At 67.1% G+C, this 57,671-nt stretch carries 46 protein-coding genes and 1 other RNA gene; 34 read left to right on the top strand and 13 right to left on the bottom strand.

Going from position 1 to position 57,671, the window contains the following annotated elements; all coding sequences use genetic code 11:
- Positions 1–247 precede the first annotated feature (247 nt).
- Positions 248–970, bottom strand: coding sequence for a molecular chaperone (locus tag ABE546_RS05115; RefSeq protein ID WP_346462865.1), 723 nt, complete (start codon positions 968–970; stop codon positions 248–250).
- A gap of 57 nt (positions 971–1,027) precedes the next feature.
- A complete protein-coding gene (locus tag ABE546_RS05110; RefSeq protein ID WP_346462864.1) occupies positions 1,028–1,546 on the bottom strand; it encodes a fimbrial protein in 519 nt (172 codons plus the stop codon).
- 412 nt (positions 1,547–1,958) lie between these two features.
- Here ABE546_RS05110 and ABE546_RS05105 point away from each other — a divergent pair, with 412 nt between their 5' ends.
- From ABE546_RS05105 to ABE546_RS05060, 10 genes are all read left to right on the top strand, one after another.
- The gene (locus ABE546_RS05105) at positions 1,959–4,499 is read left to right on the top strand and encodes a fimbria/pilus outer membrane usher protein (protein WP_346462863.1); all 2,541 of its coding nucleotides are present in this window, start codon (positions 1,959–1,961) and stop codon (positions 4,497–4,499) included.
- Positions 4,500–4,531: 32 nt separating this feature from the next.
- On the top strand, positions 4,532–5,041 hold the full coding sequence (locus ABE546_RS05100; protein ID WP_346462862.1) for a fimbrial protein: 510 nt from the start codon (positions 4,532–4,534) through the stop codon (positions 5,039–5,041).
- Between the two features lie 124 nt (positions 5,042–5,165).
- A complete protein-coding gene (locus ABE546_RS05095) occupies positions 5,166–6,074 on the top strand; it encodes a fimbrial protein (RefSeq protein ID WP_346462861.1) in 909 nt (302 codons plus the stop codon).
- 153 nt (positions 6,075–6,227) lie between these two features.
- Positions 6,228–9,419 (top strand): autotransporter outer membrane beta-barrel domain-containing protein, encoded by a 3,192-nt coding sequence (locus ABE546_RS05090; protein ID WP_346462860.1) that lies wholly within the window; start codon positions 6,228–6,230, stop codon positions 9,417–9,419.
- Between the two features lie 642 nt (positions 9,420–10,061).
- The gene (locus ABE546_RS05085; RefSeq protein WP_346462859.1) at positions 10,062–10,796 is read left to right on the top strand and encodes a CS1 fimbrial subunit B flags: Precursor; all 735 of its coding nucleotides are present in this window, start codon (positions 10,062–10,064) and stop codon (positions 10,794–10,796) included.
- 113 nt (positions 10,797–10,909) lie between these two features.
- Positions 10,910–11,413, top strand: coding sequence for a CS1 type fimbrial major subunit (locus ABE546_RS05080; RefSeq protein ID WP_346462858.1), 504 nt, complete (start codon positions 10,910–10,912; stop codon positions 11,411–11,413).
- A 92-nt stretch (positions 11,414–11,505) separates the two neighbouring features.
- The gene (locus tag ABE546_RS05075; RefSeq protein ID WP_346462857.1) at positions 11,506–13,977 is read left to right on the top strand and encodes a TcfC E-set like domain-containing protein; all 2,472 of its coding nucleotides are present in this window, start codon (positions 11,506–11,508) and stop codon (positions 13,975–13,977) included.
- 35 nt (positions 13,978–14,012) lie between these two features.
- A complete protein-coding gene (locus tag ABE546_RS05070; protein ID WP_346462856.1) occupies positions 14,013–15,200 on the top strand; it encodes a hypothetical protein in 1,188 nt (395 codons plus the stop codon).
- A gap of 202 nt (positions 15,201–15,402) precedes the next feature.
- Positions 15,403–17,400, top strand: coding sequence for an acyltransferase family protein (locus tag ABE546_RS05065; RefSeq protein WP_346462855.1), 1,998 nt, complete (start codon positions 15,403–15,405; stop codon positions 17,398–17,400).
- 264 nt (positions 17,401–17,664) lie between these two features.
- Positions 17,665–20,601, top strand: coding sequence for an autotransporter outer membrane beta-barrel domain-containing protein (locus tag ABE546_RS05060; RefSeq protein WP_346462854.1), 2,937 nt, complete (start codon positions 17,665–17,667; stop codon positions 20,599–20,601).
- A 91-nt stretch (positions 20,602–20,692) separates the two neighbouring features.
- Here the strand turns inward: ABE546_RS05060 and ABE546_RS05055 are convergent, their stop codons facing one another.
- From ABE546_RS05055 to ABE546_RS05040, 4 genes are read right to left on the bottom strand one after another with little or no spacing between them, the layout of a single operon-like run.
- Positions 20,693–22,084 carry an FAD-linked oxidase C-terminal domain-containing protein gene (locus tag ABE546_RS05055; protein ID WP_346462853.1) on the bottom strand — a complete coding sequence of 464 codons (1,392 nt, stop codon included), beginning with the start codon at positions 22,082–22,084 and terminating at the stop codon, positions 20,693–20,695.
- On the bottom strand, positions 22,084–22,623 hold the full coding sequence (locus tag ABE546_RS05050) for a metal-dependent hydrolase (protein ID WP_346462852.1): 540 nt from the start codon (positions 22,621–22,623) through the stop codon (positions 22,084–22,086). The genes ABE546_RS05055 and ABE546_RS05050 overlap by 1 nt, the downstream gene beginning before the upstream one ends.
- Positions 22,623–23,048, bottom strand: a complete 426-nt coding sequence (locus ABE546_RS05045) for a YraN family protein (protein WP_313210251.1) — start codon at positions 23,046–23,048, stop codon at positions 22,623–22,625. The genes ABE546_RS05050 and ABE546_RS05045 overlap by 1 nt, the downstream gene beginning before the upstream one ends.
- Complete coding sequence (locus ABE546_RS05040; protein WP_346462851.1) at positions 22,997–24,718, bottom strand: penicillin-binding protein activator; 1,722 nt, start codon at positions 24,716–24,718, stop codon at positions 22,997–22,999. The genes ABE546_RS05045 and ABE546_RS05040 overlap by 52 nt, the downstream gene beginning before the upstream one ends.
- A 79-nt stretch (positions 24,719–24,797) precedes the next feature.
- Between ABE546_RS05040 and rsmI the strand changes: the two genes are divergently transcribed.
- The gene (gene rsmI, locus ABE546_RS05035) at positions 24,798–25,619 is read left to right on the top strand and encodes a 16S rRNA (cytidine(1402)-2'-O)-methyltransferase (protein WP_346462850.1); all 822 of its coding nucleotides are present in this window, start codon (positions 24,798–24,800) and stop codon (positions 25,617–25,619) included.
- 365 nt (positions 25,620–25,984) lie between these two features.
- On the opposite strand, the gene rnpB is transcribed toward rsmI, so the two are convergent.
- From rnpB to ABE546_RS05020, 3 genes are all read right to left on the bottom strand, one after another.
- Positions 25,985–26,335: RNase P RNA component class A (gene rnpB, locus ABE546_RS05030), an RNA gene on the bottom strand.
- 44 nt (positions 26,336–26,379) lie between these two features.
- Positions 26,380–26,859 (bottom strand): DM13 domain-containing protein, encoded by a 480-nt coding sequence (locus ABE546_RS05025; RefSeq protein ID WP_346462849.1) that lies wholly within the window; start codon positions 26,857–26,859, stop codon positions 26,380–26,382.
- Positions 26,860–27,096: 237 nt separating this feature from the next.
- Positions 27,097–27,873: an NRDE family protein gene (locus ABE546_RS05020; protein ID WP_313219985.1), complete on the bottom strand. Its 777-nt coding sequence runs from the start codon at positions 27,871–27,873 to the stop codon at positions 27,097–27,099.
- A 324-nt stretch (positions 27,874–28,197) separates the two neighbouring features.
- Between ABE546_RS05020 and mraZ the strand changes: the two genes are divergently transcribed.
- The 15 genes from mraZ to lpxC all read left to right on the top strand — a co-directional run bounded on the left by mraZ (position 28,198) and on the right by lpxC (position 45,118).
- Positions 28,198–28,644, top strand: a complete 447-nt coding sequence (mraZ, locus tag ABE546_RS05015) for a division/cell wall cluster transcriptional repressor MraZ (protein WP_019182494.1) — start codon at positions 28,198–28,200, stop codon at positions 28,642–28,644.
- A 14-nt stretch (positions 28,645–28,658) separates the two neighbouring features.
- On the top strand, positions 28,659–29,627 hold the full coding sequence (gene rsmH, locus ABE546_RS05010) for a 16S rRNA (cytosine(1402)-N(4))-methyltransferase RsmH (protein WP_313219984.1): 969 nt from the start codon (positions 28,659–28,661) through the stop codon (positions 29,625–29,627).
- Positions 29,624–29,887 (top strand): cell division protein FtsL, encoded by a 264-nt coding sequence (ftsL, locus tag ABE546_RS05005; RefSeq protein WP_019182492.1) that lies wholly within the window; start codon positions 29,624–29,626, stop codon positions 29,885–29,887. The genes rsmH and ftsL overlap by 4 nt, the downstream gene beginning before the upstream one ends.
- Positions 29,884–31,728, top strand: a complete 1,845-nt coding sequence (locus tag ABE546_RS05000) for a penicillin-binding transpeptidase domain-containing protein (RefSeq protein ID WP_121042695.1) — start codon at positions 29,884–29,886, stop codon at positions 31,726–31,728. Before ftsL ends, ABE546_RS05000 begins: the two co-directional genes overlap by 4 nt.
- A complete protein-coding gene (locus ABE546_RS04995; protein ID WP_346462848.1) occupies positions 31,725–33,206 on the top strand; it encodes a UDP-N-acetylmuramoyl-L-alanyl-D-glutamate--2,6-diaminopimelate ligase in 1,482 nt (493 codons plus the stop codon). Before ABE546_RS05000 ends, ABE546_RS04995 begins: the two co-directional genes overlap by 4 nt.
- Complete coding sequence (murF, locus tag ABE546_RS04990) at positions 33,203–34,597, top strand: UDP-N-acetylmuramoyl-tripeptide--D-alanyl-D-alanine ligase (RefSeq protein WP_313219983.1); 1,395 nt, start codon at positions 33,203–33,205, stop codon at positions 34,595–34,597. The genes ABE546_RS04995 and murF overlap by 4 nt, the downstream gene beginning before the upstream one ends.
- Positions 34,587–35,672, top strand: a complete 1,086-nt coding sequence (mraY, locus tag ABE546_RS04985) for a phospho-N-acetylmuramoyl-pentapeptide-transferase (protein WP_088433957.1) — start codon at positions 34,587–34,589, stop codon at positions 35,670–35,672. The genes murF and mraY overlap by 11 nt, the downstream gene beginning before the upstream one ends.
- A complete protein-coding gene (gene ftsW, locus ABE546_RS04980) occupies positions 35,672–37,000 on the top strand; it encodes a putative lipid II flippase FtsW (RefSeq protein WP_070471723.1) in 1,329 nt (442 codons plus the stop codon). Before mraY ends, ftsW begins: the two co-directional genes overlap by 1 nt.
- Positions 36,997–38,091, top strand: coding sequence for an undecaprenyldiphospho-muramoylpentapeptide beta-N-acetylglucosaminyltransferase (gene murG, locus ABE546_RS04975; protein ID WP_313210228.1), 1,095 nt, complete (start codon positions 36,997–36,999; stop codon positions 38,089–38,091). The genes ftsW and murG overlap by 4 nt, the downstream gene beginning before the upstream one ends.
- A 37-nt stretch (positions 38,092–38,128) precedes the next feature.
- On the top strand, positions 38,129–39,565 hold the full coding sequence (gene murC, locus ABE546_RS04970) for a UDP-N-acetylmuramate--L-alanine ligase (protein ID WP_313210226.1): 1,437 nt from the start codon (positions 38,129–38,131) through the stop codon (positions 39,563–39,565).
- Positions 39,562–40,545, top strand: a complete 984-nt coding sequence (locus ABE546_RS04965; protein WP_313210224.1) for a D-alanine--D-alanine ligase — start codon at positions 39,562–39,564, stop codon at positions 40,543–40,545. The genes murC and ABE546_RS04965 overlap by 4 nt, the downstream gene beginning before the upstream one ends.
- The gene (locus ABE546_RS04960) at positions 40,542–41,294 is read left to right on the top strand and encodes a cell division protein FtsQ/DivIB (RefSeq protein WP_346462847.1); all 753 of its coding nucleotides are present in this window, start codon (positions 40,542–40,544) and stop codon (positions 41,292–41,294) included. Before ABE546_RS04965 ends, ABE546_RS04960 begins: the two co-directional genes overlap by 4 nt.
- Positions 41,291–42,526 carry a cell division protein FtsA gene (ftsA, locus tag ABE546_RS04955; RefSeq protein WP_017355446.1) on the top strand — a complete coding sequence of 412 codons (1,236 nt, stop codon included), beginning with the start codon at positions 41,291–41,293 and terminating at the stop codon, positions 42,524–42,526. Before ABE546_RS04960 ends, ftsA begins: the two co-directional genes overlap by 4 nt.
- A gap of 231 nt (positions 42,527–42,757) precedes the next feature.
- Positions 42,758–43,990 carry a cell division protein FtsZ gene (gene ftsZ, locus ABE546_RS04950; RefSeq protein ID WP_019182482.1) on the top strand — a complete coding sequence of 411 codons (1,233 nt, stop codon included), beginning with the start codon at positions 42,758–42,760 and terminating at the stop codon, positions 43,988–43,990.
- Between the two features lie 216 nt (positions 43,991–44,206).
- Positions 44,207–45,118: a UDP-3-O-acyl-N-acetylglucosamine deacetylase gene (gene lpxC, locus ABE546_RS04945; RefSeq protein ID WP_313210219.1), complete on the top strand. Its 912-nt coding sequence runs from the start codon at positions 44,207–44,209 to the stop codon at positions 45,116–45,118.
- 294 nt (positions 45,119–45,412) lie between these two features.
- Here lpxC and ABE546_RS04940 read toward each other — a convergent pair whose 3' ends face one another.
- Positions 45,413–45,853: a DUF721 domain-containing protein gene (locus tag ABE546_RS04940; RefSeq protein ID WP_282258203.1), complete on the bottom strand. Its 441-nt coding sequence runs from the start codon at positions 45,851–45,853 to the stop codon at positions 45,413–45,415.
- 12 nt (positions 45,854–45,865) lie between these two features.
- Between ABE546_RS04940 and ABE546_RS04935 the strand changes: the two genes are divergently transcribed.
- The 3 genes from ABE546_RS04935 (at position 45,866) to ABE546_RS04925 (ending at position 50,914) form a co-directional block, all read left to right on the top strand.
- Positions 45,866–46,816 carry a M23 family metallopeptidase gene (locus ABE546_RS04935; RefSeq protein ID WP_019182479.1) on the top strand — a complete coding sequence of 317 codons (951 nt, stop codon included), beginning with the start codon at positions 45,866–45,868 and terminating at the stop codon, positions 46,814–46,816.
- Between the two features lie 168 nt (positions 46,817–46,984).
- Entirely contained in the window at positions 46,985–49,717 is a 2,733-nt protein-coding gene (secA, locus tag ABE546_RS04930) for a preprotein translocase subunit SecA (protein WP_313210213.1), read from the top strand.
- A gap of 237 nt (positions 49,718–49,954) precedes the next feature.
- The gene (locus tag ABE546_RS04925) at positions 49,955–50,914 is read left to right on the top strand and encodes a Nudix family hydrolase (RefSeq protein ID WP_346462846.1); all 960 of its coding nucleotides are present in this window, start codon (positions 49,955–49,957) and stop codon (positions 50,912–50,914) included.
- On the opposite strand, the gene ABE546_RS04920 is transcribed toward ABE546_RS04925, so the two are convergent.
- Entirely contained in the window at positions 50,904–51,470 is a 567-nt protein-coding gene (locus ABE546_RS04920; RefSeq protein WP_346462845.1) for a hypothetical protein, read from the bottom strand. The two genes, ABE546_RS04925 and ABE546_RS04920, sit on opposite strands and share 11 nt — an antisense overlap.
- A 50-nt stretch (positions 51,471–51,520) precedes the next feature.
- On the bottom strand, positions 51,521–52,348 hold the full coding sequence (metF, locus tag ABE546_RS04915; RefSeq protein ID WP_313219979.1) for a methylenetetrahydrofolate reductase [NAD(P)H]: 828 nt from the start codon (positions 52,346–52,348) through the stop codon (positions 51,521–51,523).
- A 124-nt stretch (positions 52,349–52,472) separates the two neighbouring features.
- Between metF and ABE546_RS04910 the strand changes: the two genes are divergently transcribed.
- From ABE546_RS04910 to ABE546_RS04890, 5 genes are all read left to right on the top strand, one after another.
- Complete coding sequence (locus ABE546_RS04910) at positions 52,473–53,363, top strand: TIGR01777 family oxidoreductase (protein WP_313219978.1); 891 nt, start codon at positions 52,473–52,475, stop codon at positions 53,361–53,363.
- A 121-nt stretch (positions 53,364–53,484) separates the two neighbouring features.
- Positions 53,485–54,405 carry an alpha/beta hydrolase gene (locus tag ABE546_RS04905; RefSeq protein ID WP_346462844.1) on the top strand — a complete coding sequence of 307 codons (921 nt, stop codon included), beginning with the start codon at positions 53,485–53,487 and terminating at the stop codon, positions 54,403–54,405.
- Between the two features lie 107 nt (positions 54,406–54,512).
- A complete protein-coding gene (locus ABE546_RS04900; RefSeq protein ID WP_346462843.1) occupies positions 54,513–55,496 on the top strand; it encodes a histidine kinase in 984 nt (327 codons plus the stop codon).
- On the top strand, positions 55,493–56,233 hold the full coding sequence (locus tag ABE546_RS04895) for a LytTR family DNA-binding domain-containing protein (protein ID WP_313210198.1): 741 nt from the start codon (positions 55,493–55,495) through the stop codon (positions 56,231–56,233). Before ABE546_RS04900 ends, ABE546_RS04895 begins: the two co-directional genes overlap by 4 nt.
- A gap of 53 nt (positions 56,234–56,286) precedes the next feature.
- Entirely contained in the window at positions 56,287–56,844 is a 558-nt protein-coding gene (locus ABE546_RS04890) for a DUF3228 family protein (protein WP_346462842.1), read from the top strand.
- A gap of 129 nt (positions 56,845–56,973) precedes the next feature.
- Here the strand turns inward: ABE546_RS04890 and ybaK are convergent, their stop codons facing one another.
- On the bottom strand, positions 56,974–57,447 hold the full coding sequence (gene ybaK / locus ABE546_RS04885) for a Cys-tRNA(Pro) deacylase (RefSeq protein WP_313210194.1): 474 nt from the start codon (positions 57,445–57,447) through the stop codon (positions 56,974–56,976).
- Positions 57,448–57,671 lie beyond the last annotated feature (224 nt).

The raw sequence follows: 57,671 nt of genomic DNA, 5'->3' as shown, positions 1-57,671 counted from the left end.
TGGTGGCAGGTAGATGATGCGCACGAAGGTGTCGCTGTACCAATCAGATAAGTTTCAAATTCAAAATTGTTGCAATCTGCATCCACGCGTTGCGTGGTCATGCAGAGTCAGGCGATTGCGTCAGAGTTCGCACGGCTTCCCTGTAGAGCCGAGCCTATGCTCGGCTCACCGTGGTGCATCGCGATCTGGCGGGACAACAGCCGAGCATGGCTCGGCTCTACAGAGAGCACGTCGCACAACACCGTGCTCAGCGCTCGATACGCGCCTCGGCCTCGCGCGGCGTACCGTAGTCATCCAACCAGGTGAAGCTGGCGGTGGTGGGCATCGTCGCACCAGCCGGCAGCGGCAGCCGTACCTGCGCACCCGGTGCGATCATGTCCGCTTCCACCTTGCGGCCATCGGGCAGGGTGAGCGTACTGACGGTCACATGGTAGGCGCTGGCATTGGTGACCTGCAGTGCGCCCCCCACCGCGCGCCATTGCAGCTGGGCCGCCGCGTCACGCGCATGCCCGGGCAGGCCAGCGGGGCGATGGAACAGCTTCACCCGCGTACGCACTGCGAACTGCAGCAGGTTCTTGCCGCTGGCATCGCTGGGCTTGGGCGGAATGTCCAGCAGATTGAAATAGAACACCGATTCGCGATCAGTCGGCAACGGTGCTTCCGACGGACGCGGCGCGTAGGTGATGCGATAGGCCTGGCCCTGGTGCGCCTGCAGCAGGCGCGGGTCGGCCGGGGTCAGCCGGAACGGCGTGCGCACATTTTCCGGCCGTGCATGGCTGTCGCCATCGTCGATCCAGACCTGCACCATCGCCGCCTGCTCACCGGTGTTGGTCGCCTTTACGGTCACGTCGCGGCCCTTGGCCGCGTCATGCACGATGCGCGTGCCCTGCAGCGTCACTGCTGCCGATGCAGGCAGCGCCAGAGCGCCTGCCAGCAGCGCGGTCATCCACGTCATTGCACGGAATGTCATAGGGAACACCTCGATTGGGTGCGCCAGCCCTTCCCTGGGCCGGCACGCGGAAGGAACTTACTTGTAAAGCACGACGAAGTCGCCGGACGCATTGGCAGCGCCGGCGGTAGCGTTCTGGCCCGGCGAGGCGTACCACGCGCTGTAGTCCAGCTGACCCTTGCCGGCGGCCGGAATGCTCACCCACTGCAGCGGGTCTTCGCCCAGCTTCTGGTGGTTGCCAGCGACGTCGTACAGGGCTACGCCCACATTGGAGGCCGCGCTCGGGTCGGGGTTCAGTGCCAGGTTGCCGGTGCTGCCATCCGGGGTGCCACCAAAGCGCACGCCCACATCCTGCGATGCGCCGGAGCCGGTGCAGTCCAGCTGGATGCTGAAGTTCTTCATGCCAGCGCGTTCGGCCGCATTGACCGAGGCAACATCGACCTTGCCCATCGCCACGGTGATGGTGCCACCGACGGCATCCACGGCGCAGGTGCTGGTCATCAGTTCGCCGGTGATCTCCAGCTTTTCAGCGAAGGCGGCGGGGGAAACAGCCAGCGCGAGTGCACCGGCAGCAATCATGTTCAACGTGTTCGACATACGGATGTCCTTTGAAGGGGGATCAATGAATCCGCATTGGGTGTGCCAGCGGATGCGCACAGTGTTCCCGGGCATGCCCACCGGGGACATGCAATTAGTTGCAAGGTGCTTGTGCAATGTGCGGGTTCGTGCTTGCGGTAAAGCGCGCAGTCAGGAAAGGACATTCGACCCTGCGACAGTCGATCGAAGGCAGGAGGCGCGTGATCTGCAACGCATTCGATTGACCATCGTTGCATCGTGAAAACAACACTGAATCGGTATGAAACGGTGCATTCACGGAACCCCGCGTCTTTTCGTTCCGTGTTGTCGCTTTACAACAAATTGCATGGGAAGGCGGCGGGGGGCTGTCTACGCTTCGGCCCACTTCGACTACGAGCGATGTCGGCTTTGGCCTCATCGAGTGACGTTAGCCATGCAAAAGCGTGCCTTCCCTTGCCGCAATCATTGCCGCCTGATCAGCCGTCCGCTGGGCGTGGCCATTGCCGTTGCGATGGCCATGGCAGTGGCCAGCCACGCCCATGCCGGCGACGGTGAGCCGCTGCAATTCAGCGAAGGGTTCCTGATTGGCGGCAAGGCCATCGACATGCAGCGCTATGCGCAGGGCAATCCGATGGAGCCAGGTGACTATCCGCTGGACGTGGTGGTGAACGGGCAGTTCCTGGAGAACCGCGACATCCGCTTTGTCGAGGCACCGGCGCCGATGGGTGCCACGCCTTGCCTGCCCATGGCGCTGCTGGGTCGCTTGAATCTGAAGGACAGCTACCTGGCCGATCTGCAGGAAGATGCAGAGGGCTGCATTGCATTGCCTACGCTGGTGGAAGGCGCCACCGTGGAATTCGATGCGGGCAACCTGCAGTTGCTGGTGAACGTGCCGCAGGCTGCACAGGCGCGCAATGCACGCGGCTACGTGGCGCCGGATCAGCGCGACTACGGTGTCACTGCTGCGTTCTTCGACTACAACATCAATCACAACCGTGCCCAAGGCCAGACCGCGACCTATCTGGGCTTGAATACCGGCGTGAACCTGGGCGCCTGGCGGCTGCGCCATCGCGCGTCCTTCAGCCACACCGATTACGGCACCCGCCACGATGTGATCAACAGTTACCTGCAACGCGACCTGCCGGCCTGGAACAGCCAGCTGCTGCTGGGCCAGGGCAATACCGGGGGCGAGCTGTTTGAATCACTGTCGTTCACCGGTGCGCGCGTAGCCAGCGATGAACGCATGCTGCCCGACTCGCTGCGCGGCTTTGCGCCGGTGGTGCAGGGTATTGCCGAAGGCAATGCCCTGGTGACCATCCGTCAGAACGGCAACATCATCCATGAAGTGAGCGTGGCGCCCGGGCCGTTCTCCATCGAAGACCTGTATCCCACCAACTTCGGTGGCGATCTGGAGGTCACCGTTACCGAAGCCGATGGCCGCACCCAGCGCTTCACCGTGAACTTCTCGGCCGTGCCGCAGGCACTGCGCCCCGGCGCCAGCCGCTTCAGTGCCACCGCGGGTGAGCTGCGCGATGCGCGTGGCGAGCGCGAGGCACTGCGGTTCGCCGAAGGCACTTACGCGCGTGGCATCAGCAACCACTTCACCGCACTGGGCGGCGTGCAGGTTGCCGAAGATTTCCAGGCCGCGCTGTTCGGTGGCGCAGTCAATACGCCGATCGGTGCATTCGGTGCAGACGTGACCCACTCGCGTGCGCGTATGGGTAACGGCGAACAGGTGACCGGCAACAGCTTCCGGTTGAACTACCAGCGCTACGTCGCGGCCACCGGTACCAACTTCGGATTGGCTGCGCACCGTTACAGCACGCGCGGCTACATGACCCTGAACGACTTCGCGCTGTCGCGCAGCGACGACTGGGGCCACAGCGGCCGCGCGCGCCAGCGCTTCCAGGTGAACTTCTCGCAGCGCCTGGGCGAGCGCAGCAGCCTGTCGCTCAGTGGTGGCCACGTGCGCTACTGGGGCGACGCGCCGAAGCAGAACGACCTGCAGCTGCGCTTCCAGAGCAGCATTGGTCGTGCCACCTACAGCCTGTCGGCGATGCGCTACCGGCTGAATGATGGGCACCAGGACACCCGCTACACCGCCAGCGTCAGCATTCCGCTGGGGACCGCGCCGCGTGCGCCCCGCCTGAGCACGCAGCTGGCCCATTCTGCCCGTGGCGAACAGGGCCAGCTGGGCCTGAGCGGCACGCTGGGCGAATCGCAGCAGCTCAGCTACAGCGTGGGCGCCAGTGACGGCAGCGGTGGCCAACGCAGCACCAACGCATATGCCACCTATCGTGGTGGCCACGGCACGGTGACCGCCGGCTACAGCCGATCGGGCGACTACAGCGCCGTGAACGCCAGCGCGGCCGGCAGCGTGGTGCTGCACCGCGATGGCATCAACTTCGGCGCACCGGTGGGTGATGGCTTTGCGCTGGTGCAGGCCGACGGTGCGCAGGGTGCGCGCATCGGCTATGGCGATGATGTCCGCATCGGCCGCAATGGCTACGCGCTGCTGCCGCATGTCAGCCCCTACCGCTGGAACCAGATCGAACTGGACCCGTCGGGCCTGCCGATGGACGTGGAACTGATGCAGACCTCGCAGCGGATCGCGCCGACCGCGGGCAGCATCGTGCGCGTGGCGTTCAATGCCAAGCGCGAACGCACGCTGTTCATCGACGCCACCGATGCGCTAGGCCAACCGTTGCCGTTTGCCGCGCGCATCGAGGACGACAGCGGCCGTGCCTACGGTGCGGTTGGCCAGGGCGGCGTGATCCAGCTGCGCGGTGCACCGGAGCAGGGCGAGCTGATTGTCGACCCTGAAGGCCCCAACCGTTGCCGCCTGCAGTACAGCACCCCCGATGCGCCTGATGCCTATGGGCTGTCGTGGAGCCAGGCAGTGTGCACGCCGCTGCGTAAGCCAAGCCCCGGCCTGCAGGCTGCGCTGGATGCAGCAAGCGAATCAACCCCCTGATCCCGACCTCTTCTTTCACCTTGGAGTACCCCATGAACCTGATCAACCGACTCACCTTGTCCACTGTGCTGCTGGCCGCTGCGCCGCTGGCCCTGGCCGATACCGCCACCCTGACCATCACCGGCCGGGTGCTGCCGGGCACCTGCACGCTCACCGCCGCACCGATCGATCTGGACGATGTCAAAGCCAGCGACCTGACGCCCGGGCAGGACAGCCAGATCAAGGCCGGCGCGCTGGAGTTCACCGGCTGTGTGGGTGTCAGCAAGGCGGTGCTGTCGTTCGCCGGTACCGCGGCCGATGGCGATGCAGACCACTGGAAGAACACGGCTGCCACCGATGCCGCCGACGGTGTGTCGATTTCGCTGCTGTCGGGCACCACCGGCACCACCTATCTGAAGGACGGCGACACCGGCATCGATGTGCCGGTGACCGGCGCCACCGCGCGCTACGACCTGCGGGCGGCCTATTACGCACCGACCGGTGCGGTGCTGAGCGCCGGTGATGTGTCCACCGAGATTGTGGTGACCGCTGACTACGAGTGAGTTTTCTCACCTTCAAGCGAACTGGAGACAGCTGATGATGATGTTCAACGACAAGCAGAAGGCAACACCTCGCCGTGGCCATCGGTGGCACGCCTGCGCCATCGCACTGCTGGCCGGACTGGGCATGGCCGACGCAGCGCAGGCCTGCGTGAAGGAATGGCACGTCCCCCGCACCGAGCACAAGGTCATCGACACCTATCCGACGGATCGCGAGCGCCATATGGGGCAATTGGCCTGGGCATTTACGTTCGACGGATGTGTGCAGTACGACCCCTTCGACGTGGATGTGAGGTTTGAGATGCCCGGAATGACGTACGTGGGTGAAATAACCTTCAAGGGAATCACCTATCCCGCGTTTGAGGCCAACCCGGAGGCGCCCTTGATGATCTTCCTGTTCCAGCAGGTTGTCGGATTCCCGGAGCTGCCGATGCGGCCCGGAATTACCTACCCTTACAGGGTCGGCGCCATGTCGTCTGTCCCAACCTTCAATGCGACCTTCAACCTTCGTCCCCAGTACTTCTCACGCGGTGGACGCATGCGTTCCTACGCCAGCACCGGTCGCCTGGTCTGGAATGTCGCCAGGTTCCCACACCTGGATGGTGAGCTAACCCTGGATCACAGTTTCACCTTCCCTGCAGTCACCTGCCCACTGCAGGACAAGGCCGAAACCCTGCAGGACGTGCAGACGGCGGAGCTTGCCGTCCCCGGTTCCACCGCGAAAGAGAAGCTGGTCGCGATCCGCATGGACTGCGGCGTGGATCCGCCGCGTGCACGCATGACCCTCAGCGACGCCGGCGATGCGGGCAACACCGGCAGCCAGCTGACCCCCACCGCCGATTCCGATGCCGAGGGCGTGCGCGTGCAGTTGCTGCGCGGTGGTGCCGAAGTGCAGTTCGGCCAGACCTGGGAGTTCGATCCGGGCGTGGGTGGCGTGCACGATCACCAGTTCACCGCGCGCTACATCCGCACCAATGAAGCGCTGGTGCCCGGCACCATCAAGGGCGAGGCAGTACTGAACGTTGATTACTGGTGAGGCACCTGGCATCGCGCCGCCTTCACGATGGCATCACCGGCTGCGAATGATCGTATCGCCGCGGCGTGCACCCTGATGTGCTGCAGCCGTTGGTTCCGCCATATGCCGGGTTTTCCACTCGTGGAGGCTGTCATGTACAGGCGTCGATACGCGTTGCATGCGCTGGGTCTGTCACTGGCCAGCGTGCTTCAGTCGCTCCCTGCCGCTGCCCAACAGGTGGTGGCCGATGGCACCCAGGAAACGCCACCGGCGGGCACCTACCAGACGACCACTGGGCACGCCTTCCATGCCCTCAACAGTGGCAGCATCATTCCGTTGGGGGCCGTCGTCCTGCGGACCAGTGGCACCGGCGATGCCGGTGCCTATGCAGATGGCCCCGGTAGCCGGATCACCCTGGCCGGGGCCGATGTGTCCACCACTGGCGCGGACGCGTGGGGCCTGGCGGCTGTCGGTGGTGGTGAACTGGAGGCGTCCAACGTGACAGTGGAAACCAGCGGCGAGCGAAGCCATGGTGTTGTGGCACAGGGTGCACGGGTGACCCTTTCCGCAGGCGATATCCTTGTCCGTGGCCTGAGTGCCCATGGTCTGTATGCCAGCGGGTTGGGCGAGCTGACGTTCCGCGGCGGACAGGTCGTGGTGGAGGGCAGCAACGCCAACGCTGTGCGCGCCACCGGGCAGGGCGGCATTGAGTCCTTCGCCATTGTCAGCGATGCCACGCTGCTCAGCCGCGCGGCAGGCAGTACCGTGGTGCTGGCCGATGCCGGTGGTATTGTGCAGCTGACCGACAGCCGGGTGGTACACGACGTGCCGGGAGGAGGCATCGGGCTGGGCGTGGTAGCACAGGTGGGTTCGCAGGCCAGCCTGCTCAATATCGATATCGACATGCGGGGAACGGATTCGGTGGGTCTCGGCGCGGGTGGTCGGGTCGACATGGCCGGTGGGAGTATCCGTGCGTTGGGCGCAGGGAGCCGGGCAGTTGACCTGGCCGGTGGCCAGACCACGCTGCGTGACGTGCAGATCGAGGCGTACAGCGGCATCATCCTGCGCGACGGGGCCCGGCTGAACCTGACCGGTGGCAGCGTAAGTGCTGATCAGATTGCTTTGGACGTGAATGGCTTGAGCACGTCGGCGACGGTGCAGGGGGCAGTCTTTTCAAGTCTCAACCAGACTGCCGTGCGGATGTTCCAGGATTCGATCTTGTCCATGCAAGACAGCACCGTGGCGACCCAGGCTGACAGCGCCGTCGGCATGGATCTTCGGGCGGGTACGGCAACCTTGGACAATGTGCAGATCGATTCCGCTGGTGACAGCAGCCATGGTCTGTATGTGGACGTGCGCATCTCCGGCTTCAATACGGTCGTCACCGCCAACGATCTTGTCATCCGCACTCGGGGGGCGGACGCCGCCGGCGTGGTTGTACGCGGTGGCGCAACAGTCACTATGACCAATAGCCAAGTGCTGACCCAGGGCGCGGGCGCGACCGGTGTGTTGTCACGAGGACGGCTGGCGCTGACCAACACGGACGTTCGCACGGAAGGGGCGGATGCCTGGGCGGCCCGTATCGAGGACAACGGCCGCTTGACGATGGATGGCGGTTCACTGGCAAGCACCCAGGGCGGTGGTCTGTGGTTGCGCAGCAGTCGTGACAGTGAGCTGGTGTTGGCCAACGGCGCGCGGCTGGCCGGTGGCAACGGCATTGCACTTGCGCTGGATGCGGCGGTGGCAGGGCCCTTCAACGTGCGTCTGCAGGACGGTGCGCAGATGGAGGGCGATGTAGCGCTGCATCCTGATGACGTGGCGGCCGGGCTGCTACCCCAGTCACAGGTGCAGGTGGCTCTCTCGGACGCCTCGCTGTGGACAGGGGGCACGGTGCTCGCCGAGGACGTGACGCTTGATGGCGCAAGCCAGTGGGTGCTGCGAGGGGCGTCAACAATCGACTCGCTGGGCGTCAGCGACAGCAGCCTGCTGCTCAGTGGCGATGGTGCAGGCGGCATGAGCACGCTCACGATCACCGGTGATCTGGACAGCAGCGGCGCGACCTTCCAGTTCAGCGGTGCGCTGGGCGGCGATGATTCGGCGCTGGGTCACATCCATGTGCAGGGCGATACACAAGGTGATGCGGGCATCCGCGTGGTGAACGCCGGGGGCGCCGGTGCGGCAACGACAGATGGCATTGAGCTGATCGCGGTGGATGGCGCCTCACTGGCGACCTATACCCTGGTGGGCCGGGCCGTGGCCGGTCTACATGAGTATTTCCTGCACAAGGGCGGTGTGACCGGTGGAGAAGGAAACTGGTATCTGCGTTCGGTGGCCAGCGATCCCTGCGAGGTGGATCCGGACGCGCCGGGTTGCAAGCCAGTGGATCCGGGCCCCGGACCAGATCCGGATCCGGATCCGGATCCTGAGCCAGAGCCAGAGCCAGAGCCCGTGCTGCGGCCCGAGCCGGGAGCCTACCTGGCCAATCAGGTGGCGGCGCTGGGCATGTTCCAGCATCGATTGCATGACCGTGTGGGTGAGCCGGTGTTCGCACAAGGGCGCAATGCGTGGGTGCGTGTGGTGCGGCAGCAGCCGCAGTTCACCACGCTGGGTGGGCAGCTGTCGGTAAGAGGCGGCACATCGGTGGTGCAGCTGGGCGGTGACCTGCTGCACACCGATGGCTGGAATCTTGGCGTGATGCTGGGCGCTGGCTACGGTAGCCATGACGTTACCTCGGACCTGACGGAGTATCAGGCCAAGGCACGCCTCCGTGGTACCGCAGCCGGTGTCTACAGCACCTGGCGGCAGAATCCGGTGCAGGGCAACGGACTGTATCTGGATGCCAGCATCCAGTTCGCGCGCTTTGACAACCGGGTGCAGGGCGATGGTCTCGCCCGGGAAACCTATGATTCGCGCGCCACGCTGGGTTCGCTTGAAGCCGGATACACGGTGCCTGTGTGGAAGGGCGCGGGATCCACCCTATATCTGCAGCCCCAGGTGCAGCTGGAGCATGTGCACTATCGTGCAGATCGTCATGTTGAAGCGACCGGTACGGTCGTGGACAACGATCAGGCGGGGGGCTGGGAAGGACGGGCAGGTCTTCGCCTGTTTGGGCGTGGCAATCAGGGCAGCGCCGTCGTTCAGCCTTTCGTGGCGCTGAACTGGCTGCGTGGACCGCGTACCAACAGCCTGGACTTCAACGGCGAGACGTTGGGCGCCGATGTGCCGCGCAATCGCTATGAGGTGCAGGCAGGCGCGGAGCTTCAGTTGGGAACGCGCTGGGCCGCATGGGGCAGTGCAACGGTGCAACGGGGCGATGACGACTATCGAAGCGTGGCCGGGCAGTTGGGCGTGCGCATGGCCTGGTGATTGGCAGCGCCGGAGGCGTGATCCATTGCTTGGCAATGGAATCCGATCCCGACGGTTGAGAGGTGCGACGCCTGCCGTTGTCGGCGTCACTCTTTGGGGGCACTCCGTCAAGGTGCAATGTGCGCGTGCAGCACGGGTGCGCTGAAGAATCATCTCTTTCACGAAGATTAATGTCGCATGTGCGGTGCAATGTCGTATTCAACATTGCAACTAATTGAATGGTGGGGGCGCAACGCGACATCCACCATGCCGGTCTCGACAAAGGAGACCTTGAACATGCGATCCCACCACCTCCATTACTCGGCGTTGGCTCTGGCCCTCGCCGCCGCGCTTGCCGCTGCAATTCCTGCCCGCGCACACGCACAGCAGGTCATCGCCGACGGTGATGAGCAGACCTCGGTTGCGTCCTGCCCATGCGCGACATGAGTGCGCCGGATCGCCCCGTCACGTGCTGCGTCCCGGGGGAACATGCAGGAGCGTCCAGAGAACTCGGCCCACCATGACGGCGCTGCCGATTGCCGCGACATCGCATGGTGATCCACCGCATCAATGCAATCGATAGATATTTGCATTTGCAACTAATTGCATGGTCGCCCTGGGGGCGAGTGCACAGACTGTGCGCTCTCCAACGCGAGCTGCGTCATGCCACGCCTCCTCATTGCCCTGCTGCTGTCCACGCTCTGCTTGCCGGTCGCCGCCGCGACACCGCAGATCAGCGTCGGGCCGCTGTTCGACTACCTGGAACCCACGCACAGCAATCTGCTCAAGCGCATCCGCAACACCGGTGACGCCACGGCCTACGTGCGCGTGGAAGTGACCCAGATGCACTTCGATGCGGAAGGACAGGCCAGTGAAACGCCGGTGGACGGCGCGGCGTTGGTACGCAACGCCCCTGGCGCGCACGGTGTCATCGCCAGCCCCAGCCGCCTGATCATCGCCGGCAACGGCCAACAGGCCACGCGCCTGGTCTATCGCGGCGCACGTGACCAGGAACGTTATTACCGGTTGCGCTTCATCCCGGTGGCACCCAGTGCCGAGGAATTCTCGCTCAGCGAAGAACAGGCGCAGGAAGCGGCGGAATTGAACGCGTCCATCCGCATGTTCACCGGCTACGGCACGATCCTGTTCATCCCCCCAGAACACGCGCACTACGACACCCGCCTGCAGGATGACCGCGTGTACAACCACGGCAACGCCACCGTGGTGCTGGACAACCTTCGCCAGTGCGAGCGCACCCGCCCGGACACCTGCACGCCCGGCATCATCGTCCACGTCCGGCCCGGGCGCTCCTACGCGCTGCAACTGGCCGACGGCCGGTTCCTCCGCTACGACCTGAAGGAAGGCGGCAGCCAGCGCGGTATCGATTCGCGCCGCTGACCGTTCCGTTCCTCCCGCTGTTCATGCCCCATCGGGTCCGCCAGGCACCCGCAGGGGGTGCTGTGCCCACGTCCTGGCGTCTTGTATCCATCCACACTTCCAGGAGCAACACCATGTCCTTGAAAACCTACGCGTTGGCGGCCGCCACCGCCGCGCTGCTGGCCCCGGCGCTGAGCCACGCCGCCATCGAAACCAAGTCGATCACCGTGAACGTCACGGCCGACGTGCCCAACACCGCCGGTCTGCAGGTATCCACGCCCGATGGCTGGGAAGGCCTGCCGCAGAACCTGCCATGGGATACCGCGCGCCAGGTACTGGGTGAACTGACCGGCCGTGTCATCAACGTCAAGTCGTCGGCCGCCATCACCGCCTACCTGTCGGCCCCGGCGCAGATGGCGTCGGCTGCCGATGTCGTGGACCTGGTGGTGAAGCTGGACAACGTGGCCGTGCCGGTTGCGGGCGGCACGAAGCTCACCGTCGCCAACGCGGCGCAGGCGGCCGCTGGCAAATCGCTGGCCTTTGCCATCGCCCCGACGGTGCCGGCCGGTGGCTACAAACAGGGCAGCTATGGCGGCCAGTTCCACATGATCTTCGAAAGTGATATCGCCGATCCGTGAGCCCTGCAGGCGCTCCCTGCCGCATCCACGGATGCGGCAGGGAGGCCGGAGAACGCACCATGTTTCCCAGGCGCCCTCGCGCATGCCCGCCCTTGGCCCGGTTGACCGTCGCCATCGGTGCCATTGTCGTTGCCGCGTCCTCGCAGGCCGGGGGCCTGGCACCGGATGAGCTGCCCAGCCTTCTGGAACAGCGCGAGCGAATGCCGGCCGAATTCCGCGCGCATCTGTTCGGCACCCCGCTCACGGTCCGCGTGGAGCTGGACGGGCAGTACCTCGGCGATGCCGAGGTGGTGCTGCACGACGACAACCGCGTGCAGGTGGTGGACTTCGTCGACAGCCATGACAGCCGCCTGCCACCGAGTGAACGTGCACGCTGGGCGACGCAGCTGGCCGAGCCGTTGCCACTGGGCGTCTGCCACGAAGCCTGCCGCGGGCTGTCGGCGCTGCATTACAGTCTCTCCAATTCGCTGCTCAGCCTGCTTACCCCGGGCGGCGCGCGGGGCGAGGACCGCCACGTTGCCCAGCCCGAGGGGGGCAGCCGCGGCCTGATCCTGCGCAACAGCCTGGCCGTGCACGGGGGCCAGGACCAGCCCACGGCCACCCGCTACAGCGCCGAGCTGCGTGGCAGCCTGGGTCGCTGGAGCACGCTGGGCAGCTACCAGTACCATGCGCAGCCTGGCCGCGCCGACCACTACCTCAGCGCGTTGTACGCACAACGCGAGCTGGGCGACCACTTCGTGCGCGCCGGCTACTTCCTGCCCACCTTCGAAGGGGTGATCCGCCAGCCGCGCGCACCCGGTACGCAGAACGACACTGCGTTGGGCGTCATGGTCGGCTCGTCGGACATCCTGCTGGCCGATACCCGCAGCGCCAGCATGTACCCGGTCCATGTCACCGCCAGTCGCGACGGGGTGGTGGAGGTCCTGCGCGATGGCGTGCTGTTGTCCACCCAAGCCGTCAGGCCGGGGATCCAGGAAATCGATACACGGCGCTTGCCGGGCGGTATCTACGAGGTGGACCTGCGCGTGGTGGTGGACGGACGCGAAGCCTCGCGCGAGGCGGCCACCATCCACAAGCCCAGCCGCTGGCGCGACCCGACGCGGCGCTGGCGCTACAGCGCGTTCGCCGGCCAGCAGCGCGGCCTGCTCGGCAGCAGCAGCGATGCGGACAGCGGCAAGGTGGCCGCCGGCGCGGTGGTCAATTACCTGGTGCATCCGCGTGCGGTGGCCGGTGCCACCGTGCAGCAGATCGGGCAACGCCGTGCGGCCGGGCTGTCGATGGACTGGCAGGCCAGCAGTGCGCTGAGTGCTTACACCAACCTGTACACCGCCACAGACAGGGGGCGCGGCCTGGACCTGCAGGGCCTGTATCGCTACCGGGCCGGGTCGGTCGTGGCCAGTCACGCGCGCGGTTGGGCCGAACAACGCCACCGCGTGGCGCCAGGCGCCGGGCTCGCGCCGCGATGGGAACGCCAGGGCGGCTGGCAGGACACCACGGCGGTGTCGATCACCCACCGTTTCAGCCACCGCGATACGGCCAGCGTGCGTATCGCGCGCTCGAGCGGATTCACCCGTGGCACCGGCATCGACGTGTCCTACGGCCGCCGCGAAACACTGTTCGGGCGACATGACGTGAACTGGCGCGTATCCGCCCACGACCGTCCGGGCAATCGCCATACCGGCTACCACCGCCAACGCGGCATCGACCTGACGGTGAGCCTTGCGCTGGGCAGTGATCGCCGCAGCTACAGTGGCAGCCTGGGCAGCCGAACCGGGGACAACGGGCAGCGCGATGGGTACCTCGCCGCCACCGTCAGCCAGCACCTGGATGGCCCGGTGCTGCGCAGCGTGACCGGCACCGTGGGTGCGGACCGCGGCGGCGTAGGCGCCGGTGCCGGTGCCTACCTGCAGCATGCAGTGCTGGAAGGTGATGCGCAGCTGTACCGCGCGGCGGGCAGCGGCCAACTGAGCGGCAGTGCCAACCTGGACAGCACCGTGGCGTTCGGCGGCGGCCACGTGGCGGTCATTGGCCAGGGCCGCAGCGGTGCGGTGGACACCGGCATCATCGTGGACGTGCGCAGCGACGTCCCCGATGTCGTTCTACGCGCCGACGACAGCCGCAGCGGCAGCGTGGTGCTGCGGCCGGGCCGCAACTTCGTGCCGGTCAGCGCCTACCGCGCCGGCCAGGTGCAGATCGATTTCGACGGCCGCACGGCCCCGGCGGCCACCCTGCAGCCGGCCGCGCTCGACTACCACCTCAACAAGGGCGGGGTGATGCACGCCACGGTGGATGTGCTGCGCACCTTCACCGTATTGGGCCAGGTCGTGGATGCCGATGGCCGCGGGGTGCGTGGCGTGCAGGTGATCAACCACGCCGGGCGCAGCGTGAGCCAGGACGATGGATTTTTCACCCTTGAACTGAGTGCACGCGCGCCGGTGGTGGAACTGCGCTACCCCAACCTCACCCGTTGTGAACTGGTGATGGAGCAGGCCAGCTACCCGCGCGAAGGCGACCTGTTGATGGTGGGCGGGGTGCGTTGCCCCACACCGGTCGCTGCGCAATGAGTTTTTCTCCCCATGTACGTCTGCAGGTAGCTGACATGAAATCCAGCCTGTTGCTGATCGCGATGTTGCTTGCCCTGCTGGCTGCCCCGGTGGCCGCCCAGGTGCGCGAAGTGACCGTCACCGGCCAGTTCAGGCCGAACGCGTTGAACCCCGGCAATACGGCATTCGAAAACACCACGCCACGCGGTGCCTTCTGCAATTGGCGGCCAACGCAATGTGCCCAGCAGGGGGCCTACATCTTTGATCTGGGGGGAGGGGAGTACTGGCGCAAGTCGGGCCCGCAGACCGGCACGGCGCAGCGCGACACGACGTATGTGCGCTTTCCGGCGCCGCGCACGATCACGTTGCAGGATGTCACCACCGGGCGTACGTTCGACGCGGAGATCAGCTTTGTCGCCATTTCCCTGCGATTGAACTTCGGGGGTGGGGCGGATCCGTGGTACCACGGCATCAGCGGTGGCTGCACCGCGATCCGGGGTGCCGGTGGGCGGGGGTGGTCCAACGGCGGCTGGGGCGTCCGTGATCCGGGCAACCCACAGGCGTGTTACAGCAACCAGGGAAGGGGGGGGCGTACCTACGCCTACCGCAACGTCGGCATCGGCATTCAGGTGGCACTTCCCAATGCGATGACCCTGCAGGATGGCCGCTATACGGCGCAGGAAACCTGGACCACCGGTGGCGCCGATGCCGACATCGACCTGGGCGACAACATCACCGGCACCACGGCGATCCGGATGAACTTCGTGTTCGATGTGATACATGATTTCCAGGTGCGCTTTGCCAGCGAATCGCCGCGCGTGCAGCTGGTGCCCGATGGTGGCTGGTCGCAGTGGACCGACCACGCCAAGGTTCCTGCGCGGCTGCGCCAGGAGCTGCCGTTCCACCTCACCTCGTCGATGGATTTCAGCATGAAGCTGCGCTGCGAACACGCGGCTGGCGGTGGCTGCGGCATCCGCAATGCAGCCCATGACGTGGTGGTGCCGGTAGACGTGGAGGTGACCATCCCGGGCATGCGCAATCTGAAGGACGGGCGCCCCGCACAGGACACGCCGCTGCTGCCGGACGACGCACGGGCGCCGCGCTTCACCCCCGATGGGTACCTGACGCAGCGCCGCTCGACGCTACGATTCACGGCCAACCGCGCCGCGGTGGAGGCGATGGTGCAGCTGCCTGGCTCGCGGTGGGACGGGCAGATGACGGTGGTGTTCGACGCAAACCCTTGAGTCCACGCCAATACCACATGCACCCCATTCGGTCGCGGCCCTCCCGCCAATGAGCAGGGAGGTTTGCATAGGGGCCTGCGAATACGCAGCCGCAGGCCAACCCATACCGCAGCGAAACGACGGCGCGCGCTGTCGCGTTTGCCCTTTGAACCGCATCCCCCCTGACCGTGATGCTGTGGGCCACCTCAGCTCGGCTACCCACATGCGCACGCCTGGATGCTCCTACAACCCCGCCATTGACGGCATGCGCGCGCTCGCTGTGCTGGCCGTCATCGTCTTCCACGTCGATGCTCAGCTGCTGCCGGGTGGCTTTACCGGCGTGGACCTGTTCTTCGTCATTTCAGGCTTCGTGATCAGCCAGTCCCTGGCGGCACGGGGCGACACGCCACCGGGCACGTTGCTGCTCGATTTCTATCGTCGCCGCGTGCTGCGCCTGTTGCCCGCGCTGCTGCTGATGCTGGTGGTCACGTTCGTGCTGTCGGCGTTGCTGATTCCGCGAGCGTGGCGCAATGAACAGTTCGACCAGACCGGCATGGCCGCGCTGCTTGGCTTGAGCAATTTCGTGCTGGCCGGCCAAGAGGACAGCTACTTCTCGCCTGGTGCGGACCTCAACCCGTTCCTGCATACCTGGACGTTGGGCGTGGAGGAACAGTTCTACCTGATCTTTCCCGTGCTGTTCATCGCCTGGTTGCGCGGTCGCCAGCGCTTCCCTTCGTTGCGCTGGCTGCTTCCGGTCGTGTCGCTGGTGTCTCTGGTGTTGGCGGCATGGCAAAGCCGCGTTGCGCCCACCACTGCCTTCTATCTGCTGCCCGCGCGCTTCTGGGAACTGGCCGCTGGCGCGCTGCTGTATCAATGGATGACGGCCCGTGGCGGTGCGCCGCGCGGACGTTGGCTGGCATGGCCAGGGGGGGCGCTGTTGGGCGCAGGCGTGGTGCTGGCACCGTCGCTGCCGCTGCCATTCCCGGGGGTGACCCTCACGGTGATCGGCGCGCTGCTGCTGCTTGCCGCGGTGTCTGCCGAGGGTGCCGCCACAACCGGGTACGCGCGGTTGCTGTCATGGGGGCCGCTGACCTACCTGGGCCGCATCTCGTACTCGCTCTACCTCTGGCATTGGCCACTGCTGGTCCTGCTGCGTTGGACCTACGGCCTTCAGGGTGCAGCGCTGTGGCTGTACCCGATCCTGCTTCTGCTGGTGGCCTCGGCGTCCTACCGCTGGGTGGAAGTGCCGTTGCGCCGCGCCCCCGCGCTGGCTGCAAAGGCCCCCGCCAGGGTGCTTGCGATGGCGGTGCCGGTGGTGGCCGGCGCCGCGTTGCTGGCCTGGAGCATGGTGACCTTCCACGAGCAGATATCGCTCAGCAGCACCCGCGACGGCTACGCGTGGCAGGCACGCAAGTACCCGGCATGGCGGCCGCTTGACCCGGTGGACGCGCCCGGGCTGGCCGGCCGCCGCCTGTTCGTCGCCGGTGACTCGCATGCCGCCGCGTATCGCACCCTGACGTCGATGGTGGCGCGGCAGACCGGCATGGAGGTGCGCCAGGACGATCAGGGTGGGTGTGGCATCGTCAATCTGCTGCGCGCGGCCCCGGCCGACTGCTGGTCCTTCGCCGAGCGGGCGCTGTCGCGCATCGAGGCGCAGGCGCGACCGGGCGACATCGTGCTGCTGGCATCGCTGCGCATGCCCGAACTGCGCGGCCGCGACTGGGGCAATGGCGATGCGGTGGTGTTCCAGCAGATGCTGGCAGAGCGCACGCCGTCCGATGCCGCCGCTGCGCGCGCCGAGGCGGAGCAGGTGCTGGACCGGCTGCAGCGGCTGGGCGTGCACGTGGTGGTGGATGCGCCGTTGCCGCTGTTCAAGGCGGGGGCGTATCGCTGCACGGACAGATTCAACCGGATGAATCCGGCCTGTGCCGGCGGGCTGGACATGGCGCGCGCCGACCTGGAGCTGCTGCGTGCACCGCAGCTGGAACTGCTGGCCGCGTTGAGCGACCGCTATCCGTCGTTGCACATCTGGGATCCGCTACCGCTGTTGTGTGGTGCGCAGACGTGTTCGGCCATGGACGGTGACCAGCCGCTGTTCTTCGACAACGATCACCTGAGCGGTCACGGCAACCGCGTACTGCTGCCGGATTTCCGCACCACGCTGATCGACATCACCCAGCGCGCACGCCCGGTAAAGCCGGGCTCTGCCCGGCAGCCGTAGAGCGGGGTGCTCTCCGGCTGCCATCCGCACCCGTTCCATGAACCCGCATCACGCCGGCGGCAGCACCCCGGGTTGAGGATGCGGTAAGGATCAACGCGCCAGTATGCGCGGCACTCTCGGCGCATTGGCCTGCCAAACAGGCTGCTTCACGAATATTAATGTCACATGTGCGTCGCCACGTCGCATCTGACATTGCAACTAATTGAATGGTGGGTGTGTAACGCGACATCCACCATGCCGGTCTCGACAAATAGAGACCCCCACATGCGAACCCATCCGATTCACTACTCAGCGCTGGCCATGGCCCTCGCCGTCGCACTCGCTGCAGGCATTCCCGGGCAGGCACACGCGCAGCAGGTCATCGCCGACGGTGATGAGCAGACCCCGGCCGCTGGCGATTACAGCGCCACGGGCGTGGGCAGCCACGCCTTCCATGCGCTCAACGGCGGCCGCATCGTGCCGTTGGGCGCGGTCAACGTGAGTGCGGATGGCGATGGCGGATCGGCCGTCCGTGCCGAGGGTGCTGGCAGCCGTATCGAACTGAATGGCTCTACCTTGCTCACCACCGGTTTCGGCGCCACCACGGCACTGGCAACGACGGGAGGTGGGCTGCAGTTGACCGCCACCGATGTGATCAACAAAGGCACCGGCATGGGCGTTGTGGCGCAAACCGGCAGCCAGGCCACGCTGCAGGATGTAAACATCCGCATGGAAGGTGTGTCGTCGGTCGGCCTTTCCGGTGGCGGCGACATCACGATGACCGGTGGCTCGATCTCGGCCATGGGGCTGGGCAGCCGGGCGGTGTCGGCCACCGGGGCTAACATGACCCTGACCGGCGTTGCGATTGAAGGTGAGTCGGGCATCTGGCTGGCCGACAACAACCAACTCGACCTTGCGGGAAGCAGCGTGAAGGCCAACGGCATCGCGCTGGACATCAATGGCCGCGGCAATGCAGTCACTGTGGCGGACTCCAGCTTCCATAGCACCGGCAACGGGACGGGAACTGTCAAGATGTTCTCCGATTCAACGTTGGCAATGGCACGCAGTACCGTCATCAGCGAGGGTGATCGCGCTGTCGGCATCGATGTGCGAACCGGCACGGCGGATCTGGACAGCGTGAAGGTGACCACATCGGGCGAGAGCAGCCATGGGTTGTATGCCGACTTCACTACCTTCGGCACCAATCCGACCATCAACGCACGCGCTGCCCAGGTCCATACCTCTGGTGCCGGTGCGATTGGCGCGGTGGCGCGCCAGGGCGGCAGCATCCACCTGCAGGACAGTGTCATCCTCACTGAAGGACGGCAGGCGCATGGCGTACTGACCGGCGGCGGCGGTGGAATGACGTTGATCAACACTCACGTCCGCACCGAAGGCGAGGGGGCGTGGGCCGCGGTGATCAACGACAACGGCAGCCTGGGCATCGACGGTGGTTCGCTGGCAAGCGCGCAGCATGGCGGCGTGTGGGTGCGCAGCAGCCGTGATGCGGGGTTGACCCTGGCCAACGGCGCGTACGTGTCGGGTGGCAATGGTATTGCCGTTGCGCTGGACGCGGCAGTGGCTGGGCGCTTCGACGTGGTGGTCCAAGGCGGTTCGCAGATGGTCGGCGACATCGTCATCACCCCCGAGGACGAGGACGCCGGCCTGGTGCCACAGTCCGATGTGCATGTACGCCTTGCTGACGGGTCGCTATGGCAGGGTTCGTCGGATCTGGTGCAGACGATGGCGATCGAAAGCGGCAGCCAGTGGACGCTGACCAGCGACGCCACGGTGGGTGACCTGCAGGTGCTCAACAGTGGCGTGGCGTTGTCCGATGGTAGTGGCCGATTCAACACGCTCACCGTGGACGGCGATCTGCACAGCGAAGGTGCGACGTTCCTGTTCCAGGGGACGCTGGGCGGTGACGACAGCCTCTTTGATCGCCTGCATGTGCGTGGCGATACATCGGGTGATGCCAGTATTGCGGTGAGGAACATCGGGGGTGCCGGCGCTCAGACGACCGACGGCATCCAGCTCATCGAGGTGGATGGCGCATCGCAGGCGACCTATGCGCTGGCCGGACGTGCGGTGGGCGGTTCCCATGAGTACTTCCTGTTCCAGGGCGGTCTTGCCGATCCTTCCGACGGCAACTGGTACCTGCGCTCGCAATGGTTCGATGTATGTGCGGATGATCCGAACGCGCCGGGCTGTGTGGTCGATCCTGGTCCCGGTCCGGGTCCTGACCCGGGTGAGGGCGGTGAAGAAGGTGAGGGCGGCGGCGGCGACCCGGTCATCCCGCCGGCGGTGCTGCGCCCGGAGGCCGGTGCCTACCTGGCCAATCAGTCGGCCGCCATCAACATGTTTGCCCATCGCTTGAACGATCGTATTGGCGCGGTGTCGCTACAGGACGGTCCCACTGCATGGGCGCGCATGGGCCGCCAACAGGCGGATTTCAGCGCGGTCGGCGGTCAGCTGTCGATGGATGGCAATACGTCGGTACTGCAGATTGGCAGCGACCTGCTGCGTCGGGGTAATGCCGCCTTTGGCGTGATGTTGGGCAGCGGCCGCACCGACAGCACCGTAGTGTCCGAGCTGACCGGCTACAGCGCCAAGGGTCGCGTGCGCGGTAACGCGGTGGGGGTGTACGGCACCTGGATGCAGGATGCCGATGGCACGCAGGGTGCCTACATCGATGCGAACCTGCAGTACGGCCGTTTCGACAACCGGGTGCAGGGCATTGGCCTGGAGCCGGAGCACTATGATTCGCGCGTGGCCAGTGCATCGCTGGAGACCGGCTACACCTTCAATGTGTGGCAGGGCGCTGCCAGTGCGCTGTATGTGCAGCCTCAGCTGCAGCTGTCCCATGTCAACTATCGTGGTGATCGACACGTGGAAACGAACGGCACGGTGATCGACCAGGCCGATGTCGGTGGTCTGAGCGGGCGCCTGGGCGCGCGCGTGTTCGGCCATGGCACCGCAGCCGGCAACATCGTGCAGCCTTACCTGGGCGTCAACTGGCTGCGTGGCAGCGGCACCAGCACGCTGCAGTTCAACGGTGACACGCTGGGTGCGGATGTACCGCGCAACCGCTATGAGGTACAGGCCGGCGCGGAGCTGAAGCTGGGCCAGCGCTGGGGCGCATGGGGTGGGATGACCGTGCAGCGCGGCGACCATGGCTATCGCAACGTGGGTGGCCAGGTGGGTCTGCGCATGGCCTGGTAAGAAGTGCTGCAGGGGTCGGATCCGCTGGGATCCGACCCCTGCAGAGCGCTGATCGATTCTGCGAATGACACACCGTTGTAGAGCCCGCGGTCTATGCCGGCGGCAGCACCTTGCCCGGGTTGAGGATGCCGTCCGGATCCAGCGCGTGCTTGATCGCCCGCATCGCCGCCAGCGTGGCCGGGGAGAAGGCCTGGGCCATGAAATCGCGCTTGGCCAGCCCGATGCCGTGCTCGCCGGACAACGTGCCGCCGAGCGCCAAGGTCAGCTCAAAGATCTTCGGCAGCGCGGCATGCGCGCGTGCGTTTTCGTCGGCGTCGTCAGGGTGGTACAGGATGTTGACGTGCAGGTTGCCGTTGCCGGCATGGCCGAAGGTGACGATGGTCAGCGTGTACTCGCGCGCCAACGCCTGCACGCCGGCCACCAGGTCGGGGATGCGCGACACCGGCACCACCACGTCTTCGTTGATCTTGCCCGGGGCGATGCTGCGCAGCGCGGGTGACAGCGCCTTGCGCGCGGCCCACAGTTTCTCGCGTGCGGCTCCTTCCATGGCCACGTCCAGCGCCAGCAGGCCGTCGCCCTCGGCGGCGGTGGCCAGTGCCTGCAGCAGGTAGGGCAGGGTGTCGTGGTCGCCGTCGGCTTCCACCAGCAGCATTGCGCCGGCCTCGGGCACGTCGGCGCCATTGCGACGCAGCAGCGCCAGGCTGCGCGCGTCCATGAATTCCAGCCGCGTGGGCACCACCGGTTGCGCCATCAGCCGCGACACCGCCGCGGCGGCGGCATCGGCATCGCGGTACAGCACGCGCAGCCCGGCCTGGGTGACCGGCAGCGGGGTGAGCTTGAGTGTGGCTTCCACGATCAGCGCCAGCGTGCCTTCGCTGCCCACCAGCAGGTGGGTGAGGTCGTAGCCGGTGGCGTCCTTGGTGTAGGCGCCGCCGCAGTGGATGAGCTCGCCTGCGCCGGTGACCGCCACCAGCCCGAGCACGTTGTCACGGCTGGTGCCGTACTTCACCGCGCGTGGGCCACCGGCATTGCACGCCAGGTTGCCGCCGATGCTGCAGATGTCCGCGCTGGACGGGTCCGGTGCCCAGAACAGGCCATGCGGGGCCAGCGCGTGCTGCAGGTCGCCGTTGAGCACGCCCGGCTCGACCACCGCGCAGCGGTTGCCGGGTTGGATGTCGAGGATGCGCGCCATGCGCGCGAACGACAGCACGATGCTGCCGTTGACCGGTACCGCCGCGCCGGTGGTGCCGGTGCCCGCGCCGCGCGCCACCAGGGCCACGTGGTGCGTGCGGCAGGCGCGGACCAGCGCCACCACCTGCTCGCGGTCACGCGGAAACGCCACGCCGAGCGGCAGCTGGCTGCGCCAGGAGTTGTCCTGCGCATGGGCGGCCAGCGCCGCGTCATCGGTGCGCCACCCGTCGTCGCCCAGCAGGGCATGCACGGTGGACAGGAAGGCGGCGGGCAGGGCGGGGGGGGGCGACATCAGGCGTTCCGGGAATTCACAGGGGCGCGTTGGATCAGCCGCCAGCCGATCACGGCGGCGGCCAGCGGCAACCACACCCAACGCAGTTCAGACACAACGGTGGCCAGCCCGCGCGCGCTGAAGAACTGCCCGGCGAACGGCGACACACGGATCGGGCGCCACGGCGCGAACAACCGCTCGCCACTCCATGGCCACCACAGGGCAACCCCGAGACCGCCGGAGGTGAACGCGTCCAGCAGCGGGTGCGACAGCGCACTGATGCCGACGAACGCGGCGGCCTGCACTGCACTGGCGCGCAGGCGCGTATGCAGTACCGCAGCGAGCACGGCCAGCACCGCAGCGAACACGATCGAATGACTGGCCCCGCGGTGGCCGAAGCTGTCGGCATAGGGAATGTGCAGCGCGAAGGCCAGCACATCCGCGTCGGGCAGCATCGCCGCGACCACGCCAGCGGCCAGCAACGGGGTGGCGATGCGGCCGCGATCCGCGGCGCACCACAGCGCCAGCGGAATGGCGGCGTGGGTGAAGATGGAGGGCATCAGCAGTCGTCCAGCCGGAACGCGTCGCGCAGCCAGTTCAGCTGCGGGGGCTCGCCACTGGCTTCAACCACGTCGAAGCGGCAGGGCTGCTCGGCCAGCCAGGGATGGGACTGCAGAAACAGCTGCGCGGCGATCACCAGCTTGCGTCGCTTGCGCAGGTCCACCGACGCCGCGCCGCCGCCGAAGCGGGCAGTGGCGCGGTAGCGCACTTCCACGAACACGACGACATCGCCGTCGCGCATGATCAGGTCGATCTCGCCCCGGCGATACCGCGCGTTGGTGGTGACCGGACGCAGCCCGGCCTCACGAAGATGGTGCTGTGCGGCGGCTTCCACCGCCGCACCGCGTACCGCGCGCCCGGTGGGCACGTGGCTCAGTTGCTGCTGGCGATCGGCATCGGCCGGCCACCGCTGAAGGTCGACCATGCCGGCACCCGCAGTACGTTGCCGTTGCTGTCCAGGAACAGGGTGCCGGTGGCGCCGGCCAGGCCGCCTTCGGTCGCGACCTTGTCCAGGTAGGCGCTGATCTTCCAGGCATCGAAACCGAACGCGAACAGGCGACCGGAGGCACCACGCGCCGAGGGCAGGATCTGCCCGGCCGTGGAGGCGGCCGGCAGGCCGGGCACGCCACGCACGTTCCAGGCTTCGTTCGGATAGACGATGCCGTCCAGCGCCATGTCTTCTTCCGGCTTGCCGGCACCGACGGTCAGCTGCGAGGTGCCGACGCGGCTGGCGCCACCGGCACCGGCCAGCGCCAGCTGCGGGGTCAGTGCACGCGCCTGCGGCGCCTTCACTGCCAGCAACACACCGTCGATGGCGCCCGCCGCACGCACCTGCGCGCCAATGTCGCCGACCGTGTCGCTGACGCCGATGGTGGCCACCACCTGACCACCGCGCTGCGCGAAGCGCTCACGGAAGGCGGCGGCGGCACGGCGGCCGTTGTCATCATTGCTGTGGATCACCAGCACCTTGCTGCGCTCACGTCCGCGCAGGTACTCGGCGGCGATGATGCCGTCGTCTTCCGGGGCCAGCGAGAAACCGGCGCTGCCCGCCGGCGGGGTGTCCTTGCCGCGGTTCAGGGCCAACACCGGCACCGGCAGTTCGCGGCGGCCGAACACGGCATCCACTTCATCGCGGCCGAGCGGGCCGACGATGAAATCGGCACCGGCGGTCACCGCCTTGTCGTAGGCGGCCACGGCACCGGCGGCGGTACCGGCGGTGTCGATGAACTGGATGTCCGGACGGCGGCGGGTTTCACCGTAGTAACCGCTGAGCAGGCCATCGCGGACCGGCTGCGCGGCGGTGGCCAGGCGGCCACTGAGCGGCAGCAGCACGGCCATCTTCACGGGCGGACGATAGCCATCGCTCATCGCCGGCGGGCGCTTGCTGGTATCGAACTGCGAGGCGCCTTCGCGATCGAACGGACGCGGCAGCGGCAGGCCCCGGGCGATCAGCGCACGGCCGGCGAAGTTGTACAGCGGCTCGTTGGCCGGCAGTGCCGCCGCGCGGGCGCGCAGGGTGGCATCGTCCAGCGTGCCGAGCAGGCCGGCGATGGCCTGCTGGTTGTCGCTGCGCGCCTTGCCGGAGAGCGCGGCGTGCGCACGGGCGCGCTCAAGCGCGGCGCCGAGGTTGTCGCCGGTGGCCTGCAGTGCGTTGGCGCGCGCCAACTGCCAGCGGGTACGCAGCGAGGGGGGGACCGCGTCGGCCGATTCTTTCAGTGCGGCCAGCGCCTGGGCCGGCTGCTTGTCTGCCAGCGCGCGTTCGGCCGTGGTCAGCTGGTAGCGCTGGAGGCTGGCGCCACTGAGCTGGCGCGCAGTGACCTGGGCCAGCAGCGTGCGGGCGCGGGTGGCATCGCCGGCTTCGTGCCAGGCAAAGGCGGCATCGGCCAGGGCGGCGCTGCGGGCACTGCCGCGCAGGGTGTTGGCCAGGGCTTCCAGCTGGACCGCCGCATCGCGCGGCTTGCCCTGCTCGATCAGCGCCAGGGCCTGGCTCTGGGCCGGCGAATCCGGCGCACTGGTGAAGCTGGTCGTGGCGCAGCCGGCAAGCAGCATCAGCGACAACGAAAGGGCGGAGATCCGTACGACGGGCTTGTTCATGATCAGGTCCATTCGATGGGGGCAGCGGCCGTGGCCGGGGAACGGTACGATTCTACCCTTGACCACGGAAGAGCCGCTGATGAGTGCTGTCCCCATGCTGTATGTCGTTGCCACCCCGATCGGCAACCTCGCCGATCTGACCCCGCGCGCGCAGGACGTGCTGCGTTCGGTGGCCGCGATCTGCGCCGAGGACACCCGCCGCAGCGGCCAGCTGCTGGCCCACTTCGGCATCCAGCAGCCGTTGGTGGCGCTGCATGACCACAATGAAGAAGCGTTGTCGCAGCGGATCGTGGCGCGCCTGTTGGCCGGGGAGTCGCTGGCACTGGTCAGTGATGCCGGTACCCCGCTGGTCAGCGACCCGGGCTACCGGCTGGTGCGCGCCGCGCGGGAAGCCGGGATCAAGGTCAGCCCGATTCCCGGTGCCTGTGCGGCGATCGCGGCGCTCAGCGTGGCCGGCCTGCCCAGCGATCGCTTCACCTTCGAGGGCTTCCTGCCGGCCAAGGCCTCCGGCCGCCGCGAGCGGCTCCATGCGCTGGCCGGTGAAACCCGCACGCTGGTGTTCTACGAATCCTCGCACCGGATCACCGAATCGCTGGCGGACATGGTCGCCGCGTTCGGGCCCGAGCGGCCCGCGGTGCTGGCGCGTGAGCTGACCAAGCTGTTTGAGACCGTGCTGGATGGTGATCTGGCCTCGCTGCTGCAGCAGGTCGAGGCGGACGACAACCAGCGCAAGGGCGAATTCGTGGTGATGGTGCAGGGCGCGGCCGACGATGAGGAGGCTCAGTTGGCCGCCGGCCGCCGCATGTACGCCAAGCTCAGCGAACACCTCCCGCCGTCCACCGCAGCCAAGCTCGCCGCCGAACTCACCGGTGCCCCCAGAAAAGCCCTGTACGGCGGTTGATCGGCCGGTCGCGCCACCCCACGGGTGGCTGCACGCGGTGCCAAAGAAGGTAGAGCCACCCCATGGGTGGCTGCACGCGGTGCCAAAGAAGGTAGAGCCACCCCATGGGTGGCTGCACGCGGTGCCAGAGAAGGTAGAGCCACCCCATGGGTGGCTGCACGCGGTGCCAGAACGTGAGGCAGCCACCCATGGGGTGGCTCTACCGCGCGTGCAGATTGAATGCCGGCCCACGCCAACCGTCTGGAGGCACAGCCCCCTTTAGTAAAGGGGGCGCGGCGACAGCCGCGGGGAATTGGGCGCTGGTGGCCCGGGGCCCAAGGTGTGCGCTGCAAACCTTGGGGCTTTTTTCGTCATGACGAAAAAAGCGGCGGAGCCGGCCGATAAGCCGGGTTTTGTCGTGGACAGTCATTCCTCTAGGCCCTACGTCACCGCAGCGCTCAAGCAACCTACCCGGACCCGACGCGGGCCACGCCATTAGGTCCCTATTTGGTCTTGCTCCAGGTGGGGTTTGCCGTGCCGGTCTGTTGCCAGACTCGCGGTGCGCTCTTACCGCACCATTTCACCCTTACCGGCTTCCCGAAGGAAACGTAGGCGGTATCTTTCTGTTGCACTTTCCGTCGGCTTGCGCCGCCCAGGCGTTACCTGGCACCTTGCCCTATGGAGCCCGGACTTTCCTCGGCATCCGCAAGGGATGACGCGACTGTCTGGCCGACTCCGCCGCGCGCATTGTCCCACATCCCGGCATGCGGAGGGCGGGCGATCACCCCGGTGTTCGATACTGCCCGGCCGAGATGAACTGCGCGAAGCGTTCGCACCACACCACCACGGTGGTGAATTCCTCGACATCCACGCCCGGTGGCACATCGACCAGGAATCGGTTGAAGGTCTTCACCTCGCCGATCCGCATGGCATCGGTCTTGATCCGTTCAAAGCCGGCCTTGGTATCGACGAACTCGCGGGTCAGATACACCTTGTAGTCGGGCCCCGGGGCGATCTTGCCGGTGAACGCGACCTGGGTGGCGCTCACGCTCAGTGCGCCGTCGGCCCAGTGCAGCGCGTCGCTGCCTTTCTGGTCGCGGTGGAAGGTGGCGTGGTAGCGGGCCTGTCCCATCGCGTCCTGTACCTGTTGCACCGGCGGATCGTCGGGGGCGGTCAGGATCGGCAGGAAGTACACGCCCAGGCCGAAGCCCACGCCAAGGACCAGCAGATGGCTGGCCAATAGAAAGAGGATGCGTCGCATGCAGGTCTCGGGTCCGAAGAGGGCGCGGCGAAGGTGCCGTCCGCCTCATCCTCGTCGCGGGGTGTCCGGGGTCAAGCCACGGCCGATGCCGGCGCCGGCCGTGGCCGGCGCCCGCCCGGGTCCAGCCCGGCGTCATGGCCTGAAATCCGTTGCGGCGCAACGCGTTAAACTTCGGTAAACACCTTCAATCGCGGCTGAAGTGCCCCGTCGCACACCGGCGAAAACGGGCTCGTCGCGTCATATCCCCGCAGCCGGCGCCGTAACCGCCAGCCGCGTCTCGCCGATGCAGCTGCCGTCCGGCCCGAACCGGCGCTCGTGGATGAAACCCTGGCCGTCGGCATCCAGCGCGATCAGCGTGCTGGCGCGGGTGCCGTACTCCGGGCTGCGGATGAACGCTGCGCTCAGCCAGCGCTCGCGTTCGAGGCCGATGCCGGTGTCGGGCAGGGCGCTGTCGTCGGCCCGGGTTTCATCGGCCAGCGCCGCCCACAGCGGGCCCAGGTCGTCGCTGCCGCTGGTGATCCAGCCCTGCAGGGCGGCGTTCAAGCGCTCCGTCTTGGGCCACGGGGCATCCAGCGGCCCGTTGGACATGCCATGTACGCCGGGCGCCAACGCCTGCCGGCCCGCCGGGTGGTTGCCCAGGAACTGGCAGCTGTCGCGATCGGCCAGCAGCAGGTTGAACGGGGCGAAGTCGGCGGCGCGGGCGGTCAGCCCATCGGCGAAGCGGGCGGCCGGGGCGGTGTCACGCAGGTAGTCGGCTACCAGGGCCCCGCGTGAGGGGCCGGTCTGCCGGGCCAGCGGGTCGCGCACGTTGGTCACCACCGCCATCCGTCCGTCCGCACCGATCCCGGCCCAGGTCCCGCCCGAGCGCAGGTCGCGGCCTGCGGCCACCCCGTCATCCGGAGGGGGCCACCGGGCCAGGGCGGCGGTCGGCCGCGCGTGGAACTCATCGCGGTTACCGACCATCACCAACTGCCAGCGGGGGTGGGTTTTCCAGGCAAGGGCGAGCAGACACATGCCTCGCAGTGTGCCGGTTCTGCGCAGGGCGGAGGCGATGGCGGCCGGGTCAGGACTGAATACGGGGCGATGTTTCACGCGGCCTCCACAGGCCTGAACTTCGGCGAAATCTCAAAAAATGAGACGAAACAGCAACTTGTGGATAAGCCTTGAACAAGTCTCTAAAGATCGCTGCAAGCCCTTGATGTTCAAAGTGATTTCCCCTTCGCAAAGTTGTTGACAACCCAATCGGCACTGCTAAGGTGGGCATCAGAGGGGAAACCGGGTTTTTTGTGGTTTTTCGTGGTTCAATGTTTCACCAGGCGAAGGAAAGGTGAAAACGTCGTGTTTCAAGGCGAGACGGCCATCACTGTTGACGACAAAGGGCGCATGGCGGTTCCGACCGCGCATCGCGACCTTGTCGCGCGTGTGAGCAACAACCGTCTGGTCCTGACCTACAACCCGTTCGAGTCCGGCTGTCTGTGGCTGTACGCCGAACAGGAATGGGAACGCGTCCGTGATGACGTCATGTCCAAGCCCAACACACAGCGCGTCGTGCGCCTCCTGCAACAGAAGCTGGTCGGTTCGGCCGCGCATCTGGAGCTGGACGGCAACGGCCGCATCAGTATTCCCGCCAGCCACCGTGGTGCCGTTGGCATTGAAAAGAAGGCGGTGCTGCTCGGTATGGGCGACAAATTCGAATTGTGGAGCGAGCAGGCTCATCGCGCGTTGATCCAGCAGACGTTGTCTGACGAGGATCTCGGCGATGGGTTGCTCGACCTGAAGTTGTGAGCCGGGGTGCCCGGATGCGCGGAGCAGCGCAGGCCGGTCACCTTCCGGTGTCGCAGTCGCCGGCAGGCCACCTGCCGGTCCTGTACACGCAGGTCCTGGATGGCCTGAAGGTGATCGAAAACGGCGTGTATCTCGATGGCACGTTCGGTCGTGGCGGTCACGCCAGGGGCGTGCTCGAGCAACTCGGTCCGGGAGGCCGACTGCTGGTCATGGACAAGGATCCGGAGGCGATTGCGGTAGCCGAGCGTGATTTCGCGCCGGACCCGCGCGTCTCGATCTTCCGTGGCAGCTTTGCTGATCTGCTGCACTGGGATGCCACCGCACAGGGCCTGGATGGCGTGCTGTTCGACCTGGGCGTGTCCTCGCCCCAGCTGGATGTCGCCGAGCGCGGTTTCAGCTTCGGCAAGGACGGCCCGCTGGACATGCGCATGGACCCGGACAGCGGTGAAAGTGCGGCGCAGTGGCTCAACCGCGTTGAAGAGCGCGAGCTGATGGACGTGCTGTGGACCTACGGCGAAGAACGCCAGGGCCGCCGCATCGCCAAGGCCATCGTCGCCCGCCGCGACAAGCAACCCTTCACCCGCACCGCCGAGCTGGCGGAGGTGATCGCCTCGGTGATGCCGCGTGGCAAGGACAAGATCCACCCGGCCACGCGCAGCTTCCAGGCGATCCGCATCCATATCAACCGCGAACTGGCCGACCTCGAGGCGGGCCTGGAGGCGGCGATGGCGCGGCTCAAGCCCGGTGGCCGGCTGGCGGTGATCAGCTTCCATTCGCTGGAAGACCGCATCGTCAAACAGTTCATGAACCGCTACGCCAAGGCACCGCCGAGCAACCGCCGGTTGCCCGAGCTGGCTGCCTTCGTGCCGACGCTGGACCTGCACGGTGGCGCCATCAAGGCCGAAGACGACGAGCTGGCGGTCAATCCGCGCTCGCGCAGTGCCGTGCTGCGCGTCGCCGAAAAGCGTGAGGTGGCCGGATGAGCCGCCTGCTGTTGATCGTGCTGCTGGCCTGCACCGTCGCCTCGGCGATCGGTGTGGTGTTCATGCGCCATCGCCACCGCCAGACCTTCGTGGAGCTGTCCCGGGTCGAGCGTGCGCGCGATGAGATCAACATCGAGTTCGGTCGCCTGCAGCTTGAGCAGGCCACCCTGGCCGAGGCGACCCGGGTCGACCGCGTCGCCCGCGAGCGCCTGGGCATGAAGTTCCCCGAAGCGGCCGATGTCGTGGTGATCCGGCCATGAACAAGTCCGGCCGCAACCGTGCGCGCAACAGCTTCAACCTCCGCCAGCGCCTGAAGTGGGTGGGGCTGGCGCTGGGCCTGTGCTCGGTCTCGCTGGTCGGCCGCGCCGCCTACGTGCAGATCATCAACAGCGAGTTCTACCAGCGCCAGGGCGAAGCTCGTTACCTGCGCGAACTGCCGATCAACACCTCGCGCGGCATGATCACCGACCGCAATGGCGAGCCGGTCGCGGTGTCCACCCCGGTCGCCTCGATCTGGGTCAACCCGCAGGAACTGCTGCGCTCGCCCGACCGTATCCCCGAGCTGGCGACCGCGCTGGGCATGCCGCTGGATGAGCTGACCTCCAAGCTTTCGCAGAAGGCCGATAAAGAATTCATGTATCTGCGCCGCCGGATCAATCCGGACGACGCGGAAAAAGTGGTCGCGATGAAGATCCCGGGCGTTGCCTCGCAGCGCGAGTTCCGCCGCTTCTACCCGCAGGGTGAGGCGATGGCGCACGTGCTCGGCTTCACCAACATCGACGACCGCGGCCAGGAAGGGCTGGAGCTGGCCTTCGACGAATGGCTGCGCGGCAAGGCCGGCGCCAAGCGTGTGATCCGCAACCGCAAGGGCGACACGGTGGAGAGCGATCTGCTGCGTGCCGCCGAGCCGGGCAAGGACCTCACTCTCAGCATCGACCGCCGCATCCAGTTCCTGGCCTTCAAGGAGCTGCGCAACGCGCTGATCGAAAACAAGGCCGCGGGCGGCTCGATGGTGATCATGGATGTGGCCACCGGCGAGATCCTGGCCATGGTCAACCTGCCGACCTACAACCCCAATGCCGTGGGTGGCGCTGCGCCGGACACCCGCCGCAACCGCGCGGTGACCGATCTGGTCGAGCCGGGTTCGACCATGAAGCCGCTGACCATCGCCTCGGCGCTGCAGTCCGGCGTGGTCACCAAAGACACCACGGTGGACACCAACCCGGGCTACATGGCGCTGGGCCGCTACACGATCAAGGACGTGCCGCGGAACAATGGCGTGCTCAACGTCACCGGCGTGATCACCCGCAGCTCGAACATCGGCGCGGCCAAGATCGCCGCCAAGATGCCGGACCAGGTCTTCTACGACCACATTCACAGCTTCGGTTATGGCGTCGCCCCGCACAGCGGCTTCCCGGGCGAATCGGCCGGCGTGCTGCCGCGCCCGGCGCGCTGGAGTGGTCCGTCCAAGACCACCATGTCCTATGGCTACGGCCTGAATGTCAGCCCGCTGCAGATCGCGACCGCCTACTCGGCGCTGGGCAACGGCGGCAAGCTGATCGCGCCGACCTTCGTCAAGGGCCAGCGCAACGAAGGCAAGCAGATCATCGACGAGAAGATCGCCAAGGAAGTCGTGGCGATGATGGAAACCGTGGTCACCCAGGGCGGCGCCAAGCAGGCGGCCGTGCTGGGTTACCACGTGGCCGGCAAGACCGGCACCGCCCGCAAGGCCGGCCCCGGCGGTTACGAGCGTGGCCATTACAACGCGCTGTTCGCCGGCGTGGTGCCCGCCACCAACCCGCGCTTTGCCACGGTGATCGTCATCAACGACCCGCAGGGCGGCAAGTATTACGGCGGCCTGGTCTCCGCACCGGTGTTCCACAACGTCATGGAAGGCGCGCTGCGCCTGATGGACGTGCCGCCGGATGACATCGAGTCGTGGCTGGCCGCCCAGCAGTCCGGAAAGATGGGCCACTCGGCCTCGGTGCTGCCGATGCCGCCGCCGGAAACGGTGATCGCGCCCGATGCCGCCGCAGAATTCGATGCCGCGCTGCCCAGCGCGCACGCCACAGTGCCGCCCGCGCAGGGAGGCACGCAATGAGCCAGATGATGTTGCTGTCGCAGTTGCTTCCCGATGTGGTGCTGAGCCACGACCCGACCATCACCGGCCTGGTGCTGGACAGCCGCGCGGTGCGCCCGGGCAATGCCTTCGTGGCGATCGCCGGCTTCGGCGCGCACGGGCTGGGCTTTGTCGATCAGGCCCGCGCCAATGGCGCCGGGGCGATCCTGTTCGACCCGCCGGCCCCGGCCGAGCTGCCGGCCCCGGCCGATGCGATTGCCGTGCCGGGCCTGCGCCACCGCATGGGCGCGATGGCCGATCAGTTCCACGGCCACCCCTCGCGCGCGATGACGATGGTCGGCGTGACCGGCACCAACGGTAAAACGTCCACCGTGCAGTTGCTGGCCCAGGCCTGGCACCTGCTCGGCACCCGCAGCGGCAGTATCGGCACGTTGGGCGTCGGACTGTATGGCGACGTGGTGCCGACCGGCTTCACCACGCCGCTGGTGCTGCAGATGCATGAGGTGCTGGCGCAGCTGCGCGACGGGGGTGCCCAGGCCGTGGCGATGGAAGTCAGCTCGCACGCGCTTGATCAGGGCCGCGTGGATGCCGTGCATTACGACGTGGCGGTGTTCACCAATCTCACCCGCGACCATCTCGACTATCACGGCGACATGGCGCAGTACGGCGCGGCCAAGGCCAGGCTGTTCCACCGCGACGGGCTCAAGGCCGCCGTGGTCAACCTCGATGACAGCTTCGGCAGCGAACTGCTGCGCACTGTCGGTGAGAGCGTCCGCCCGATCGGCGTGAGCTCGCGCGGTGCCGCGCAGGCCACCGTACGCGCTGATTCGCTCACCCTGGACGGTCGCGGCATCGCCTTCGATCTGGTCGTGGACGGTCAGCGCCATCCGGTGCAGTCGCCGCTGCTCGGCCGCTTCAACGTGGACAACCTGCTGGCCGTGGCCGGTGCGCTGCATGCGCTGGATCACGCCCCGGCCGCGATCGCCGCGCTGCTCTCGCAGCTGCAGCCGATCGCCGGGCGCATGAACCGCCTGGGCGGCGAGGGTGGCCTGCCCACCGTCGTGGTCGATTACGCGCACACCCCGGATGCGCTGGAACAGGCACTGACCAGCGTGCAGGGCCATCTGGCCGGGCGCCTGATCTGCGTGTTCGGCTGCGGCGGCGAGCGCGATACCGGCAAGCGCCCGCAGATGGCCGCCATCGCGGAGCAACATGCCGACGTGGTGATCGTCACCGACGACAATCCACGCGGCGAAGACGGCGACGTGATCGTGGCCGACATCCTCAAGGGATTTGACGCACCCGCTGCGGTCACTGTGCAGCGCGACCGCGCCGCCGCGATCGCCACCGCGATCGGCCAGGCCGGCGCGGGCGATATCGTGCTGATCGCCGGCAAGGGCCACGAGCCCTATCAGGAGATCCACGGGGTCCAGCACGCCTTCGATGACACCGAGGTGGCCGGCCGTGTGCTGGCCGCGCGCGCGGGGGTGACTGCATGAAGCGCACCCCGCTGTCGCTGATCGCCCACTGGGCCGGTGGTGAGATCCATGGCGAAGACACCGCCATCGATGCCATCAGCAATGACACCCGTACGCTCGCGCCCGGCAGCCTGTATGTGGCGCTGCGGGGCGAGCGTTTCGATGGCCATGACTTCGCGGCCGACGCGCTGGCACGCGGTGCCTCGGCGATGCTGGTCGAACGCCTGCTTGATGTCGCCCTGCCGCAGATCGTGGTCGCCGACAGCGAACACGCCCTGGGCCGCATCGCCGCCGGCATGCAGCGTGACCGCGACACCGCGGTCTTCGCCATCACCGGCAGCAACGGCAAGACCAGCGTCAAGAGCCTGCTGCTGGCGATCCTGGAACAGGTGGCACGTGACGACCGCAAGGTGGTCTACGCCAACCCCGGCAACCGCAACAACGAGATCGGCCTGCCGCTGGCAGTGCTCGATGCGCCGGAAGATGCCGACTACGCCGTCTACGAGATGGGCGCCGGCAAGCCGGGCGACATCGCCTACCTCACCGAGATCGTGCGCCCGCACTACGCGCTGGTGAACAACATCGCCCCGGCGCATCTGGAACGCATGGGCAGCCTGCAGGGCGTGGCCACCACCAAGGGCGCGATCTACGCGGCGCTGCCGTCCGATGGCGTGGCCGTGATCAATGCCGATGACGCCTTCGGGATCTGGTTCGAACAGCACATCGTCGGCCAGCCGCCGCGTTGCCGCGTGCTGCGCTACGGCCTGGAGCACACCGCCGATGTCACCGCGCGTGCGATCCGCCCGGCCGCGCAGGGCAGCCAGTTCGTGCTGTCCACGCCCGCGGGCGACGCCGAGATCACGCTGGGCCTGCCGGGCCGGCACAACATCAGCAATGCGCTGGCCGCCGCCTCGCTGGCGCTGGCCGCGGGCATTGCGGTGGCGCAGATCGCTGCCGGCCTGGCCCGCGCCGAGCCGGTGCCGGGCCGCCAGATCGCGCACCAGCTGCCCAGCGGCGCGGTGCTGATCGATGACAGTTACAACGCCAACCCGGGTTCGCTCGCCGCCGCCATCGATGCCCTGGCTGCCTCGAAGGACGAGGGCTGGCTGGTATTGGGCGACATGCGCGAACTCGGCCCGGACGGCGAGGCGCTGCATGCCCAGGCTGGCCGCCGCGCCCGCGATGCCGGCCTGAAGCGGCTGTACACGCTCGGCCCGCTGAGCGCCGCCGCCTCGACCGCCTTCGGTGAAGGCGGCCAACAGTTCCAGAGTCACCAGGCCCTGGCCGCCGCGCTCGCCACCGAACTGCATGCCGGCGTGCGCTGCCTGGTCAAGGGCTCGCGTGGCAGCGCCATGGACACGATCGTCAAAGCGCTGCTCGCGCAAGGAGAGGAAACCCCCAATGTTGCTTGAACTGGCCCGATGGCTGCAGCAGTTGGAGAGCCTGTTCGGGCTGTTCGGCTACCTGACCCTGCGCGGCATCCTCGCGGCGCTGACCGCCCTGTTCCTGTCGCTGTGGCTCGGCCCGGCGATGATCCGCAAGCTGGCCCAGTTCAAGGGCGGCCAGCCGATCCGTACGGATGGTCCGCAGACCCATTTCGCCAAGGCCGGCACGCCGACCATGGGCGGCTCGCTGATCCTGCTGACGATCACGCTGTCGGTGCTGCTGTGGGCCGACCTGCGCAACCGTTACGTCTGGCTGGTGCTGGCGGTGATGCTGTGCTTTGGCGCGATCGGCTGGTACGACGACTGGATCAAGATCGTCCGCCGCGACCCGAACGGCCTGAAGTCGCGCTGGAAATACCTGCTGCAGTCGATCTTCGGTCTGGCGGCCGGTCTGTTCCTGTTCTACACCGCCGATGTGCCGGCGGCGATGACGTTCTACATCCCGATGTTCAAATCGATCGCGCTGCCGCTGGCCGGCATCAGCTTCGTGGCCATCGCGTATTTCTGGATCGTCGGCTTCTCCAACGCGGTCAACCTGACCGACGGCCTGGACGGGTTGGCGATCATGCCGACGGTGCTGGTCGCCTGCGCCCTGGGCGTGTTCGCCTATGCCTCGGGCAACGTGGTGTTCTCCAGCTACCTGCAGATCCCGCAGATCCCGGGCGCCGGTGAGCTGGTCATCATCTGCGCGGCGATCGCCGGCGCAGGCCTGGGCTTCCTCTGGTTCAACACCTATCCGGCCATGGTCTTCATGGGCGACATCGGCGCGCTGGCGCTGGGTGCGGTGCTGGGCACGATCGCGGTGATCACCCGCCAGGAGCTGGTGCTGGTGGTGATGGGCGGCGTGTTCGTGATCGAGACGCTGTCGGTGATGATCCAGGTCGCCTCGTTCAAGCTGACCGGCAAGCGCGTATTCCGCATGGCACCGATCCACCATCACTTCGAACTGAAGGGCTGGCCGGAGCCGCGCGTGATCGTGCGCTTCTGGATCATCTCGGTCGTGCTGGTGCTGATCGGCCTGGCCACGTTGAAGGTCCGCTGATGAACGACCTGTCGCGCCAGGCAACCCGCCTTGAAGCCATCGGAGGCCACTTCGACAAGTGGCTGCTGGGCGCGATCATCGCGCTCACCGGGCTGGGCGTGGTGATGGTCGCGTCGAGCTCGATCGCGCTGATGAGCAGCCCGTTCTATTACCTCAACCGCCACCTGATCTTCCTGGCGGTGGGTATCGGCCTGGCAATCATCGCCATGCGCACCGAGCTCAAGAGCATCGAGCAGTACAACCAGATCCTGCTGCTGGGTTGCTTCGCGCTGCTGGTGGTGGTGTTCATCCCGGGCCTGGGCAGCAGCGTCAACGGTGCCCGCCGCTGGATCAACCTGGGTATTTCCAAGTTCCAGACCGTCGAAGCGGTGAAGGTGCTCTACATCGTGTGGCTGTCCAGCTACTTGGTCCGCTTCCGCGATGAGGTCAACGCCACCTGGCCGGCAATGCTCAAGCCGCTGGGCGTGGCCGGCGCGCTGGTGGTGCTGTTGCTGCTGCAGCCGGACTTCGGCTCGTCCACGCTGCTGCTGGCGATCACCGCCGGCATGCTGGTGCTGGGCGGGGTCAACATGCCGCGCATGTCCATGCCGGTGATCATCGGCATGGTCGGCATGAGCGCGCTGGCGATCATCGAACCGTACCGCATGCGCCGCATCACCTCCTTCCTGGACCCGTGGGCCGATCAGCAGGGCGACGGTTACCAGCTGTCCAACGCGCTGATGGCCGTGGGCCGTGGCGAGTGGACCGGCGTGGGCCTGGGCAACTCGGTGCAGAAGCTCTATTACCTGCCCGAAGCGCATACCGATTTCATCTTCTCGGTCACCGCCGAGGAGCTGGGCTTCCTTGGCACCTGCCTGATCATTTCGCTGTATGCGCTGCTGGTCGGCCGCACCTTCTGGCTGGGCATGCGCTGCGTGGAAATGAAGCGCCACTTCTCCGGCTACATCGCCTTCGGCATCGGCCTGTGGATCAGCATGCAGAGCTTCGTCTCGATCGGGGTCAACCTCGGCATCCTGCCGACCAAGGGCCTGACCCTGCCGCTGATTTCCTCGGGCGGCTCGAGTGTGCTGATGACCTGCGTGGCGATGGGCCTGCTGCTGCGCGTCTCCTATGAACTGGACCGCGCCGAGCGCCGCCAGGCCGTGCGCATGGGCGCCGACCAGGAAGGCCCGCTGCCGGGCGACGTGCCCAAGGCCGACAGCGCCAGCGCGGTCGCCGCGGCGATGCAGGACAGCGGCAACCGCGATGCCGCACCGCGCGACAGCGCCACCCGTGGCACCAGCCGCATGCAGCAACGCATCGAACCGACGCTGGGGAGGATGGGATGAGCACGCCTCGCCTCGATCCGTCCCAGCGCCCGGTCATGATCATGGCCGGCGGTACCGGTGGGCACATCTTCCCCGGCCTGGCCGTGGCCAAGGTGCTGCGCGAACGCGGCGTGCCGGTCACCTGGCTCGGTGCCGATGGCGCGATGGAAACGCGCCTGGTGCCGCAGCACGATATCCACATCGATACGCTCGCCATCGGTGGCCTGCGCGGCAAGGGCAAGCTGGCCCTGATCGGCGCACCGCTGCGGCTGCTGCGCGCGATCCGCGCGGCCGGCTTCCTGATCCGCGATCGCCAGCCGCGGGCGGTGATCGCCTTCGGTGGCTTCGCCTCCGGCCCCGGCGGTATCGCCGCGCGCCTGCATGGCCTGCCGTTGCTGGTGCACGAACAGAACCGCGCACCGGGCATGACCAATCGCGTGCTGTCGCGCTTCGCGCGCCGCGTGCTGGCCGGTTTCCCGGGCAGCTTCGCCAAGCGTGAGGAAGCGGTCGGCAACCCGGTGCGTGCCGAGATCGCCGCGATCACGCCGCCCGAGCTGCGCCTGGCCAACCGTCAGGGCCCGCTGCGCCTGCTGGTCCTCGGTGGCAGCCAGGGGGCACGCGTGCTCAACAACGCGGTGCCCAAGGCACTGGCTGCGCTGGGCGCCGGCATGCCGGTGCAGGTGCGCCACCAGAGCGGCGAGAAGCTGCATGCCGAGGCGCTGCAGGCGTATGCCGATGCCAGCGTGCAGGCAAGCGTGGAACCCTTCATTGCCGATATGGCCGAGGCGTTCGCCTGGGCCGATCTGGTGGTGTGCCGCTCCGGCGCCTCCACCCTGGCCGAGCTGTGCGCGGTCGGCGTGGGCAGCGTGCTGGTGCCGTTTGCCGCGGCCGTCGACGATCACCAGACCCGCAATGCGGAGTATCTGGTCGAGCGCGGCGCCGCTGTGTTGCTGAAGCAGGATGAAACGCTGGCGACGCAGCTGGAAGGCGTGTTGCGCGATTTGTCCGAAAATTCCGCCCGACGCATGCAGATGGCCAATGCCGCGCGTGCCCTGGCCAAGGTCGATGCCGCTGAGCGCATCGCCGACATCATTCTCGAGGAATCCAAATGAACACCGCTACGCGCGCCAGCCTGGCGCGAGGCCGCGCATGATCCGCCGCCTCCACGACACCAACGACCTGGTACGCGCGTTCCCGCGCGTGCACTTCGTCGGCATCGGTGGCACCGGCATGAGCGGCATCGCCGAAGTGATGCTGACGCTGGGCTATGAAGTGTCCGGCTCGGACAATGCCGACAACGCCGCGACCCGCCGCCTGGCCGGCCTGGGTGCGCGCGTGATGCGCGGCCACTCGGCCGCCAATGTGCTCGGTACCGACTGCGTGGTCGTCTCCAGCGCGATCCGCGATGACAACCCGGAGCTGATGGAAGCACGCAGCCAGCGCATCCCGATCATGCCGCGCGCGGCGATGCTGGCCGAACTGATGCGCTTCCGCCGCGGCATCGCGGTGGCCGGCACGCACGGCAAGACCACCACCACCAGCCTGACCGCCGCGGTGCTGAGCGAAGGCGGGCTGGACCCGACCTTCGTGATCGGCGGCCAGCTGCTCGCCGCCGGTGCCAACGCCAAGCTCGGCGGTGGCCAGTGGCTGGTGGCCGAAGCCGACGAGAGCGATGGCAGCTTCCTGCGCCTGAACCCGCTGGTTTCGGTGATCACCAACATCGATTCGGACCACCTGGAAAACTACGGTAACGATTTCGCCCGCGTCCAGGCCGCGTTCGCCGAGTTCCTGCAGCGCCTGCCGTTCTACGGGCTGGCGGTGCTGTGCATCGACGATCCGGAAGTGGCCGCATTGGCGGCGCAGACGCCGCGCCATGTCATGAGCTATGGCATGAGCAGCAACGCCGACGTGCGCGCCGAGGACGTGGTCCAGGACGGCCCGCGCATGCATTTCACCCTGCGCCTGCCGGAAGGCAGCAGCCACCCGGTGACGCTGGCCCTGCCGGGCGCGCACAACGTGCTCAACGCGCTGGCCGCCGCCGCCGTGGGCTGGCAGCTGGGCGTGGCCCCGGACGCGATCGCGCGTGCGCTGGAGAGCTTTGCCGGCATCGGCCGCCGCTTCAATGACCTGGGCATCGTCACCACGCACACCGGCGCCAAGGTCCGCGTGATCGACGACTACGGCCACCACCCGCGTGAGCTGGCCGCCGTGTTCGCCGCTGCCCGCGGCGGCTGGCCGAGCCAGCGCCTGGTCGTGGCGTTCCAGCCGCACCGTTACAGCCGTACCCGCGATCAGTTCGATGCCTTTGCCGCCGTGCTGTCCGAAGTGGATGCGCTGGTGCTGAGCGAGGTGTACCCGGCCGGCGAAGCGCCGATCCCGGGGGCCGATTCGCGTTCGCTGGCCCGCGCCATCCGTGCGCGCGGCCGCAGCGAGCCGGTCGTGGTCGGCAACGCCGCCGAACTGGCGCACGTGCTGCCTGACGTGCTGCAGGACGGTGACCTGCTGCTGATGATGGGGGCCGGCGACATCGGCTACATCGCCCAGCAGATCGCCGGCGAAGGTTTCCAGGAGACCCCGGCGGCATGAACGCGCTGACCTTCCCGCCGCTGCGCCTCACCGACCCGGCCATGTTCGGCCGCGTCGCCGTGCTGCTGGGTGGCACCTCCAGCGAGCGCAACGTCTCGCTGGATTCCGGCCGCAACGTGATCGAAGCGCTGCGCGCGCGCGGCGTCGATGCGATCGCGGTCGACGGCATCCCGGCCCTGGCGCTGGCGCTGGTCGAGAAGCGCTTCGACCGCGTGTTCAACATCCTCCACGGCCATAACGGCGGTGGCGAGGACGGCATCGTGCAGGGCCTGATGGAAGCCTTCGGCGTGCCCTACACCGGCTCGGACGTGCTGGGCTCGGCGTTGAGCATGGACAAGATCCGCACCAAGCAGGTGTGGCTGTCGCACGGCCTGCCGACCCCGCGCTTCATCGCGCTGGACCAGGCCTCCGATGTCCACGCCGCCGCGGCCGAGCTCGGCCTGCCGGTGGTGGTCAAGCCGGCCAACGAAGGCTCCAGCGTCGGCATCAGCCGCGTGGTGGAAGCGGCCGGGCTGGATGAGGCGGTCGCGCTGGCGGTGCGCTATGACGGCCAGCTGCTGATGGAGCAGATGGTGGTCGGTGATGAGTTGACCGTGGCGATCCTGGGTGACCAGGCGCTGCCGTCGATCCGCATCGTGCCCAAGGGGCAGTGGTACGACTACAACGCCAAGTACATCGCCGAGGATACCCAGTACCTGTGCCCGGGCCTGGAGGGCGAGGATGAAATCGAGATCCGCCGCCTCGCACTGGCCGCGTTCCGCGCCGCCGGTTGCCGTGGCTGGGGCCGGGTGGACGTGATGCGCGACCGCAGCAGCGGCCGCTTCTACCTGTTGGAAGTGAACACCGCGCCGGGCATGACCAGCCATTCGCTGGTGCCCAAATCGGCCAGCCAGGCCGGGATCGGCTTTGAAGAGCTGGTCTGGCGCGTGCTGGAACAGACCCTGCCGGGTCACGCAGCACAGGAGCACAGCCACGCATGAACGCGGTGCTGCGCATCTTCGTCTGGTTGCTGGCCCTGTCGGTCGTGGCACTGCCCGTAGTGGCCGTGCTCAACGGCTGGGTCGGTGCCGAGCGGTGGCCGTTGGCCAAGCTGCGCGTGCACGGTGAGTTCAAGCGGGTCCCGGCCGAACAGCTGCAGCAGGTCGTGTTGCCGTACGCGAAGTCCGGCTTCTTCGCGGTCAAGCTGCAGGATGCCCAGGACGCCATCGAAACACTGCCGTGGGTGGAAAGCGCGCAGGTCCGCAAGCAGTGGCCGGACGTGCTGGAAATCACCCTGGTCGAGCACAAGCCGTTCGCGCGCTGGGGCCACGACCGCCTCCTTTCCGAGCAGGGCAAGCTGTTCGCCACGCCGAAGAAGCTGCGGGACCTGGAGCTGCCCGACCTGGACGGGCCGGACAGCCAGACTGAAGAAGTCGTGGCGCTCTACAACGATGCGCGCGCGCTGTTCGCGCCGGCCGGGGTGGACGTCAAGCGGGTCACCATGGACGCACGCGGCAGCTGGTCGCTGGTGCTGAGCAATGGCACCGAAGTGGTGGTGGGCCGCGACGATGCCCGCTCGCGCCTGCAGCGGTTCGTGCGCGTACTGCCACAGCTGGCCAACCAGGCGGCGCCGATCGAGCGCGCCGACCTCCGATACACCAATGGTTTCACGCTGAGCTGGGGTACCCCGGCTCCGGCCGCACCGGCCACGCCGGCCACTGTGGCGCACAGGACGCAGGACAGGACATGAATCGCAAGGGTGACAAATCACTGATCGTTGGTCTGGATATCGGCACCTCCAAGGTGGTGGCGCTGGTCGGCGAGTATTCGCCGGGCAATCCGATCGAGGTCATCGGCATCGGCTCGCACGAATCGCGCGGTCTCAAGCGCGGCGTGGTGGTGGATATCGAATCCACCGTGCAGTCCATCCAGCGTGCGGTCGAAGAGGCCGAGCTGATGGCCGGGTGCGAAATCCGCTCGGTGTATGCCTCGATCTCCGGCAACCACGTGCAGTGCAAGAACTCGCCCGGCATCGTGCCGATCCGCGACGGCGAAGTGACCTGGGGCGACCTGGATCGCGTGCTGGATGCGGCCAAGGCGGTGGCGATCCCGGCCGACCAGAAGATCCTGCATGCGATCCCGCGCGAGTACGTGCTGGACGATTCGCAGGAAGGCATCCGCAACCCGGTCGGCATGACCGGCGTGCGCCTGGAAGTGCATGCCCACCTGGTGGTGTGTGCACAGTCGGCGGCGGCCAACATCTCCAAGTGCGTGCAGCGCTGCGGCCTGCAGGTCGATGACCTGGTGCTCTCTTCGCTGGCCTCCAGCGTGGCCGTGCTGACCGCCGACGAGCGCGAGCTGGGCGTGGTGCTGGTCGACATGGGTGCCGGCACCACCGACCTGGCCGTGTTCGTGCAGGGCGCGATCTGCCACACCGCCTCGCTGCCGATCGCTGGCGACCACGTCACCAACGACATCGCGCACATGCTGCGCACGCCGACGCCGGAAGCCGAGCAGATCAAGGTGCGCTATGCCTGCGCCCTGGCCCAGCTGGCCACCGCCGAGGAAAGCATCCAGGTACCCAGCGTCGGCGATCGTCCGCCGCGCCGGATGCCACGCCACGCACTCGCCCAGGCAGTGCAGGGCCGTTACGAAGAGATCTTCGAGATGGTGCAGGCCGAACTGCGCCGCTCCGGTTTCGAGGAGCTGGTGCGCGCCGGCATGGTGCTTACCGGCGGTGCCTCGAAGATGGAAGGCGTGGTCGAACTGGCCGAGGAAATGCTGCAGATGCCGGTGCGCGTGGGCATTCCGCAGCACGTCACCGGGCTGGGCGAAGTGGTGGGCAACCCGGTGCATGCCACCGGCGTGGGCCTGCTGCTGATGGGCAGCCAGATCGAACACCCGCGTCGCCCGTCGCTGCCCACCGGCCGCGCCGGCAGCATGTTCAAGAAACTCAAAACCTGGTTCCGCGGCGAGTTCTGACGCGGCCCGCGGTAGAGCCGACCGTTGGTCGGCTGCATCACCTGCACCCCCGCACCACTGCAACGCAACGCACCACTGCAACGCAACGCACCACTGCAACGCAACGCACCACCGCAACACGGCAGCACCGGCAACACACAACCCACACAGCCGCAACGGCAACATGACGCGCGAAAGGCAGGAGGCCTGACCGCCCATGCCACCGAAAGCGGATACAACGAGGACACGGACATGGCGCATTTCGAACTGATTGAAAAGATGGCACCCAATGCGGTGATCAAGGTGATCGGCGTGGGCGGCGGCGGCGGTAACGCCGTGGCGCACATGGTCAGCACCAGTGTGGACGGCGTGGAATTCATCACCGCCAACACCGACTCGCAGGCGATCAAGAACTGCGGTGCCAAGCTGCAGCTGCAGCTGGGTACCAACGTCACCAAGGGCCTGGGCGCAGGCGCGAACCCGGAAGTCGGCCGCCAGGCCGCGCTGGAAGACCGCGAGCGCATCATGGACGCCCTGCAGGGTGCGGACATGGTGTTCATCACCGCCGGCATGGGCGGCGGTACCGGCACCGGTGCAGCCCCGGTCGTGGCCCAGCTGGCCAAGGAGATGGGCATCCTGACCGTCGCCGTGGTCACCAAGCCGTTCCCGTTCGAAGGCCGTCGCCGCATGCAGGTCGCGCTGAAGGGCATCGAGGAACTGAGCCAGCATTGCGACTCGCTGATCACCATCCCGAACGAAAAGCTGATCACCGTGCTGGGCCGCAACGCCACCATGATCCAGGCCTTCCGTGCCGCCAACGACGTCCTCCAGGGCGCCGTGCAGGGCATCGCCGACCTGATCGTGCGTCCGGGCCTGATCAACGTCGACTTCGCCGACGTGCGCACCGTCATGTCCGAAATGGGCCTGGCGATGATGGGCACCGGCACCGCGCGTGGCGATGACCGCGCCCAGGCCGCTGCCGAAGCCGCCATCCAGAACCCGCTGCTGGACGATGTGAACCTGGCCGGTGCCAACGGCATCCTGGTCAACATCACCGCCGGCGCCGACTTCACGATGGCCGAGTTCGACGAGATCGGCCGCACCATCGATGGCTTCGCCTCCGAAGATGCCACCGTGGTCGTGGGTACGGTCCTGGATCCGGACATGCAGGACGAAGTCCGCGTGACCGTGGTCGCCACCGGCCTGAACCGTGCCGTCACCGCCAAGACCCAGCGTCCGGGCGAGCGCGCACCGATCAAGCTGGTCCGCAACGCCACCACCGGCCAGCCGGAGTTCGGCGAGTTCGACAACGGCGGCGATGCGGTTTCCAAGGCCGTGGGCGGAATGGGCATGGGCATGGGCCTGCGTCGTCCGAGCGCCGACACCGTGGCCCCGTCGGCCCCGAGCGCGTCGGGTCCGGCTGCTGCTGAACTGCCGAACGATTACCTGGACATCCCGGCGTTCCTGCGCCGCCAGGCGGACTGAGTACTGCGTGCCGGGGCCTTGTCCTCCCCGGTAAGCACCTCCATGTCCCATGCTGCCGGGCCAGGATCGGCCCGGCAGTCTGACCGCCGTCGTGCATCGCGCACGTCCGGGCAGTGCTGTCGACGCACCACGGTTCACGGAAGGGACAGCGGTAGTGCGTGTTATTCTTGTTTGTCACAGCCGCGCTGACCGCGCGCTTTCTGGTCCTGCCCCCCGATGATTCCGCAACGCACCCTCAAGAACACGATCCGCGCCACCGGCGTTGGCCTTCACAGTGGTGACAAGGTCTACATGACCCTGCGCCCGGCCCCGGTCAACCACGGCATCGTCTTCCGTCGCGTCGATATGGACCCGGTGGTGGAAGTGCCCGCGCGTGCGGACCTGGTCACCGAAGTCACGCTGTGCACCGGCCTGACCTATCACGAGGCCAAGATCCAGACCGTCGAACACCTGATGTCGGCCCTGGCCGGCCTGGGTGTGGACAACATCATCGTGGAACTGTCCTCGGCCGAGCTGCCGATCATGGACGGTTCCTCCGGCCCGTTCGTCTTCCTGCTGCAGTCGGCGGGCATCGCCGAGCAGGACGCGCCGAAACGCTTCATCCGCATTCTCAAGACGGTGGAAGTCACCGAGGGCGACAAGGTCGCCCGCTTCGAGCCGTACGAAGGCTACAAGCTCGGTTTCACCATCCAGTTCAACCACCCGATGATCCCGGCCAAGCAGTCGCGGGCGGAAATCGACTTCTCGACCCTGGCCTACACCAAGGAAATCTCGCGCGCCCGGACCTTCGGCTTCATGCGGGATCTGGAGTACATGCGCGAGCGCAACCTGGGTCTGGGCGGTTCGATGGACAACGCCATCGTGCTCGACGAGTTCCGCGTGCTCAACGACGACGGCCTGCGCTACGCCGATGAGTTCGTGCGCCACAAGATCCTCGACGCGATCGGCGATCTGTATCTGGCCGGCGGCCAGGTGCTGGGCGCGTACGAAGGCTTCAAGTCGGGCCACGCGCTCAACAACAAGCTGGTGCGCGCGTTGCTGGCCGATGCCACGGCGTGGGAGTGGGTCAGCTACGACTCGCCTGCCGCCACGGCGCCGGTGGTTTACGGGCTGCCGGCGTACGCCTGAGCCGTCATCACGTAAGTCATTGATATGAAAAGAAATAGAACGGCGCCTGGGGCGCCGTTTCTGTTTCCTGCGGTCCAGGCCGATGGAAGGCGGCGTGATCTTGACGTCAATGAACCGTAGGGGTGCACAGCGCACAGATTTGTGAACCTCATCAAGGTTTCTGCCGAATTTAACGTTAATTTAATAAAACACTAACGACTGGCGGCACTGACGCCGCTACAGTGCAGACCGGCTCCCAGCCAAAGTTCACGTGATCGTGACGCGGCCGGGAAGGGGCGGGATGCCCCGATGGCTTCACGATTTGGAGGAATCCACATCGCGCAGACAAGCCAACGCGTCGCGTAGCCCTTTGTGCGTGGCGGCTGAAACAGCGTGGGGGCCATTCCTGTTGTCGACCGCTGGGGAGCGTGGGGGAGGGGCAGATGCTGTTTTGACGGTCACCTTGGTGACCTTCAGCCCGATGGACCGGGCCGCGTCGATCAACTGTGCTTCGGCAAGCCGGACCTTGGCATGCCACACGGGAGATTCGACGAGAAAAACGAGGTGCTCGCCGTTTACATTCGCCAGCCGGCAACGGGTGGCCAGTGCAGGCGGCAAATGGGGGCGCAATTGACGGTCCAGCGCGTCGAGCCACAAGGCACGACGCAGCGGGTTACCGGCTTTGTCCGCCATGACCGCATCCAGCGCCGGCTTCGGCGTGGATGGGGAACGGGCACTGGATTTCGGCTCAGACATGAAAACTCACTGATGGCATTCAAAAAGATCGTAATCAAAACGCGTGAAGGACAGGCCAAGACGCCGCTGGCGCGTTTGCGTTTCTACTTCGAAGATTCCCCCCGGGCCCTGCTGGGCAGTGTGCTGGGGGTGGGCTGCCTGATCGGCTTCGGTGCCGGTATCGGTGGCAGCATGTTCAACGATTCCCGGCTCCACGCCAAGGTCGCACAGCAGGAACGCGAGCTGGCGCAGGCCCAGAAGGACGCTCAGACCCAGGTCAACGCGCTGGCTGCGCGGATGGGCGAGCTGCAGGCGCAGGCCACCCGTCTCAATGCCCTGGGCGAACGACTCACCCAGATGGGCAAACTGGAAGACGGCGAATTCGACTTCAACGAGACCCCCGGCCTCGGTGAAGGTGAGCCCGGCCCGACCCAGGACATCCCGGTCAGCGCGGTCAACGCCGACTTACAGGTGCTGGAGCAGCGCTTTGCTGCTTCAGGCCGCCAGCTGTCGGTGATGGAATCGCTGATGTTCGACCACCAGCTCGAACAGAACGCGGTGCCCTCGCGCATGCCGATCCGCAATACCTACATCACCTCCAACTTCGGCACCCGCAGCGATCCGTTCGGTCGTGGTGCGGCCACCCACAAGGGCATGGATTTCCACGCCAAGGTCGGTGATCCGGTGATGTCGGTGGCCGACGGCGTGGTCAGCTTTGCCGGTGTGAAGGGCGGCTACGGCAACGTGGTCGATGTGGACCATGGCAACGGCTATGTGACCCGCTATGCGCATAATTCGCGCCTGGTGGTGAAGCCGGGCGATCTGGTCCGGGCCGGCCAGGAAGTGGCCAAGGCCGGTTCCACGGGCCGTTCCACCGGTGCCCACGTGCACTTCGAGGTCTGGGAACGCGGCCAGGTGGTCAATCCCCGCAAGTTCCTCGGTGACGGCGGCAACACCCCGGTCGGCCGCGTTTCGCGGGGCTGATCACGGTAATGAACTTGAACGGGGGTGCTTGAAACGCCGGACCCCCGTCCCAAGCTACAATGGGTGTTGCCATAGACAGGGCGCAGTGCGCCCTGTTTCGTTTGCGGCGTGCGCATCCCCTGGGGAGAGCGCCGCCGTTGGGGCGTCTCATTCCAACCGGTTCCTTCAATGATCAACAGCCTGCTTACCCGCGTCTTCGGCAGTCGTAATGAACGACAGCTGCGCCAGCTCAACCGCATCGTCGCCAAGATCAATGCGTTGGAGCCGGAAATCGAAAAGCTCTCCGACGAGCAGCTCAAGGCCAAGACCCCGGAGTTCAAGCAGCGCATCGCTGACGGTGAGGCCCTGGACAAGGTGCTTCCCGAAGCGTTCGCGGTCTGCCGTGAAGCCAGCCGCCGTGTGCTGGGTATGCGCCATTACGATGTGCAGCTGATCGGCGGCATGGTCCTGCACCTGGGCAAGATCGCCGAAATGCGCACCGGTGAAGGCAAGACCCTGGTCGCCACGCTGCCGGTGTATCTGAACGCGCTGGAAGGCAAGGGCGTCCACGTGGTCACCGTGAACGACTACCTGGCCCGCCGTGACTCGGCGCAGATGGGCAAGCTCTACAACTGGCTGGGCATGAGCGTGGGCGTGGTCTACCCGGGCATGCCGCACGGCGACAAGCGCGAGGCGTATGCCAGCGACATCACCTACGGCACCAACAACGAATTCGGCTTCGATTACCTGCGCGACAACATGGCGCTGTCCCGTGCGGACCGCTACCAGCGCGGCCTGCATTACGCGATCGTCGATGAAGTCGACTCGATCCTGATCGATGAAGCCCGCACCCCGCTGATCATTTCCGGCCCGGCCGATGATTCCCCGGAGCTGTACATCCGTGTCAACCGCGTCGTCCCGCACCTGATCAAGCAGGAGGCCGAGGAGGGCGAGGGCGATTTCTGGGTCGATGAGAAGGGCAAGCAGGTCCATCTGTCCGAAGCGGGCATGGAGCATGCCGAGGCACTGCTGGTCGAAGCCGGCATCCTCAACGCCGAGACCGAAGGCCTCTACGCCGCGCAGAACCTGACCGTGGTGCACCACCTCAACGCGGCGCTGCGTGCGCATGCGATCTATCAGCGCGACGTGGATTACATCGTGCGCGATGGTGAAGTGGTGATCGTGGATGAATTCACCGGCCGTACCCTGGCCGGCCGCCGCTGGTCCGATGGCCTGCACCAGGCGGTGGAAGCGAAGGAAGGCGTGCCGGTCCAGCGCGAGAACCAGACGCTGGCGAGCATCACCTTCCAGAACCTGTTCCGCATGTACAAGAAGCTGTCCGGCATGACCGGTACGGCCGATACGGAAGCCTACGAATTCCAGAGCATCTACAACCTGGAAGTGGTGGTGATCCCGACCAACCGTCCGACCATCCGCAAGGACGGTTCGGACCAGGTGTTCCTCAACCGCAACGGCAAGTTCAACGCGGTGCTGGCCGATATCCAGGCCTGCAACGAGCGCGGCCAGCCGGTGCTGGTGGGTACCACCTCGATCGAAACCTCGGAGATGCTCTCCGAGCATCTGCGCAAGGCCGGTGTGCACCACGAAGTGCTCAACGCCAAGCAGCATGACCGCGAAGCGACGATCATCGCCAACGCCGGCATGCCGGGCGCGGTGACCATCGCCACCAACATGGCCGGCCGTGGTACCGACATCGTGCTGGGCGGTTCGCTGGAAGCGCAGCTGCATGAGCTGGGCGAAGAGGCGACGCCGGAACAGCGCGCCCAGGTCAAGGCCGAGTGGCAGGTCCGTCACGATGCGGTCAAGGCGGCCGGTGGCCTGCACATCGTCGGCACCGAGCGCCATGAGTCGCGCCGTATCGATAACCAGCTGCGTGGCCGTTCGGGCCGCCAGGGCGATCCGGGTTCGTCCCGCTTCTACCTGTCGCTGGAAGACAACCTGATGCGCATCTTCGCCTCGGACTGGGTCCAGAAGGCGATGCGCATGATGGGCATGAAGGAAGACGACGTCATCGAGGATCGCCTGGTCAGCCGCCAGATCGAAAAGGCGCAGCGCAAGGTCGAAGCGCACAACTTCGATATCCGCAAGAACCTGCTGGACTTCGACGACGTCAACAACGATCAGCGCAAGGTGATCTACAGCCAGCGCGATGAGCTGCTGGATGCGGAGTCGGTGAAGGACAACGTGGATGGCATCCGTGGCGATGTGATATTCGATGTGGTGGCGCGCTTCGTGCCGCCGAACTCGATCGACGAGCAGTGGGACCTGCAGGGTCTGGAAGCAACGCTGGCGTCGGACTTCGGCATCGACATGTCGCTGACCGACCTGGTCAAGGCACACGAAGAGCTGGATGCCGAGGGCATCGCCGAGAAGGTGCAGGCCAAGGTCGACGAGCACTTCGCGGCGAAGGAAGCCGGCGTGGGTGACGAGACCATGCGCGCGCTGGAGAAGCACGTGATGCTGACCGTGCTGGACCAGAGCTGGAAGGAGCATCTGGCGCGCATGGACTACCTGCGCCAGGGCATCTACCTGCGCGGTTATGCGCAGAAGCAGCCGAAGCAGGAATACAAGAAGGAAGCCTTCGAACTGTTCTCGGAGATGCTGGAGAACGTGAAGCGCGAAGTGGTGACGTTGCTGGCGCGCGTGCGTATCCGCAGCGAAGAGGAAGTGGCGGCACTGGAGCAGGCCGAGCGCCAGCAGGCGGAGGCGCGTCTGCTGCAGTCGCAGTTCCAGCATCAGGACGCGGGCGGTTACGGTGCGGACGAAGAGGCCGCGCAGGTGGAGGCGGCGCAGAACGGCGTGCCGCAGGTCACCCGCGATGAGCCGAAGGTCGGCCGCAATGATCCGTGCCCGTGCGGCAGCGGCAAGAAGTACAAGCACTGCCATGGTCAGCTGAGTTGATCGGCTGATTGGACGTGCCGAAGAAGCCCCGCCTTGTGCGGGGCTTTTTTTTGGTTCTTCTTCCATCCGCGTGGCAGGTATGTGGTGCGCGTTGACCCTTCCAGGCACGGCGGTCGCTGCGGGGCCCTTACGCGCGCGGCAGCTCCGAGCGGAGACGCCACCACGAGCCACAACGAGCCCCCACAACTACCCGCAGGGGCATTGCGTCACGGGCCCCGGTTTGGGCATCCTCGGGGTATGTCATCTCCCCTTCGTTCGATCCATGTCGTGGCCGGCGTCATCACCGACGCCCGCGGCCGCATCCTGCTCAACCGTCGTACCGAGAACCGCGATATGGCCGGCCTGTGGGAATTCCCGGGCGGCAAGCGGGAGCCCGGCGAAACCTCCGAGGAGGCGCTGGTGCGGGAGCTGCGCGAGGAGCTGGGGATCGAGGCGGAGATCGGTGAGTGGATCATGGATGTGCCGCAGATCTACCCGGACAAACGGCTCCGTCTCGAGGTCCGCCGGATCCAGAGCTGGAAGGGCTCGCCGCGGGGCCGCGAGGGACAGGCGATCACCTGGGTGGCGCCGGACAAGCTGCACCGGTATTCGATGCCGCCGGCGGATCTGCCGGTGGTGGCGGCGTTGCGGCAGCCGGACCGGTATCTGATCACGCCGGAGCCGGAGGGGGAGGAGGACAGCCTCCACCAGGCCTGGCTGGGGCGGCTGGCGCAGGCGCTGGAAAGCGGGGTGCGCCGGGTGCAGCTGCGTACGCCGTCCAGTCCGGCACGGGTGGCCTTGGCCGAGCGGGTGATCCAGCAGCATGGGCCGCGCACGCAGTGGCTGGTCAACCGGGATATCGACCTGGCCGGTCGGTTGGGGGTCGGGGTACACCTGGGCAGTGAGCAGCTGCTGGCGCTGGACGCGCGGCCGCTGCCGGTGGGTCAGCTGGTGGCCGCGTCCTGCCACGATCTGGCGCAGCTGCAGGCGGCGCAGCGATTGGGCTGCGACTTCGCGGTGCTGGGGCCGGTGCAGGCGACGGCCAGCCACCCGGGGGCGGCACCGCTGGGCTGGGCGGCGTTCGAGGCGCTGCGCGAGCAGGTGTCGTTGCCGCTGTATGCGCTCGGCGGGATGACCCCCGGTGATATCGAGGAGGCGCGCCGCCACGGGGCGCAGGGCATTGCGGCGATCCGATCGCTGTGGCCGGCTACAGCGTGATCCAGAAGCAGCCGTACTGACGGCGCAGGCCGAATACGGTCCTGGCCGGGGTGGCGGTGCTGCCGAGGGTCTGCTCGATGCGCAGGCCGACCGGGCGGGGCCGCGAGGGGGCCTCCACAGCGCCCGCAGCGGCGAGTGTCGGGTCCACCCACACTGGCGTGCTGTCCGGGTAGACCGGCGCGATGTCGATCAGCGGGCGTTGCACCACCGATTCCAGACGACCGATGATCTGGTTCGCCGTGGCGTTGGAGACGTTGCTCCACAGGTAGATCGAGGACAGCCGGTTCACGTCCTGCGCGCTGACCGCGTCGCGGATCTGCCCGGTCAGTTCACTGAGCCGGCGCGCGCAGCCGGCGCGGTAGATGCCGGTGTTGCCGACGCTCGCGGTGCGCGGCGGGAGTCGTGAGGTGGCACCCACTGCATCGCAGCGGCGGTCGGTGAAGACGGTTTCGCCCTGCGCGTTGGTGCAGCGGTTCACGCGCTGCGGTGCCTGCGCCAGGGCAGGCGGCGAGGGCAGGCACAGTGCACACAGCAGGAGCCACACGAGCGGTTTCATCGCAGCAGCGTAGCGGCGTGGGTGTTATCTGCAAGCGATGCGTGGCGGCCTCAGCCGCGCAGCAGTTTCAGGACCTGGGTGGTCGGCTTGGCCAGGTTGAGCGTGTAGAAGTGCAGGCCCGGCGCACCGCCAGCGACCAGGCGTTCGCACAGGCTGGCGACGACCTCCGCACCGAACGCGCGGACCGAGTCGGCATCGTCGCCGTAGGCCTGCATGCGCTTGCCGATCCAGCGCGGAATCTCGGCACCGCACTGCTCGGAGAAGCGGCGCAGCTGGCTGAAATTCGAGATCGGCATGATGCCCGGCACGATCGGTACGGTGACCCCCAGCTTGCGCACCGCATCGACGAAGTGGAAGTAGGCATCGGCGTTGAAGAAGTACTGGGTGATCGCCGCATCGGCACCGGCGTCGATCTTGGTCTTGAAGTGCTTCAGGTCCAGCAGCGCGTCGTTGGCCTGCGGGTGGGTCTCCGGATACGCGCCCACTTCGATGCGGAACGCATCGCCATGCTCGGCGCGGATGAAGCTGATCAGTTCGGAGGCATACCGCAGGTCGCCGGGGTGGCCCATGCCCGAGGGCAGGTCGCCGCGCAGGGCGACGATGCGGCGGCAGCCGATCGCGCGGTACAGCTTGAGCAGTTCGCGGATTTCCTCGCGGCTGCCCCCGACGCAGGACAGGTGCGGGGCGGCTTCGAAACCATGGTGCTGCTTGAGGTGGCGCACGGTTTCGGAGGTATAGCTGAGGGTTGAGCCGCCGGCACCGAACGTACACGACACGTATTCCGGCGCGAACACCTTGAGCTTGGCCGCGGTCCGGTCCAGCTGGGCGCGCTGCTCGTCGGTCTTGGGCGGATAGAACTCGAAGCTGATGGCGGTCATGGCGGGGGTGCGTCGACGGGTGTGGCTCAATCATATCTTTTCATCGCGATGAATGTGAAGTGCTTCGATGTGCCGTGCACGCCCGGCCGGGTACAGTGAGCGCTGATCTTCCGGAGCAATCGCCATGCAGATTCTCGTGACCGGTGGCACCGGCTTCATCGGCAGCCGCCTGTGCGCGCGCCTGCTGGCCGAGGGCCATGACCCCATCGTCCTCACCCGGCGGCCTGGCCGGAACCCGCAGAAGGGCGTGCGCAGCGTTGCAGCGCTGGCGGAGGTCGGTCCGGTCCAGGCGGTGGTCAACCTGGCGGGCGAGCCGTTGATGGACGGCCGCTGGAGTGATGAACGCAAGCAGGCGTTGCGCGATTCCCGGATCGGCACGACGCAGGCGCTGCTGGCCTGGATGGCCGCGCTGCCCGAACGGCCGAAGGTGCTGGTGTCCGGCTCGGCGATCGGTTGGTACGGCCCCCGCGACAGCGCACCGCTGGATGAGACCGCCTCGCCGGGGCACGACTTCGCCGCGATGCTGTGCCGGCAGTGGGAGGCCGAGGCGTTCAAGGCCGAGGACCTCGGCGTGCGCACTTGCGTGCTGCGGACCGGCATCGTGCTCGACCGTGAGGGCGGCGCACTGCAGAAGATGCTGCCACCGTTCCGGATGGGGCTCGGCGGGCCGATGGGCGATGGGCGGCAGTGGATGAGCTGGATCCATCGCGAGGACCTGGTCGGGATGATCCTGTGGCTGCTCACCACCGACCGGGCACGCGGCGCCTACAACGGCACCGCGCCCGGCACGGTCACCAACCGGACCTTCGCCACCACGCTGGGCGAGGTGCTGCATCGTCCAGCACGACTGACCACCCCGGCGTTCGCGTTGAAACTGGGCTTCGGGGAAATGAGCGGGCTGCTGCTGACCGGGCAGAACGTGCAGCCGGCGCACGCGTTGGCGGAGGGGTTTGTCTTCCAGTATCCGTCGCTGCCTGAAGCGTTGCAGGCGATCGTGGGTGCGCCGGATCGCTGAGGCGGGGATGTTCATCCGCCACTGCCGACCGCTCATCGTCTGTCTGCCGCCGCTGCTCATGTAATCGCCCCGGCGGCGACGTCCCGCGGCAGTCTTCATGCTCACCCAGCAGGAGCCTGCCATGTCGACCGTCCGTCCCCGCCGCCTCTACTCCATCGCCCCGTTGGCCGCGCTCGCGCTGACCGCATGGGCCACCTTGGTCAGTCCCGCGCATGCCGCCACCGAGCATTTCCAGGATCTGCAGGTCGAGGTGATCGGCAGCGGCCGGCCGGTGCTGATGATCCCGGGCCTCAACAGCGGTGCGCAGGTCTGGCGCGAGACCTGCGCCGCGCTGCAGCCACAGGTGCAATGCCACTTGATACAGCTGCCCGGCTTTGCCGGTGCGCCTGCGGTGGCCAGCGATGACTTTCTGAGCGCCATGCGTGACCGCCTGCTGGCCTACAGCGCGGACCGCAAGCTCGATTATCCGGCCGTGATCGGCCACAGCCTCGGTGGTGTGCTGGCGCTGCAGATGGCGATCGCGGCGCCGCAGAAGATCGGGCCGCTGGTGATCGTCGATGCCCTGCCGTATTTCGGCGCGGTCCAGAATCCGGCCGCGACGCCGGCCACGCTCAAGCCGATGGCCGAGCAGATGCGGGCCGGGATGCTTGCCGCCGACGCCACGCAGTACGCGGCGCAGACCGACGCCGCCGTTGCCAACATGGCGCACGCCCCCGAGCAGGTTGCGACCTTGAAGCTGTGGGGACGCGACAGTGACCGCGCCACCACCGCCAACGCGATGTACTCGATGACGATGACCGATCTGCGCCAGCCGATCGCCGGCATCACGGCCCCGGTGCTGGTGCTGGGCGCGTGGGCGGCCTATCAGCCGTTCGGTGCGACCGAAGCCAGTACGCGGCAGGTATTCGCCACCCAGTACGCCGCGCTGCCCGGCGTGCGGATCGAGATGAGCCGCGCCGGCTACCACTTCCTGATGTGGGATGATCCGCGCTGGCTGCAGACGCAGATCCGGGGCTTCCTTGATCTGCCTGCAGCGCCCTGATCGAGGCCGGCGTGGAGACGATGAGCGAGAAGCGGACAGCACGCGATACCGGTTTCTGGTGGGCGAATGCGGGTCTATGGTCCTGCTACCTGGGCTTGAGCCTCGGCATGGGCATCGCTTACCGCGGCAACTGGTCCGGCGGGACCCTGATCTACGTAATGGTCGCGCTTGGTCTGTTCGCCGGCAGCGCAGCGATTCGCGCCTGGGCGCTTCGTCATGCCTGGTTGCAGCGCGATCTGCTGGGAATCACGTGGCGGATGACGCTGGCCGTGGTGATCGTCGCGGCCGCCATCCAGCTCGCTACCGCGGCTGTGCTGTTGCCCGCGGTGGCCTGGGAGTGGGTGAAGCTGCCGGGGCAACGCGCCTATTACAGGCCGATCGACATCTTCAACTATTGGCTCAGCACCGCCATCGTTCTGAGCGTGTGGTGCGCACTGTGGACCGGTCGCCGCGCGCTGCAGCGTGCGCGCCACAGCGAGATGGCGCAGCTGCGCGCCGAAGCGCAGCGGGCGACGCTGGAGCACCAGGCGCTGCGTGCGCGGCTCAATCCCCACTTCGTGTTCAATGCGCTCAACAACCTGCGCGCCCTGATCAATGAAGACCCGGCGCGTGCACGCGACATGGTCACCCATCTCTCCAGCACGCTGCGGCACGCCCTGGTGCATACCGACGGGGGCTGGGTCACTTTGGCCGAGGAGTGGCGCGTGGTACAGGACTACCTGGCGGTGGAGGCGATCCACTACGAGGACCGCTTGCGCGTTCACACCGACATCGAGCCGGCCGCGCTGTCCGCACGGCTGCCGCCGATGGCGCTGCAGCTGCTGGTGGAGAATGCGATCAAGCACGGCATCGCCGTCCATCCCGGCGGCGGTGAGCTGACGATCCGCGTGCGCCTCGATGGTGGCTGGCTGCGGGTGGCGGTGGACAATCCCGCCGCGCACGACGCCAGCAGCGAAGGCCACGGCATCGGGCTGGCCTATCTGCGCGCGCAGCTGGGCATCGACGCGGCGCCCTCTTCATCCAGCCGGGGCACGTTCCTGCTGGAGCGACAGGGTGAGCGCATGCTGGCCCGCCTGGAGGTGCAGCAATGAGCGCCTTACTGCGGGTGTTGATCGTGGACGATGCGCGACTGGCGCGCCGCGAGCTGCGTACCCTGCTGGCGGCGATCCCGTGGGTGGTGTGTGTCGGCGAGGCCGACGACGTGCCCGCGGCCCGCGAGGCGATCCTGCGCGAGCAGCCCGATCTGGTGTTGCTCGATGTGCAGATGCCCTCGGGCGAGGGCTTCGATGTGCTCGACGGACTGGAGACGGTGCCGATGGTGGTGTTCGTCACCGCTTACGACCAGTACGCGGTGCGCGCCTTCGAAACCAACGCGCTCGACTACCTGGTCAAGCCGGTGGAGGCAGGCCGCCTGCAGGCGGCGCTGGAACGCGGCCGGGAGCGCCTCTCGGCACCGGCCGCCCCCACTGCGGCGGACAGCGTGCGCGATGCGCTGGGTGCCGAGGATCAGGTGTTCCTGCGCGATGGGGAGCGCTGCTGGTTCGTGGCGCTCGGGGAGATCCGCAAGGTCGTGGTTGACGGCAACTACGCGCGGCTGTGGTTCCGCGACCAGAACGCGGTGCTGGCACGCAGCCTCAGCACGCTGGAGGCACGGCTGTCGCCGGCGCTGTTCTTCCGCGCCAACCGCAACACCCTGGTCAATCTGCGACGTGTGCGTGCGATCGAACCGTCCCTCGGCGATGGCTACGACCTGACCCTGGATGATGGCAGCCAGGTGGAGGTGTCGCGGCGGCAGGCCCGCGAGCTGCGTGAGCGGCTGGCGCTGTAGGGCACGCGCCGCACGCGTTACCCTGTGGGGATCTCCACCGCCTGATTGTGCCCATGTCCATCGTTCTCACTGCGTTCGCCCGTCCCCGCCTGTTCCCGCGCGTCCCACGCGGCAACACCATCCAGGACTGCACCGCCGAGCAGTTCGAACAGCACCTCAACACGCATGCGCCGTTCAAGGTGCTCGATGGCTACGCGCCCTTCTGCAAACTGCATGTGTACGAGAACTGGACCTCCACGCGCTGCCTGACCGTGCCGATCACGGAGGGCAACCGCCACCAGCTGCGCAGTGGCTACGAGGCGCGCAACCGCGAGGAACTTCCGGTGCTGGTGCGCTGGTTCGAAGGCGTGGAATCGCCGCGCGCGAACTACCTGGTGGTGATCCTGTACAGCGCCGAGCAGTTGGCCAAAGAGGGCTCGCCCATCGATGCGGACTGGGGCATCGTCGGCTGCATCTACACCGCCGAGCCGGAGGAAGTGCCGATGGCCCCGATCACCATGATGCGCAACGCCTTGGGCGTGGAAGAGGGTGGCTCGGGCGTGCCGCTGGATCGCGAGGCTTATCAGCGCGCCGTGGCGTTCTGGGACCGCAACGCCAACTGGCGGCCTTGAGGCGCTGATCCGCAGCGATGGCACGTTGATCGAAGACGACGGGTAGTGCCGGCCGCTGGCCGGCTCCTCAGTCTGTCTGACGCATGAGGCAAGCGTCACGGGGAGCCGGCCAGCGGCCGGCACTACCGGTCAACGCGGTTTGCCGATGCTCGCGTAGCTGCCGCCGGTGAGCTGCAGCAGATCGGCCGGTGCCAGCGCCACCTCCAGCCCGCGCCGGCCGGCGCTGACATGCAGCGTCGGTAGCGCCTGCGCGCTGGCATCGAGGAAGGTGCGGTGCTTTTTCTTTTGCCCCAGCGGGCTGATCCCGCCGACCAGGTAACCGGTGGCGCGCTGTGCCTGCTCGACCTGTGCCATCTCGCACTTCCTGCAGCCGGCTGTTTCGGCGAGCGCCTTCAGGTCAAGGGTGCCGCTCACCGGCACGATCGCCACCAGCAGCTCGTGCTTCTCTGTACTGGCCAGCAGCGTCTTGAATACCTGCGCTGGATCCAGGCCGAGCTGCTGCACTGCCTCGCCACCGTAGGAGTCGGCGGCGGCGTCATGGTGATAGGACAGCACGCTGTGCGCGATGCCGGATTGCTTCAGCAGGTTGATGGCGGGCGTCATGGCGGCATCGTAGCGTGGTGCGCGGAGTGTTGGCTTGACCGAGGCTATCGGAACCGCCGTACCGACCAACGGTAGGTACCTACCGGAACTGCCGTACCGACCAATGGTCGGTACCTACCGGAACCGCTGTACCGACCAACGGTCGGTACCTACCGGAACTGCCGTACCGACCAATGGTCGGTACCTACCGGAACCGCTGTACCGACCAACGGTCGGTACCTGCC

The organism is Stenotrophomonas sp. TWI377 (genome assembly GCF_039674525.1).
Classification (GTDB): Bacteria; Pseudomonadota; Gammaproteobacteria; order Xanthomonadales; family Xanthomonadaceae; genus Stenotrophomonas.
Note: the sequence above shows the minus strand (reverse complement) of the source record. Positions and strands in the feature narration are given on the sequence as shown.

Bases quoted from the DNA above. Each gene is read 5' to 3' on its own strand.
- ABE546_RS05100 (WP_346462862.1), top strand. From the start codon at position 4,532: ATGAACCTGATCAACCGACTCACCTTGTCCACTGTGCTGCTGGCCGCT.
- murG (WP_313210228.1), top strand. From the start codon at position 36,997: ATGAGCACGCCTCGCCTCGATCCGTCCCAGCGCCCGGTCATGATCATG.
- ABE546_RS04905 (WP_346462844.1), top strand. From the start codon at position 53,485: ATGTCGACCGTCCGTCCCCGCCGCCTCTACTCCATCGCCCCGTTGGCC.
- ABE546_RS04965 (WP_313210224.1), top strand. From the start codon at position 39,562: ATGAACGCGCTGACCTTCCCGCCGCTGCGCCTCACCGACCCGGCCATG.
- ftsL (WP_019182492.1), top strand. From the start codon at position 29,624: ATGAGCCGCCTGCTGTTGATCGTGCTGCTGGCCTGCACCGTCGCCTCG.
- ABE546_RS05000 (WP_121042695.1), top strand. From the start codon at position 29,884: ATGAACAAGTCCGGCCGCAACCGTGCGCGCAACAGCTTCAACCTCCGC.
- metF (WP_313219979.1), bottom strand. From the start codon at position 52,348: ATGACCGCCATCAGCTTCGAGTTCTATCCGCCCAAGACCGACGAGCAG.
- ABE546_RS05055 (WP_346462853.1), bottom strand. From the start codon at position 22,084: ATGTCGCCCCCCCCCGCCCTGCCCGCCGCCTTCCTGTCCACCGTGCAT.
- ABE546_RS04925 (WP_346462846.1), top strand. From the start codon at position 49,955: ATGTCATCTCCCCTTCGTTCGATCCATGTCGTGGCCGGCGTCATCACC.
- ftsA (WP_017355446.1), top strand. From the start codon at position 41,291: ATGAATCGCAAGGGTGACAAATCACTGATCGTTGGTCTGGATATCGGC.
- ftsZ (WP_019182482.1), top strand. From the start codon at position 42,758: ATGGCGCATTTCGAACTGATTGAAAAGATGGCACCCAATGCGGTGATC.
- mraY (WP_088433957.1), top strand. From the start codon at position 34,587: ATGTTGCTTGAACTGGCCCGATGGCTGCAGCAGTTGGAGAGCCTGTTC.
- ABE546_RS05060 (WP_346462854.1), top strand. From the start codon at position 17,665: ATGCGAACCCATCCGATTCACTACTCAGCGCTGGCCATGGCCCTCGCC.
- ABE546_RS04940 (WP_282258203.1), bottom strand. From the start codon at position 45,853: ATGTCTGAGCCGAAATCCAGTGCCCGTTCCCCATCCACGCCGAAGCCG.
- ABE546_RS05115 (WP_346462865.1), bottom strand. From the start codon at position 970: ATGACATTCCGTGCAATGACGTGGATGACCGCGCTGCTGGCAGGCGCT.
- ABE546_RS05040 (WP_346462851.1), bottom strand. From the start codon at position 24,718: ATGAACAAGCCCGTCGTACGGATCTCCGCCCTTTCGTTGTCGCTGATG.
- ABE546_RS04960 (WP_346462847.1), top strand. From the start codon at position 40,542: ATGAACGCGGTGCTGCGCATCTTCGTCTGGTTGCTGGCCCTGTCGGTC.
- lpxC (WP_313210219.1), top strand. From the start codon at position 44,207: ATGATTCCGCAACGCACCCTCAAGAACACGATCCGCGCCACCGGCGTT.
- ftsW (WP_070471723.1), top strand. From the start codon at position 35,672: ATGAACGACCTGTCGCGCCAGGCAACCCGCCTTGAAGCCATCGGAGGC.
- rsmH (WP_313219984.1), top strand. From the start codon at position 28,659: ATGCGCGGAGCAGCGCAGGCCGGTCACCTTCCGGTGTCGCAGTCGCCG.
- ABE546_RS04900 (WP_346462843.1), top strand. From the start codon at position 54,513: ATGGGCATCGCTTACCGCGGCAACTGGTCCGGCGGGACCCTGATCTAC.
- rsmI (WP_346462850.1), top strand. From the start codon at position 24,798: ATGAGTGCTGTCCCCATGCTGTATGTCGTTGCCACCCCGATCGGCAAC.
- ABE546_RS05045 (WP_313210251.1), bottom strand. From the start codon at position 23,048: ATGGTCGACCTTCAGCGGTGGCCGGCCGATGCCGATCGCCAGCAGCAA.
- ABE546_RS05025 (WP_346462849.1), bottom strand. From the start codon at position 26,859: ATGCGACGCATCCTCTTTCTATTGGCCAGCCATCTGCTGGTCCTTGGC.
- ABE546_RS05050 (WP_346462852.1), bottom strand. From the start codon at position 22,623: ATGCCCTCCATCTTCACCCACGCCGCCATTCCGCTGGCGCTGTGGTGC.
- ybaK (WP_313210194.1), bottom strand. From the start codon at position 57,447: ATGACGCCCGCCATCAACCTGCTGAAGCAATCCGGCATCGCGCACAGC.
- ABE546_RS05070 (WP_346462856.1), top strand. From the start codon at position 14,013: ATGAAATCCAGCCTGTTGCTGATCGCGATGTTGCTTGCCCTGCTGGCT.
- ABE546_RS05110 (WP_346462864.1), bottom strand. From the start codon at position 1,546: ATGTCGAACACGTTGAACATGATTGCTGCCGGTGCACTCGCGCTGGCT.
- ABE546_RS04995 (WP_346462848.1), top strand. From the start codon at position 31,725: ATGAGCCAGATGATGTTGCTGTCGCAGTTGCTTCCCGATGTGGTGCTG.
- ABE546_RS04895 (WP_313210198.1), top strand. From the start codon at position 55,493: ATGAGCGCCTTACTGCGGGTGTTGATCGTGGACGATGCGCGACTGGCG.
- murC (WP_313210226.1), top strand. From the start codon at position 38,129: ATGATCCGCCGCCTCCACGACACCAACGACCTGGTACGCGCGTTCCCG.
- ABE546_RS05080 (WP_346462858.1), top strand. From the start codon at position 10,910: ATGTCCTTGAAAACCTACGCGTTGGCGGCCGCCACCGCCGCGCTGCTG.
- ABE546_RS05105 (WP_346462863.1), top strand. From the start codon at position 1,959: ATGCAAAAGCGTGCCTTCCCTTGCCGCAATCATTGCCGCCTGATCAGC.
- ABE546_RS04935 (WP_019182479.1), top strand. From the start codon at position 45,866: ATGGCATTCAAAAAGATCGTAATCAAAACGCGTGAAGGACAGGCCAAG.
- ABE546_RS04890 (WP_346462842.1), top strand. From the start codon at position 56,287: ATGTCCATCGTTCTCACTGCGTTCGCCCGTCCCCGCCTGTTCCCGCGC.
- ABE546_RS05095 (WP_346462861.1), top strand. From the start codon at position 5,166: ATGGCCGACGCAGCGCAGGCCTGCGTGAAGGAATGGCACGTCCCCCGC.
- secA (WP_313210213.1), top strand. From the start codon at position 46,985: ATGATCAACAGCCTGCTTACCCGCGTCTTCGGCAGTCGTAATGAACGA.
- murF (WP_313219983.1), top strand. From the start codon at position 33,203: ATGAAGCGCACCCCGCTGTCGCTGATCGCCCACTGGGCCGGTGGTGAG.
- ABE546_RS05020 (WP_313219985.1), bottom strand. From the start codon at position 27,873: ATGTGTCTGCTCGCCCTTGCCTGGAAAACCCACCCCCGCTGGCAGTTG.
- ABE546_RS05085 (WP_346462859.1), top strand. From the start codon at position 10,062: ATGCCACGCCTCCTCATTGCCCTGCTGCTGTCCACGCTCTGCTTGCCG.
- ABE546_RS04910 (WP_313219978.1), top strand. From the start codon at position 52,473: ATGCAGATTCTCGTGACCGGTGGCACCGGCTTCATCGGCAGCCGCCTG.
- ABE546_RS05065 (WP_346462855.1), top strand. From the start codon at position 15,403: ATGCGCACGCCTGGATGCTCCTACAACCCCGCCATTGACGGCATGCGC.
- ABE546_RS04920 (WP_346462845.1), bottom strand. From the start codon at position 51,470: ATGAAACCGCTCGTGTGGCTCCTGCTGTGTGCACTGTGCCTGCCCTCG.